Source organism: Helicobacter sp. NHP22-001 (assembly GCF_030270165.1).
Classification (GTDB): Bacteria; Campylobacterota; Campylobacteria; order Campylobacterales; family Helicobacteraceae; genus Helicobacter; species Helicobacter gastrofelis.
The window spans coordinates 1-56079 of the sequence record NZ_BSWS01000009.1 but is presented as its reverse complement, the minus strand read 5'-3'; the positions used below and the strand labels follow the sequence as shown (position 1 = coordinate 56079).

At 46.3% G+C, this 56079-nt stretch carries 61 protein-coding genes and 2 pseudogenes (1 of these 63 only partly in view); 31 read left to right on the top strand and 32 right to left on the bottom strand.

The window, feature by feature from the left end; genetic code table 11:
* Nucleotides 1-251, top strand: partial view of an L-lactate permease gene (locus QSJ47_RS06790; RefSeq protein ID WP_285602863.1) — the 3' end only. Its footprint begins 1399 nt before the window's first position; 251 of the gene's 1650 nt are visible here — the last part of the coding sequence; its start codon lies off the left edge, out of view; the stop codon is at nt 249-251.
* On the opposite strand, the gene QSJ47_RS06785 is transcribed toward QSJ47_RS06790, so the two are convergent.
* The gene (locus QSJ47_RS06785; protein WP_221271371.1) at nt 244-1296 is read right to left on the bottom strand and encodes an AI-2E family transporter; all 1053 of its coding nucleotides are present in this window, start codon (nt 1294-1296) and stop codon (nt 244-246) included. The genes QSJ47_RS06790 and QSJ47_RS06785 overlap by 8 nt on opposite strands.
* A 42-nt stretch (nt 1297-1338) precedes the next feature.
* Between QSJ47_RS06785 and dapF the strand changes: the two genes are divergently transcribed.
* Nucleotides 1339-2115 carry a diaminopimelate epimerase gene (gene dapF, locus QSJ47_RS06780; protein WP_285602861.1) on the top strand — a complete coding sequence of 259 codons (777 nt, stop codon included), beginning with the start codon at nt 1339-1341 and terminating at the stop codon, nt 2113-2115.
* A 27-nt stretch (nt 2116-2142) separates the two neighbouring features.
* Nucleotides 2143-3525, top strand: coding sequence for a glutamate--tRNA ligase (gene gltX, locus QSJ47_RS06775; RefSeq protein WP_285602860.1), 1383 nt, complete (start codon nt 2143-2145; stop codon nt 3523-3525).
* Here the strand turns inward: gltX and QSJ47_RS06770 are convergent.
* Complete coding sequence (locus QSJ47_RS06770) at nt 3522-4844, bottom strand: hypothetical protein (RefSeq protein ID WP_285602859.1); 1323 nt, start codon at nt 4842-4844, stop codon at nt 3522-3524. The two genes, gltX and QSJ47_RS06770, sit on opposite strands and share 4 nt — an antisense overlap.
* A 746-nt stretch (nt 4845-5590) precedes the next feature.
* Here QSJ47_RS06770 and QSJ47_RS08230 point away from each other — a divergent pair.
* On the top strand, nt 5591-5953 hold the full coding sequence (locus QSJ47_RS08230) for an HAD hydrolase-like protein (protein ID WP_352155404.1): 363 nt from the start codon (nt 5591-5593) through the stop codon (nt 5951-5953).
* 353 nt (nt 5954-6306) lie between these two features.
* On the opposite strand, the gene QSJ47_RS06765 is transcribed toward QSJ47_RS08230, so the two are convergent.
* Nucleotides 6307-6900 carry a phosphatase PAP2 family protein gene (locus tag QSJ47_RS06765; protein ID WP_285602858.1) on the bottom strand — a complete coding sequence of 198 codons (594 nt, stop codon included), beginning with the start codon at nt 6898-6900 and terminating at the stop codon, nt 6307-6309.
* A 31-nt stretch (nt 6901-6931) separates the two neighbouring features.
* On the opposite strand from QSJ47_RS06765, the gene QSJ47_RS06760 reads away from it, so the two are divergent.
* Genes QSJ47_RS06760 through pdxA form a run of 3 tightly spaced genes read left to right on the top strand, consistent with a single transcriptional unit; the run spans nt 6932 to nt 9589 of the window.
* Complete coding sequence (locus tag QSJ47_RS06760; protein WP_285602857.1) at nt 6932-7909, top strand: glycosyltransferase family 4 protein; 978 nt, start codon at nt 6932-6934, stop codon at nt 7907-7909.
* The gene (locus QSJ47_RS06755; protein WP_285602856.1) at nt 7900-8676 is read left to right on the top strand and encodes a pyridoxine 5'-phosphate synthase; all 777 of its coding nucleotides are present in this window, start codon (nt 7900-7902) and stop codon (nt 8674-8676) included. Before QSJ47_RS06760 ends, QSJ47_RS06755 begins: the two co-directional genes overlap by 10 nt.
* Nucleotides 8666-9589, top strand: coding sequence for a 4-hydroxythreonine-4-phosphate dehydrogenase (pdxA, locus tag QSJ47_RS06750; RefSeq protein WP_221271361.1), 924 nt, complete (start codon nt 8666-8668; stop codon nt 9587-9589). The genes QSJ47_RS06755 and pdxA overlap by 11 nt, the downstream gene beginning before the upstream one ends.
* Nucleotides 9590-9591: 2 nt before the next feature.
* Here pdxA and QSJ47_RS06745 read toward each other — a convergent pair whose 3' ends face one another.
* The 7 genes from QSJ47_RS06745 to QSJ47_RS06715 are packed head-to-tail and all read right to left on the bottom strand — an operon-like array spanning nt 9592 to nt 16873.
* On the bottom strand, nt 9592-10461 hold the full coding sequence (locus tag QSJ47_RS06745; RefSeq protein WP_053830779.1) for a formate dehydrogenase subunit gamma: 870 nt from the start codon (nt 10459-10461) through the stop codon (nt 9592-9594).
* Between the two features lie 9 nt (nt 10462-10470).
* Nucleotides 10471-11112, bottom strand: a complete 642-nt coding sequence (gene fdh3B, locus QSJ47_RS06740; RefSeq protein WP_053828273.1) for a formate dehydrogenase FDH3 subunit beta — start codon at nt 11110-11112, stop codon at nt 10471-10473.
* Between the two features lies 1 nt (nt 11113).
* Nucleotides 11114-13921, bottom strand: coding sequence for a formate dehydrogenase subunit alpha (locus tag QSJ47_RS06735; RefSeq protein WP_285602855.1), 2808 nt, complete (start codon nt 13919-13921; stop codon nt 11114-11116).
* 15 nt (nt 13922-13936) lie between these two features.
* Nucleotides 13937-14179 carry a hypothetical protein gene (locus QSJ47_RS06730; protein ID WP_285602854.1) on the bottom strand — a complete coding sequence of 81 codons (243 nt, stop codon included), beginning with the start codon at nt 14177-14179 and terminating at the stop codon, nt 13937-13939.
* 8 nt (nt 14180-14187) lie between these two features.
* Nucleotides 14188-14790: a molecular chaperone TorD family protein gene (locus tag QSJ47_RS06725; RefSeq protein ID WP_285602853.1), complete on the bottom strand. Its 603-nt coding sequence runs from the start codon at nt 14788-14790 to the stop codon at nt 14188-14190.
* A complete protein-coding gene (locus tag QSJ47_RS06720; protein WP_285602852.1) occupies nt 14780-15832 on the bottom strand; it encodes a GMP reductase in 1053 nt (350 codons plus the stop codon). Before QSJ47_RS06720 ends, QSJ47_RS06725 begins: the two co-directional genes overlap by 11 nt.
* Nucleotides 15833-15841: 9 nt before the next feature.
* Nucleotides 15842-16873, bottom strand: coding sequence for a type II asparaginase (locus QSJ47_RS06715; RefSeq protein ID WP_285602851.1), 1032 nt, complete (start codon nt 16871-16873; stop codon nt 15842-15844).
* A gap of 135 nt (nt 16874-17008) precedes the next feature.
* On the opposite strand from QSJ47_RS06715, the gene ndk reads away from it, so the two are divergent.
* Genes ndk through QSJ47_RS06690 form a run of 5 tightly spaced genes read left to right on the top strand, consistent with a single transcriptional unit; the run spans nt 17009 to nt 19969 of the window.
* On the top strand, nt 17009-17407 hold the full coding sequence (ndk, locus tag QSJ47_RS06710; protein ID WP_285602850.1) for a nucleoside-diphosphate kinase: 399 nt from the start codon (nt 17009-17011) through the stop codon (nt 17405-17407).
* An 11-nt stretch (nt 17408-17418) separates the two neighbouring features.
* Nucleotides 17419-17772: a DUF177 domain-containing protein gene (locus QSJ47_RS06705; protein ID WP_502875128.1), complete on the top strand. Its 354-nt coding sequence runs from the start codon at nt 17419-17421 to the stop codon at nt 17770-17772.
* 10 nt (nt 17773-17782) lie between these two features.
* Nucleotides 17783-17932, top strand: coding sequence for a 50S ribosomal protein L32 (gene rpmF / locus QSJ47_RS06700; protein ID WP_015106300.1), 150 nt, complete (start codon nt 17783-17785; stop codon nt 17930-17932).
* A gap of 6 nt (nt 17933-17938) precedes the next feature.
* Entirely contained in the window at nt 17939-18967 is a 1029-nt protein-coding gene (plsX, locus tag QSJ47_RS06695) for a phosphate acyltransferase PlsX (RefSeq protein ID WP_285602848.1), read from the top strand.
* A gap of 9 nt (nt 18968-18976) precedes the next feature.
* Nucleotides 18977-19969 carry a beta-ketoacyl-ACP synthase III gene (locus QSJ47_RS06690; protein WP_285602847.1) on the top strand — a complete coding sequence of 331 codons (993 nt, stop codon included), beginning with the start codon at nt 18977-18979 and terminating at the stop codon, nt 19967-19969.
* 429 nt (nt 19970-20398) lie between these two features.
* Here QSJ47_RS06690 and QSJ47_RS06685 read toward each other — a convergent pair whose 3' ends face one another.
* The 4 genes from QSJ47_RS06685 to QSJ47_RS06670 all read right to left on the bottom strand — a co-directional run bounded on the left by QSJ47_RS06685 (nt 20399) and on the right by QSJ47_RS06670 (nt 23195).
* Nucleotides 20399-21079 (bottom strand): outer membrane beta-barrel protein, encoded by a 681-nt coding sequence (locus QSJ47_RS06685; RefSeq protein WP_285602846.1) that lies wholly within the window; start codon nt 21077-21079, stop codon nt 20399-20401.
* Nucleotides 21067-21252: a hypothetical protein gene (locus QSJ47_RS06680; RefSeq protein ID WP_285602845.1), complete on the bottom strand. Its 186-nt coding sequence runs from the start codon at nt 21250-21252 to the stop codon at nt 21067-21069. Before QSJ47_RS06680 ends, QSJ47_RS06685 begins: the two co-directional genes overlap by 13 nt.
* A gap of 676 nt (nt 21253-21928) precedes the next feature.
* Nucleotides 21929-22183 (bottom strand): hypothetical protein, encoded by a 255-nt coding sequence (locus tag QSJ47_RS06675; protein ID WP_285602844.1) that lies wholly within the window; start codon nt 22181-22183, stop codon nt 21929-21931.
* Nucleotides 22184-23003: 820 nt separating this feature from the next.
* Nucleotides 23004-23195 carry a hypothetical protein gene (locus QSJ47_RS06670; protein ID WP_285602843.1) on the bottom strand — a complete coding sequence of 64 codons (192 nt, stop codon included), beginning with the start codon at nt 23193-23195 and terminating at the stop codon, nt 23004-23006.
* A gap of 567 nt (nt 23196-23762) precedes the next feature.
* Here QSJ47_RS06670 and QSJ47_RS06665 point away from each other — a divergent pair.
* Genes QSJ47_RS06665 through QSJ47_RS06630 form a run of 8 tightly spaced genes read left to right on the top strand, consistent with a single transcriptional unit; the run spans nt 23763 to nt 29937 of the window.
* Nucleotides 23763-25535, top strand: coding sequence for an HAD-IIIC family phosphatase (locus tag QSJ47_RS06665; RefSeq protein ID WP_285602842.1), 1773 nt, complete (start codon nt 23763-23765; stop codon nt 25533-25535).
* Nucleotides 25513-25761 (top strand): acyl carrier protein, encoded by a 249-nt coding sequence (locus QSJ47_RS06660; protein ID WP_285602841.1) that lies wholly within the window; start codon nt 25513-25515, stop codon nt 25759-25761. The genes QSJ47_RS06665 and QSJ47_RS06660 overlap by 23 nt, the downstream gene beginning before the upstream one ends.
* Entirely contained in the window at nt 25736-26152 is a 417-nt protein-coding gene (locus QSJ47_RS06655) for a MaoC/PaaZ C-terminal domain-containing protein (RefSeq protein WP_285602840.1), read from the top strand. The genes QSJ47_RS06660 and QSJ47_RS06655 overlap by 26 nt, the downstream gene beginning before the upstream one ends.
* A complete protein-coding gene (locus QSJ47_RS06650; RefSeq protein WP_285602838.1) occupies nt 26145-26483 on the top strand; it encodes a hotdog family protein in 339 nt (112 codons plus the stop codon). The genes QSJ47_RS06655 and QSJ47_RS06650 overlap by 8 nt, the downstream gene beginning before the upstream one ends.
* The gene (locus QSJ47_RS06645) at nt 26474-26608 is read left to right on the top strand and encodes a hypothetical protein (RefSeq protein WP_285602837.1); all 135 of its coding nucleotides are present in this window, start codon (nt 26474-26476) and stop codon (nt 26606-26608) included. Before QSJ47_RS06650 ends, QSJ47_RS06645 begins: the two co-directional genes overlap by 10 nt.
* The gene (locus QSJ47_RS06640; RefSeq protein WP_285602836.1) at nt 26605-27315 is read left to right on the top strand and encodes an SDR family NAD(P)-dependent oxidoreductase; all 711 of its coding nucleotides are present in this window, start codon (nt 26605-26607) and stop codon (nt 27313-27315) included. The genes QSJ47_RS06645 and QSJ47_RS06640 overlap by 4 nt, the downstream gene beginning before the upstream one ends.
* Nucleotides 27316-27328: 13 nt before the next feature.
* Nucleotides 27329-28783, top strand: a complete 1455-nt coding sequence (locus tag QSJ47_RS06635; RefSeq protein ID WP_285602835.1) for an MBOAT family O-acyltransferase — start codon at nt 27329-27331, stop codon at nt 28781-28783.
* Nucleotides 28784-28791: 8 nt separating this feature from the next.
* Nucleotides 28792-29937 carry a hypothetical protein gene (locus QSJ47_RS06630; protein ID WP_285602833.1) on the top strand — a complete coding sequence of 382 codons (1146 nt, stop codon included), beginning with the start codon at nt 28792-28794 and terminating at the stop codon, nt 29935-29937.
* A 575-nt stretch (nt 29938-30512) separates the two neighbouring features.
* On the opposite strand, the gene QSJ47_RS06625 is transcribed toward QSJ47_RS06630, so the two are convergent.
* From QSJ47_RS06625 to tnpA, 4 genes and pseudogenes are all read right to left on the bottom strand, one after another.
* Nucleotides 30513-32189, bottom strand: coding sequence for an outer membrane beta-barrel protein (locus QSJ47_RS06625; protein WP_285602832.1), 1677 nt, complete (start codon nt 32187-32189; stop codon nt 30513-30515).
* 829 nt (nt 32190-33018) lie between these two features.
* Nucleotides 33019-33432 carry a helix-turn-helix domain-containing protein gene (locus QSJ47_RS06620; protein WP_260321548.1) on the bottom strand — a complete coding sequence of 138 codons (414 nt, stop codon included), beginning with the start codon at nt 33430-33432 and terminating at the stop codon, nt 33019-33021.
* 354 nt (nt 33433-33786) lie between these two features.
* A complete protein-coding gene (locus QSJ47_RS06615) occupies nt 33787-33978 on the bottom strand; it encodes a hypothetical protein (RefSeq protein WP_221271327.1) in 192 nt (63 codons plus the stop codon).
* Nucleotides 33979-34034: 56 nt separating this feature from the next.
* Nucleotides 34035-34454 (bottom strand): annotated as a pseudogene (tnpA, locus tag QSJ47_RS06610) (IS200/IS605 family transposase); the annotation flags it as partial.
* 21 nt (nt 34455-34475) lie between these two features.
* On the opposite strand from tnpA, the pseudogene QSJ47_RS06605 reads away from it, so the two are divergent.
* Nucleotides 34476-34805, top strand: a pseudogene (locus QSJ47_RS06605) (helix-turn-helix domain-containing protein); the annotation flags it as partial.
* Nucleotides 34806-35147: 342 nt separating this feature from the next.
* On the opposite strand, the gene QSJ47_RS06600 reads toward QSJ47_RS06605, so the two are convergent.
* The 12 genes from QSJ47_RS06600 to QSJ47_RS06545 all read right to left on the bottom strand — a co-directional run bounded on the left by QSJ47_RS06600 (nt 35148) and on the right by QSJ47_RS06545 (nt 46345).
* Nucleotides 35148-35456, bottom strand: coding sequence for a hypothetical protein (locus QSJ47_RS06600; protein WP_285602831.1), 309 nt, complete (start codon nt 35454-35456; stop codon nt 35148-35150).
* A 208-nt stretch (nt 35457-35664) separates the two neighbouring features.
* Nucleotides 35665-36303, bottom strand: coding sequence for an ABC transporter ATP-binding protein (locus QSJ47_RS06595; protein WP_285602830.1), 639 nt, complete (start codon nt 36301-36303; stop codon nt 35665-35667).
* Entirely contained in the window at nt 36294-36911 is a 618-nt protein-coding gene (locus QSJ47_RS06590) for an ATP-binding cassette domain-containing protein (protein ID WP_285602829.1), read from the bottom strand. The genes QSJ47_RS06595 and QSJ47_RS06590 overlap by 10 nt, the downstream gene beginning before the upstream one ends.
* Complete coding sequence (locus tag QSJ47_RS06585; protein WP_285602828.1) at nt 36904-37677, bottom strand: ABC transporter permease; 774 nt, start codon at nt 37675-37677, stop codon at nt 36904-36906. Before QSJ47_RS06585 ends, QSJ47_RS06590 begins: the two co-directional genes overlap by 8 nt.
* Nucleotides 37671-38630 carry an ABC transporter permease gene (locus QSJ47_RS06580; RefSeq protein WP_285602827.1) on the bottom strand — a complete coding sequence of 320 codons (960 nt, stop codon included), beginning with the start codon at nt 38628-38630 and terminating at the stop codon, nt 37671-37673. The genes QSJ47_RS06585 and QSJ47_RS06580 overlap by 7 nt, the downstream gene beginning before the upstream one ends.
* A complete protein-coding gene (locus QSJ47_RS06575; RefSeq protein ID WP_285602826.1) occupies nt 38615-40126 on the bottom strand; it encodes an ABC transporter substrate-binding protein in 1512 nt (503 codons plus the stop codon). The genes QSJ47_RS06580 and QSJ47_RS06575 overlap by 16 nt, the downstream gene beginning before the upstream one ends.
* Nucleotides 40127-40288: 162 nt before the next feature.
* Nucleotides 40289-40462, bottom strand: coding sequence for a hypothetical protein (locus QSJ47_RS06570; RefSeq protein WP_285602825.1), 174 nt, complete (start codon nt 40460-40462; stop codon nt 40289-40291).
* 60 nt (nt 40463-40522) lie between these two features.
* Nucleotides 40523-41740, bottom strand: coding sequence for a sugar MFS transporter (locus QSJ47_RS06565; RefSeq protein ID WP_285602824.1), 1218 nt, complete (start codon nt 41738-41740; stop codon nt 40523-40525).
* Nucleotides 41740-43389, bottom strand: coding sequence for a glucose-6-phosphate isomerase (gene pgi, locus QSJ47_RS06560; protein ID WP_285602823.1), 1650 nt, complete (start codon nt 43387-43389; stop codon nt 41740-41742). Before pgi ends, QSJ47_RS06565 begins: the two co-directional genes overlap by 1 nt.
* On the bottom strand, nt 43386-44372 hold the full coding sequence (locus tag QSJ47_RS06555) for a glucokinase (RefSeq protein WP_285602822.1): 987 nt from the start codon (nt 44370-44372) through the stop codon (nt 43386-43388). The genes pgi and QSJ47_RS06555 overlap by 4 nt, the downstream gene beginning before the upstream one ends.
* Entirely contained in the window at nt 44356-45030 is a 675-nt protein-coding gene (gene pgl, locus QSJ47_RS06550; protein ID WP_285602821.1) for a 6-phosphogluconolactonase, read from the bottom strand. The genes QSJ47_RS06555 and pgl overlap by 17 nt, the downstream gene beginning before the upstream one ends.
* Nucleotides 45023-46345 (bottom strand): glucose-6-phosphate dehydrogenase, encoded by a 1323-nt coding sequence (locus tag QSJ47_RS06545; RefSeq protein WP_285602820.1) that lies wholly within the window; start codon nt 46343-46345, stop codon nt 45023-45025. Before QSJ47_RS06545 ends, pgl begins: the two co-directional genes overlap by 8 nt.
* 69 nt (nt 46346-46414) lie before the next feature.
* On the opposite strand from QSJ47_RS06545, the gene edd reads away from it, so the two are divergent.
* The 3 genes from edd to QSJ47_RS06530 are packed head-to-tail and all read left to right on the top strand — an operon-like array spanning nt 46415 to nt 49032.
* Nucleotides 46415-48208, top strand: a complete 1794-nt coding sequence (gene edd / locus QSJ47_RS06540) for a phosphogluconate dehydratase (protein ID WP_285602819.1) — start codon at nt 46415-46417, stop codon at nt 48206-48208.
* A 2-nt stretch (nt 48209-48210) separates the two neighbouring features.
* Nucleotides 48211-48840 (top strand): bifunctional 4-hydroxy-2-oxoglutarate aldolase/2-dehydro-3-deoxy-phosphogluconate aldolase, encoded by a 630-nt coding sequence (locus tag QSJ47_RS06535; protein ID WP_285602818.1) that lies wholly within the window; start codon nt 48211-48213, stop codon nt 48838-48840.
* A 57-nt stretch (nt 48841-48897) separates the two neighbouring features.
* Nucleotides 48898-49032 carry an HP0135 family lipoprotein gene (locus QSJ47_RS06530; protein WP_015107642.1) on the top strand — a complete coding sequence of 45 codons (135 nt, stop codon included), beginning with the start codon at nt 48898-48900 and terminating at the stop codon, nt 49030-49032.
* A 229-nt stretch (nt 49033-49261) separates the two neighbouring features.
* On the opposite strand, the gene QSJ47_RS06525 is transcribed toward QSJ47_RS06530, so the two are convergent.
* A complete protein-coding gene (locus QSJ47_RS06525) occupies nt 49262-49513 on the bottom strand; it encodes a LysE family transporter (protein WP_285602817.1) in 252 nt (83 codons plus the stop codon).
* Nucleotides 49514-49948: 435 nt separating this feature from the next.
* Between QSJ47_RS06525 and QSJ47_RS06520 the strand changes: the two genes are divergently transcribed.
* The 4 genes from QSJ47_RS06520 (at nt 49949) to QSJ47_RS06505 (ending at nt 53612) form a co-directional block, all read left to right on the top strand.
* Entirely contained in the window at nt 49949-50071 is a 123-nt protein-coding gene (locus tag QSJ47_RS06520) for a hypothetical protein (protein ID WP_260321546.1), read from the top strand.
* Between the two features lie 292 nt (nt 50072-50363).
* Nucleotides 50364-50540 (top strand): hypothetical protein, encoded by a 177-nt coding sequence (locus tag QSJ47_RS06515; protein WP_221271306.1) that lies wholly within the window; start codon nt 50364-50366, stop codon nt 50538-50540.
* Between the two features lie 921 nt (nt 50541-51461).
* A complete protein-coding gene (locus QSJ47_RS06510; protein WP_260321545.1) occupies nt 51462-51677 on the top strand; it encodes a hypothetical protein in 216 nt (71 codons plus the stop codon).
* 564 nt (nt 51678-52241) lie between these two features.
* Nucleotides 52242-53612, top strand: coding sequence for a hypothetical protein (locus QSJ47_RS06505; RefSeq protein ID WP_285602816.1), 1371 nt, complete (start codon nt 52242-52244; stop codon nt 53610-53612).
* Nucleotides 53613-53861: 249 nt separating this feature from the next.
* Here QSJ47_RS06505 and QSJ47_RS06500 read toward each other — a convergent pair whose 3' ends face one another.
* Entirely contained in the window at nt 53862-54347 is a 486-nt protein-coding gene (locus QSJ47_RS06500; protein WP_285602815.1) for a tetratricopeptide repeat protein, read from the bottom strand.
* A gap of 387 nt (nt 54348-54734) precedes the next feature.
* On the opposite strand from QSJ47_RS06500, the gene QSJ47_RS06495 reads away from it, so the two are divergent.
* From QSJ47_RS06495 to QSJ47_RS06485, 3 genes are read left to right on the top strand one after another with little or no spacing between them, the layout of a single operon-like run.
* Complete coding sequence (locus QSJ47_RS06495; protein ID WP_285602814.1) at nt 54735-55124, top strand: hypothetical protein; 390 nt, start codon at nt 54735-54737, stop codon at nt 55122-55124.
* Nucleotides 55124-55639 carry a hypothetical protein gene (locus tag QSJ47_RS08225; RefSeq protein WP_352155382.1) on the top strand — a complete coding sequence of 172 codons (516 nt, stop codon included), beginning with the start codon at nt 55124-55126 and terminating at the stop codon, nt 55637-55639. Before QSJ47_RS06495 ends, QSJ47_RS08225 begins: the two co-directional genes overlap by 1 nt.
* Entirely contained in the window at nt 55629-55988 is a 360-nt protein-coding gene (locus QSJ47_RS06485; RefSeq protein WP_285602813.1) for a hypothetical protein, read from the top strand. Before QSJ47_RS08225 ends, QSJ47_RS06485 begins: the two co-directional genes overlap by 11 nt.
* Nucleotides 55989-56079: the final 91 nt, after the last annotated feature.

The window sequence follows — 56079 nt, the reverse complement described above, 5'->3', positions numbered from 1 at the left end:
AACAGCTCACCGCCAATAACCTTAAAATCCCAGAAATCTTAACACTCACCGCCAACACCGTGGGGGGGACTTTAGGCAAAATGATTAGCCCACAGAGCATCGCCATCGCTTGCGCGGCGGTGGGGCTGGCGGGCAAAGAATCCGATCTGTTTAAATTCACGGTCAAATACTCGATCGCCTTTGTGATCTTGATCGGGATTGTGGTGAGCGTGATCGCCTACGCTTTCCCCCAAGTGGTGCCCACTACTTAGGCAAACTCACATGCTTTGGTTTAGAAGTGAAAACCTTTTCATATAGGCGCAAAAACACGATGAAAAAGGCGGTGATGGTGGGGCCCACGGCGATCCCCCAAAAGCCAAACTTGCTAATGCCCGCCAAGATTGAAAAGAAGATCAAAATCTCGTTGATCTTAAGCGAAATTTTCAGCACTTGGCGTTTAATGAAACCAATGAGCCATGGTTTGATCAGGCTGTCGATCGCCCCACCGATGAAGATCACCGAATAAAGGGCGATGATGATGGCTGTGCTTGTGTTGTGGCGATAAAGCTCATAAACCACCACGGGACCCCACACCAAAGCCCCCCCCACAATGGGGATTAAAGAAGACAGCCCATATAAAATCCCAAGCGAGAGCCAATCTAGCCCAAAGCCCGCCACCAACGCCCCAAAGGCCATGCCCTGCAAAACGACATTGATGATAGAGGTCAACAAGACCACGCGCAAAATCCCCGCCACTTCTCTAAAAATGCCCCGGCTTTGGATCTTCTCAAAGGGCAGAATCTCCAAAATATAATCGTAAAAGCGTTCCCCGTAAAAGAAACACAGAAACAAAAAGACCAAGACCATCGCCGTGTCGCTCGCAAATTTGAGGCTGTACTTGCCAATCCCGCTACTAAGGTGCAAGGCGTAGGACATTAAAGTATGCGCTGAAAAATTAGACAAGATTTTATGGGCGTAGGCACTTAAGACGGGGAAGTGCTCCAAATAGAGCAGGAGATCGCTTTTGGACTTGTTGAAGTAGAAGGCAAATTTTTCTAGATTTAAGTGGGTGATGAAATCCGTGCTCTTGTAAATGAGAAAATACATGGGCACCACTAAAAAGCTTAAGAGCACCACCACACACAAAAGGGAGCTGCAAATGTTGCTCATATAGTGGTCAAAAAACTCTTTGAGCCAAAAGATCGTGACACAGAGCAGCCCGGCGATGAGCAAATCCATTAAAAAATCTTCATAAAGGTAGAGCATCCAATAAAAGGACACCGCAAACAAAAACCAAAAGAAATACACAGGACGCATGCAACTCGCTTTTTTACTTTATAATACCCAAAAAGGCAAAACATGCACCTAGAGAAATATTGCGCCAGTGGGAACGATTTTTTAATCACCCACCATTTAAAACCTGCTAACCGCCAAGCCCTAGCCAAAGAGCTTTGTAACCGCCATTATGGCTTTGGGGCGGATGGCTTGGTTATCTTGCTACCCCACCCCAAACACGCCTATACATGGGAGTTTTACAACGCTGATGGGAGTTTGGCGAACATGTGCGGGAATGCGAGTCGGTGCGTGGGGCTTTACGCCTACTTGCAAGGGCTCGCCCCTAAAAAGCATTGTTTTTTAAGCAAGGCGGGGGTGATTAGCCTAGAAGTGCTGGAAATCACAGAAACGGGCGGAGTGGTGCAAAGCAATTTAGGCACGCCCAAATGGCTAGAGAGCTTAGAGATTGAGGGGCAAGAGTGGGCGTTGATTAATAGCGGCGTGCCCCACTTAGTGCATTTTGTGGATAGCTTAAACGAGATACCTCAAACCAAAACCCCCACGATGCAAACTCTACGCCAACGCTTTAATGCCAATGTCAACTACGCTTACCTAGAAAGCCTAGAAAAAATCCACCTAGCCACTTATGAGCGGGGCGTGGAGGACATCACGCTGGCTTGTGGCACGGGCATGGCAGCGGTGTTTTTTGTGGCACAACAAAAGGGAGCAAAACCTAAAGCGCAATGTATCCCCCTTAGTGGAGAGATTTTAACTTTGGGGCTAGAAAATAACGAAGTGTTGTTTAGCGGAGCGGTAAAGAGAGTGGGGGCAGTCATTGACTATTGCAATGCCCTTTGCTAGAATTTAGGTTTTTAAAAGGATTAAAAAATGGTGATTACACGCTTTGCACCCTCGCCTACGGGGCATTTACACATAGGCGGCTTGAGAACCGCCCTTTTCAATTACCTTTACGCCCGCTCTTGTGGGGGGAAGTTTTATTTACGCATTGAGGACACAGACCTTGATCGCAATGTGCAGGAAGCTACAGAGGCGATTTTAAAAGCCTTTGAGTGGGTGGGGCTAGAGGTGGATGGCGAAATTTGGTATCAGTCCCAAAGGCTAGACATTTACAAGGGCTACATACAGCAGCTACTTGATGAAGGCAAGGCGTATTATTGTTATATGTCTAAAGAGGAATTAGAAGCTTTAAGAGAAACGCAGAGGGCGCAGGGGCTCACCCCAAGATACGATCGCCGTTACCGCGACTTTAAAGGCACGCCCCCCAGTGGCATAGAGCCCGTGGTGCGTATCAAAGCCCCTTTAAGTGGGGAAGTGCACTTTAAAGATGGGGTTAAGGGGGAGGTGTGCGTGCAAGCCGAGGAGCTAGACGACTTTGTGATCGCACGCTCCAATGGTGTACCCACTTATAATTTTGTGGTTACCATTGATGACGCTTTAATGGAGATTAGCGATGTCATTAGAGGGGACGACCATTTAAGCAACACACCTAAACAAATCATTTTATACCAAGCCCTAGGCTTTAAAATCCCTAACTTCTACCATGTGCCTATGATTTTAAACGAACAAGGGCACAAACTCAGTAAAAGAGATGGGGCGATGGGGGTGATGGATTATAAGGCGTTGGGCTATCTTAGGGATGCACTTTTAAATTTCTTGGTGCGTTTGGGTTGGAGTCACAAAGACCAAGAGATTTTTAGCCTGCAAGAGATGAAGGCGTTTTTTAACCCCAAAGATTTAAACAGCGCACCCAGTTGCTTTAGCCCGCATAAGCTAGAGTGGTTAAACAGCCACTACCTTAAAGAAAGCCCCCTAGACACGCTCAAGGCCTTGTTGAAAGATTTTAGCTTGCCAAATGGCTTTCATGCCCTAAGCCCGGCGCAACAAGATATTTTGCTAGAAGCCCTAAAAAGTCGGGTGGTAACCCTCAAAGACATGGCGCACGAGGTGGCTAAAGTTTTAACCCCGCCCACACACTACGCCCTAGACAAGCTTAAAAACAAAGAGCAAGCCCTAGAGGTGTTAAATGCCCTTGTGGCTAGCCTAAAAGCGCAAGATTTTAGTAGCCCAGAAACTTTAGACAAAACCCTACACACCTTTATGCAAACTCAGGGGCTTAAAGCGGGGGCGGTGATGTTACCCCTAAGGATCGCCCTGCTTGGAGAAGCGGGGGGGATCGGGGTGAAAGAGGCTTTATTTATTCTAGGCTATCAAGCGAGCCTAGAGAGATTAAAGGTGTTTTTAACCCTTTAGATTTTGTGGCTGTGGCCACGGATGAAATCCACAAGTTGGCGGGTGTCGATCGCCACGGTCACGAATTGTTGGAAGGTGGTGTACCAATGACCGCCATGCCCATTGAGGCTATGCCCATTGCCCCCACCCATGAAGTTAAAGAAGGCATCCGCGCGCACGCTGAGGTACTTGTTTTTGTAAACATAGTAAAGCGCGATGCGCTCGAAGTTAGGCGCGTGGTACCATGGCAAGCCTGTGTAGAGCGCGCGCCCATAAGTCCCATAAAATTTCATTTGGGGCTTGTCGGAGAAGTAGTATTTGTCGTAAAAGCCAAAGCCCTTGTATTGTATGTCAAAGTCAAACTGCCCACCAAAGCTGTTATACCACTGGCTAGGTCCGCAACTATTGCCTTTGCGCACGCAGTAATGCTCTTGCTCGCTCATGGTGCCAAAGGCGACAGAGAGTTTGTCCAAGAAGGGGGCTAAGCGTTTAAGGTTGCTTTTGATGTAGCCATAGTAGTAAATGCGATCGAGCACGGTGGGGTTGGCATATTGCCCGGGCACACCGCCTAGAGGCTCGCCGCTGGCATAGGGGTAGCCCCCGGGCCATAGAGGAGTTTGTCCACGCATAGCCGGGTCAGAGTGCCCGTCAAAGGGGTAAGGATCGCCCATGCTATAAGAGCTGGTGTTGTGGAAGGCGACCACGCGCCCGCCAAAGCCCAAATACCCTTTTAAAAACGACCACTCACTCCCCCCAAAGTAGAGCATTTGGTTCATGTTGTAGTGGTTGGCGGCGTATTTCTTACCCCAAACATTGTTCCAGTTGCGCCCGCCATACCAGTCGACAATGAACTCCGCCCAGCCATTCCACCAGCGGTTAGGGTTATAGGTGGGTTTGTATTGGAACATCGCGCCTCTAACGGTGGGGTCTTTGAACCAAAAGAGTTTTTTAAAGGCGGCTAGGGGGTAGTTTGCCATGGTGTAGGTTCTGGGGATGATGCCAATGTAGGTCCTAAAATCCTTGCCCACCGCGCTGTAATACATCGTAACGCCCCAAGAGTAGGGGAAGTAACTAATGTGGGTGTGGAGGTTTTGGATAAACCACGCCCCAAACATGATAGACTGATGCTTGTCAAACTGAATCCCGATCTCGGGCATGATTCTATTTTTCATATTGACCAAGCTATTCCAATAAGGGTTATTCTTGCCCGCCAAGTTATAAGTAAAGCTCATGAACTTTAAATCATAGGCGAAAGCGACCGCACTTGCTTGTGTCGGTAAGAAAGCAACTGCAGCTGCAGCACACAGACCAAGCTTTAACGCTTTTTTTATGGTTTTCATTGTAATCCTTGTAAAAAATGAAAGACGAATGACTTTTAACATAAAGTAAATAAGATAAACCTTAAAACCCCTTTATCACATTGATAATATAAATTTAGTAACCAATAAGTCTATCTTAAAGCCCTAATTGTCCCTAATAAACTTTAAACCCACTCCTATCTAGATCATTTTATAAGACATTTTTGCATTCTTTTTGCCCATTGAAACACAAGGTATAACGGGTGATGTCCTCTGTAGATGTGATGTTAAAAGCACGCTTAACTTGGAGGCAACTTTGACGCCTTTTGGTTTTAACTAAAGGGGCTGTTATAGCAGATTTTGGAGGCTTCATTTAGGGTTTAATGTGGGTCATGGTAGAGTGGGGCATGTCTTTATTTCTTGCTAATTTTTTAGCGGATTTTAGTTGCCCTATGCTAGAACGGGCGGACAATTCGAGGAGCGGACTTTCGCTCACTTACAATTAGCATATTCTAACAATTCCTCACCAAAAAGCCCATAATAAGTCATCTAAGAATTTTTTTATCTTGCTTGGATGTATACCTATGAAGTTGTCTAGGTTTTTTGTAGTGAGTCTAATGCTACAACCAAATATAGAAATGCGAGAGATTTATGAATATGCAAGGTCCCTAGGCAAGAAAGTTTTGATTGTAAGCGACATGTATCTCCCCAAGGATTTTTTATGTTAACTTTTGCAAGAAAAGAGTTTTACAGGGTTTAATGCGCTCTATGTATCTAGTCATTCTAAAGTGAGTAAGGCAAGTGGGAATCTCTATAAGCAGGTTTTACAAGATTTACAAATCCAAGCCAGTCAAATTCTACATATAGGTGATAACGCACACTCTGATCACAATAAAGCTCAAGAGAGTGGGCTACAAATATTTTTTATCCAATATGCCGGTTTCCTTGGTGTAGGCTTGCCCAGTATATCAAGGAATATGCCCTGCAAAATTCCATTACGGATATCCTTTTTATTGCACGAGACGGGTATCTTTTCAAAACTTATATTTGATAAATGGGTTGGCAAAGTCTTCCAACTACGCAACTGGTTAGATTGTTTTAACGAACTTGATTTTTCTATACTTCAAGAAATATTTTGCACAGATCTATAAAGCTCCACAATTGCGTTCTGCAAGGGACTTTAAGAACATGTGAAAAACTGTGTACTCTAGAAAGATTTACCCATGTATTCCAACTAGTACATCTGCGCTATACAACTTGTGGACCCTGCCTTTTGTTTATAATAATTTATTCTATGGTCCTTGCTTTTATATCAAGGATCGATTCTTCAGCTATATCTTTGAGGTCAGTTATGCTAGAAACTATTGCCTAAAAATTTTGTGCTACGGGAAACTTGTGATAACATAGAGGGCTTAGATTATCCAAACTCCCCCTAGACTTCCTAGTCTCCTATCGAATTTTGCAACACACTCCACAGCTAGGGGCTTATATCCTGCTTTAATCGCTAAAATCTATAATGGAAGTGCATCCCATAGCGGGTATAGCCCTTTTCATTTACAGAAATTTCCGGATATAACTCCCAGTTACGGCGGTATTTTGAGGTGAAAAGGTAAGCAAAACCCCAGCCAATGAGCGAGCCCACCACTACTTGCAAAATGGAATGTTCGCGTGCCACCACCCGACTCGCATCGGTTAAGATCGCTAGGGCAATCACGGGCAGGGCGGGCTTCCAGCCATAGCGGTAGTAGACAAACCCCGCCGCGCTCCACGCCCCCCCGGCATGCCCGCTTGGCATCCCCCGCCAGCTATCACAACAAGGGCGTTTGGCAAAGGGCACATACGCCCCCCTTTTGTGGGCATCTGAAAAGATATTTTTAACTTCATAGATCACCCCTTGGGTGACCAAAGAGCCGATGGCTAGCTCGCCCATTCCCCGATAATCACGCATGCCAAGACTCACCACACCCACAAATATGGGCATTAGGCGCAAGACATCGCCAATGTCCTCTAAGATCACGGCGTCGCGAGAGATCTCAGCGCGCCCCAAATTGCTAAACAATAAAAACACGACAAACAAACGGGATAACTTTTTTAGCATAGGGTGCATTATAGCATTTTGTTAGGGTATAATGCCCTTTATGTTTGCTTACTTTTTACTAAGTTTTGCTTGTGCCTTGGGCGTGATCCTTTACGCCAAAAACACAGAAATTTTCACCGACAACGCCAACAAGCCACAAGGCTTTCACACCAAAAAAACCCCTAGAGCGGGGGGGCTTGGGATCTTTGCGGTGTTTGTTTTTTGTGGGGGGGGTTTGGGCGTATGGGGTTTTTTGGGGGGGGTGCTTATTTTTATCAGTGGCTTTTTAGAGGATTTAAACTTCTCTTTAAGCCCCAAGTTGCGTCTGATCTTACAGAGTCTAGGCGCGCTGCTTGTAGTGCTGCTTGCCCCCCTAGTGCTTAAAGACTTCTCCCCCCTCTTTAGCTTGCCTTGGATCATAGCCCTGCCCCTTAGCGTGTTCATGCTCGTGGGTGTGGTAAATGCCATGAACATCATTGATGGCTTTCACGGGCTAGCGGGGGGCTTTAGTTGCTTGGCACTGGGTTTTATTTATTTGGCTACCCCAAACCCCTTCATTTTGGCGTTGTTTTGGGCGGTGCTGGGTTTCTTGGTGCTCAATTTCCCTAAAGGGCGTATTTTCTTAGGCGATGGGGGGGCTTACCTTTTGGGCTTTATTTTAGGGGCAAGTCTCATGGACTTGTCGCTTAAAGGGGTGGTGAGCGCGTGGTTTGGGCTGGCTTTAATGGTTTATCCTGTAACCGAAGTGCTGTTTTCTATCACACGCCGCAAGTTGCAAAAACAAAAGGCGACCTTGCCCGATGCTTTGCACCTACACACCTTGCTGTTTAAGACCCTGCAAAAGAAGCCCCGCTTTTTAAACCCCAATGCCCTAACGGGTCTTACCATCGTTTTAGCCAACACCCCTTTTATGTGGATAAGCTACATTGCCCGCCACCACCCCTACGCCCTGCTGCTCCTCATCGCCCTATTTGTACTAGGGTATCTCAAGCTTTACTTTAAACTGAAAGAAGGACAAACATGCGTCTAGGTTTAAACATCGATCACATCGCCACGCTTAGAGAGGCTCGAAAAATCCACGAACCCGACCCCCTAGAGGCGATCTTCATCGCCAAAAATGCGGGCGTGGATTTGATCACCTTGCATTTACGAGAAGACCGCCGCCACATCCACGAGGATGATGTCATAAGCATCCTCAAGCACGCTCCGCTGCCCATCAACGCCGAGTGTGCCATCGACCCTGAAATCACCAAAATCCTATGCGCCCTAAAGCCCTTTAAAGTTACCCTAGTGCCTGAGAGGCGCGCAGAGATCACCACAGAGGGGGGACTAAACCTAAAACACCCCAAATTGCAAGACACAATTAAGGCGTATGCCGATTGCGGGATTGAAGTTGCCCTTTTTATTGATCCGAGCCTTGAAAATTTGCAAAGGGCTTTGGAATTAGGTGTGGGGGTTGTGGAGCTGCACACGGGCAAATTCAGCAACCTTTTCAACACCCTTTACACAAGCTTTAAACGCCATAAAAACCGCCTAGATTTGCCAGAGGACAACATTGCCTTAAAAAATATGCTTGAACTAAGCTTACAAGAGCTCGCCCAAAGTGCCCTAAAAGGGCAAGGAATGGGGCTAGAGGTGTGCGCCGGGCATGGCTTGAATTATGCGAGCGTGGGGCTCGTGGCAAAGTTAGAGGGTATTAGCGAACTTAACATCGGACATGCCATCATCGCGCGGGCAGTGATTATGGGGTTAGAAAAAGCCATTCAATCCATGCAAGAGGCGATTTGTGCGCCTTAAAATCGCCATCTCTATCGGGGACATCCAAGGCGTGGGGCTAGAGATCGCCCTAAAGGCACACGCACAAATTAGTCAAATTTGCCAGCCCCTTTATTGCGTCCATTTAGAACTTTTAACACAAGCCAACACCCTTTTAAACCACGCTTACACCAAAGCCCTAGAGAGCATGCAGTGTGCCGCCCCCAACGCTCTAACGCCTGCCATCAAGCCCGCCCAAATAGACAAGATAAGCGGATTTTACAGCCATGCGAGTTTTTTAAAGGCTTTGGACTTGGCAGACAATGGAGAGGTTAGCGGGGTTTGCACCTTGCCGATTCACAAGCACGCTTGGCAACTGGCCGGCATTAACACCCCCGGGCACACTGCTTTACTAAGAGAAAGATACCAACAAGAGGCGATCATGGTGCTTGGTTGCCCTAGTCTGTGGGTTGCGCTCTTTAGCGAACACATCCCTTTAAGTGTGGTGAGTGCTAGGGTGCGCCTAGAGCCTTTAAAAGAGTTTTTACACAGCTTAGCGTGGGTTTTAAATACGGATGAACAGATTGTGGTTTTGGGGATCGATCCGCATTGTGGGGACAATGGGGCGATCGGCATGCAGGATAGAGAGGTTAAAGAGGCGATTGAGCAAGTCAACACGCTTTTAAGAATGTCTAAATTCTTAGGACCTGTGCCGGCAGACAGCGCCTTTACGCCTCACTTTAGAGCCAAGCACCGCTATTTTGTGGCCCTCTACCACGATGTCGGCCTGGCCCCCCTAAAAGCCCTTTATTTTGAAGAAAGCATCAATGTATCTTTAAATTTACCCATCAAACGGGCATCGGTTGATCACGGCGTGGCGTTTGACATCGCTTACCAAAACAAAGCCAGCACCAAGAGCTATGAAAACGCCCTTAGATGGCTCTCACAGCCCTAAAATCAATACCCCTCTTTTAAATACAAGCTGTGCAGGATTTTCACCTCTTCAAGCTCCTTATCGCCATCGATCATGGACTGCAAAGAGCCTTTAATGGCAAACAAAGACATGTACAAATGCACGATGAAAAAGCCCACTAGCATGAGCCCAAAGAAGTTATGCACCAAGGCGCTTAAACGCAAGAGCGAGATTTGATAGAGTCCCAAAAAGTCGGCAATTTGGCTTAAATCATTGGTGTTGAAATAAAGAACTGCGCCACTGGCGATCATCACAAACCCGCCCAAAGTCGCCACCCAAAACCAAGTCTTTTGCCCCGCATTGAACTTATGCGCCGGCACGGGTTTATGTTCTTTGCTAAGATATCCGCCCATGATAAAGAGCCATTTAAAATCTGCGAGGCTCAAAATCATGGGTTTAAACCACATGAGTAGCATAGGGATCACGGCGATGATGAAGATCACACAGCCTATGCTGTGCGTGATCCGACAAAGGCGCACAAACGCGCCTCCCCCAAAGAACGCACCAAAGACCATGACAAGTCCCGTAGGCACAAGCAGAATAAAAGACACCCCCGCAATCCAATGGACGATCCGATTAAACAAGCTAAAAAAGGGGACTTTTTGACCGCTGTGCGCAAACTGCTTAGGTCCGATGACAAGGTAGTGTAAGAGAAAGGCTGAGGCGACCCCCACTACCATGGCTAAAAAGAGCCATAAAAAATAATGCCCTTGCCACAAGGTCCAAATCGCCCCTAACTTGCCCGTGTGGGTTTGTCCATAGGGCAAAATGCCTAAAATGCGCTCTTGATCTAGGGGTGTGGTTTGGGCGTTTAAACCCATCGCAAGCCCCACAAAAGCCACAAGTTTTTTCATAAGCCCCCCTTAAGGCGTGGCACCCTCTAGTTGGTGCGCTGCTTTGGTTTTGAAGTCTTGGGCGTTGGCGTATTTTGCCATGACCCTTTTTCTATAAATGTCAGCGATACTCAAGGCATCGCCCACCAAAAGGGCGTTAGTCGAGCAGGTCGCCGCACACATAGGCACTTGCCCGCTGGCAATACGGTTAACCCCATAAAGCTCCATTTCTTTTTTAGAGTGGGTGGGGGCGGGTCCGCCGGCACACATGGTGCACTTATCCATCACCCCACGCACGCCAAATGCCCCATCTCTGGGAAACTGGGGCGCACCAAAGGGGCAAGCGTAAAGGCAATACCCACACCCAATGCAAGTTTCTTTGTTGTGTAAAACAATGCCATCTTCTCTAATGTAGAAACAATCCACGGGGCACACCTGCGCGCAGGGTGCGTCTGTGCAGTGCTGGCAAGCAATGGAGATAGATTTTTCTTTGCCCTCCACGCCCTCATATAGCGTGATGACTTTACGCCGGTTCAAGCCCACTTCTAGCTCGTTAGAGTGCGAGCACGCCACAGAGCAAGCAAAACAGCTGATACAGCGGTTATCATCGCAATAAAATTTCATGCGATTGGCATTGGGGATTTGTTTGCTAGCTTCTAAGTTTTTTGCCATGTTAAGCCTTTTCAATGCGGCACAAGCCGGCATTAAATTCAGGGATTTGGGTTACCGGGTCAAAGCCGTAGTTGGTGATTGTGTTTGAGCTCTCGCCGATAGTGTAGGGCTTGGTGCCCTCGGGGTAGCGATGGCTTAAATCCACGCCTTGCAAAATCCCCGCAAAACTATAAGGCATACAAATGCGATCGGGGGTGACAGCGTGGCTAAAGATCGCTTTGACTTTAATTTTAGTCCCCTCGGGTGAATGCACCCACATCATTTCGCCATCTTTAATCCCGTGGTTTAAAGCCAAATCGGGGTGTATGTGGCAAAACATCTCCGGCGTGATGTGGGAGAGATATTTACTCGTGCGCTCAAGCATGCCCGCTCCGCTCAAATTCACCAAGCGCATGGAGGCGATCACAATGGGGAATTCTTTCGCCCACACTTCTTTATTTTGCTCGCTGATGTAGCGCACATCGACTCTAAAATTATTCACTTGGTCTTTAATGGCGGGGTATTTTTTCACCAAATCGGGGCGTGGGGAGTGCAAAGGCTCTCTGTGTTTGGGGATTTGATCGATGAAGTTCCACACAATGGCGCGCGCGCGGGCATTGCCATAGACACACACGCCCTTTTCATCGCATTTTTTTTGGATGAGCCCGCTAGTATCGACTTTCCAATTATCCCCCATAATAGCCTTTTCATGCTCGGTGAGCTTGATTCCTAACACCTTTTCAATGTTGGCTTTAGTGATTTCAGGATAACCGCCCTTAATGGCTGAGCCTTTAATGGTAACGCTCTTATCGGCCAACAAGCTTTGCCCATCGCGCTCTTCGCCAAAGCGCGCCCTAAAGCCCATGCCGCCCTCTTTGGTGGGTACACTTGTGTCGTATAAAATGGGCGTGCCGGGGTGCTCTGGAGTCCAGGCCGGCCAGGGCAAGCCGTAATACTGCCCTTTCATCGGTCCATAGCCCTCTTGGCTGATGTAATCAAACATGTGCCAATTTTCTTGTTGGGCTTTGAGTCGCTCGGGAGTCCAACCTCCAAGCCCGATCACTTTCACCGTGCGCGCAATCTCACGGGTGGCATCTTCGGGCCAGCTAAAGCTCTTTCTCACCTGCACCAAATCCCCGTTTTTATCAAAGTCACAGAGCAGGGCTTTGGTGTATTCCTCATAAAAGCCAAACTTCTTAGCCATTTCAAACATCAATTCGTGGTCTTGCTTGGCTTCATACAAAGGTTTAACCACCTGGGATCGCCACTGGGCAGCCCGATTCGTGGCGACCACAGTCCCCTCGCATTCAAATTGCGTGGCGATGGGTAGGACATACACGCCGTCTGGTTTGTCGGTCAAAATCGCCGCCTCGTTCAAGAAAGGTTCGGCGATCACCATTAAATCCAATTTCTCAATAGCTTGTGCCATTTTGATGTTGTGCGCCAAAGAGCTCACCCCATTGCCCTGCACCCACAAGCCTTTAATGGGTGCGCTGGAGTGGGTCTTGCTCTCTTGCAACACGCCCTCATACCAAAGCGACACGCTAAAGCCCTTTTTAAACATCCACTCAGGGCTAAAGAAGCGTTTTTGTAAATAGGCATAATCCACGCCCCAGCATTTGGCGTAATACTTCCAGCTAGCCTCACCTAAGCCATAATAACCGGGCAAATTATCCGCGACACAGCACATATCCGTGGCCCCCTGTACATTGTCATGCCCACGCACAATATTACAGCCCCCACCCTTTTTACCCATATTGCCTAAAACTAACTGCAAGATAGACAAAATGCGCGTGTTGCTACTACCCACTGTGTGCTGCGTGATTCCAAGAGACCACGCCAAAGTGGCGGGTTTAGCGTGCGCAAACACCCTTGTGGTTTGGATGAGCAGTTCTTTAGGCACGCCCGTGATGTCCTCGACCACTTCGGGTGTGTAGTGCAACGCCTCTTTTTTGATCGCATCGATCCCATAGGCTTGGTTTTTAATGACCTCTTTATCCTCCCAGCCATGCTTAAAGATCAAATGCAACATGCCATACACAAAGGCAATATCCGTGCCTGAGCGAATCCGCACATAAATGTCTGCCTTGGCCGCACTTTTTGTAAAGACCGGATCGACCACAATTAATTTGGCGTTGTTGCGATCTTTTGCTTGCAAAAAGTGCTTAAAGCCGATCGGGTTGCTCACGGCGGTGTTTAGCCCGATCATCAAAATCGCTTTAGAATGCCCGACAATGTCCCCGAAGTGGTTTGTCATCGCACCATACCCCCATGTATTCGCCACACCGGCGACTGTGGTGCTGTGTCAAATGCGGGCTATATGGTCTATATTGTTTGTCCCATAAAAGGCGGCAAACTTACGCCAGTAGTAGGCTTGTTGCGAGTTCATTTTCGCACTGCCTAGAAACATCATGCTATCGGGGCCATACTTTTCGCGCATGGCGATCATCTTCTTGCTGATCTCATCAATGGCCTGCTCGTAGCTGATGCGCTTCCATTGCCCGCCCTCTCTTTTTAAGGGGTATTTTAGGCGCATTTTGGATTTGACCAAGTCGATTTGATCCACGCCCTTACAGCAATGGCTGCCCGCACTGATGGGGTGATCTTGCGCCACATCTTGGCGGATCCACACCCCGTCTTTGACCTCAGCGATGATCCCACACCCTGCCGAGCAAATGCTGCAAATTGTTTTCACCCGTTTGACCCCCTCGTTGGGGTCAATGGTGGCTTCTTTCTTAGTGGCTTTTGTGTTGGCAAAGGCAAGACTTGCGCCTGCCCCCGCCCCGATTGCGCCCATTTTTAAGAACGAGCGCCGACTTAAATTACCCATGTTGTCTCCTTAAAACTACCATGCACTTTTATAAAAAATCTCCCAAGCGGGGGTTTTGTGGTAAAGAATTTCTTTTTTATTGCTCTTGCCCACCACCACGCCATTGCTATTAGCATCCGTGTCCGGAAAACGCCTTTCAGGCATGGTCGCTAGCAGGCTTTGGCTAGAGAGGGCCCCCACACCCAAGATCCCTAATTTCTTTAAAGCCCCACGTCTTGTTGGAGTTCCGTTTTCTGCCCGCGTCCCACTTTCGTTCATTAAACCTCCTAGACCAGATTAAAAAATAATCTTTCGTGTTGGATAAATGCGCTGAGGATTATAGCACAATTTTTGTAACACACGCTTCTTTGGTGTGTAGAAATGGCGTTGATGAAGGCATCGCCGCATAAATGGAAGAAGTCTTTAAAGAGCGTGGCGTGCAGCGCAAAGAAGTGTGGGTTAGCCAACATCTCCTTTAAAAAAGCGTTCATCATCAAGGTCAAAAATGCCAAATCGTCCTCAGCTATGGGGGCGCTCAGCGTGTGGCTTTCGATCTGCAGCTCCGATTTTTTTAAAAGCGCAATCGCCTCTAGGCGTTTCTTGCCATTGTCCTGCCCCTCTAAATAATAAGATGCACTCAAGGGCACAAACTGCTCACCGGGGGCAAACAACACGGAGTTTTGCTCGGCTTTAAACGATTCTAAACCCTGCCCCAAAAAGCTCTCAATTTCCTGCCACGCCTGCGCAGTTTGGGTGTTGAAAGGATAGTCTTTTAAATGCGCTACTAAATTCTGCAACTCTTTAAACAGCTCTTCATTGTGCACGAACACCACAAGATAGTGCCACAGGCGGTAGTAAAGTGCCCGAGCGTGGATTAAGTCAACTTCCATGTGGACTCTCTAAGTGGTCGTAAATGGGGTTAATTTGCCGGCGCACCCGAATAAAAATCGCTCTCTTGGGTAGTTCCTCTAAGTTGGTTGCCCCCACATAGGCGCAAGTGGAGCGCAGTCCGCCTAAAATCTCTTGTAAACGCGCCGCCACAGCCCCCCGAAAGGGCAAATAGACTTCTTTGCCCTCGCTGGCCCGATAAGAGCGCACCCCCCCGTGGTGTTCTTGGGCGGTGTATGAACTCATGCCATAAAATAAAGCATAGGGCTTGCCCTCTTTGTCTACAATCTTGGCCTCGGATTCGGCATGGCCGGCAAACATCCCCCCTAGCATCACAAAATCCGCCCCCCCGGCTAGGGCTTTAGCGATGTCGCCCACACAAACACAGCCCCCATCCCCACACACCAGCGCGCCTAAGGCGTGCGCCGCCTGCGCGCACTCCACAATCGCCGAAAATTGCGGCACGCCCACACCTGTCATTTTGCGGGTGGTGCACACACTGCCCGGGCCAATGCCCACCTTGACAATGTCTGCCCCCGCTTGCACGAGTGCCTCGCTCATCTCTGCCCCCACCACATTGCCCGCCATCAGTACTTTATTAGGAAACTTCTCGCGCACCTTAGCCACATGGGGCAAGAAGTGCGCGCTATAGCCATTGGCGACATCCACACAAATGTTGGTCAAAATGGGGATCGCCTCTAAAATGCGCCCAAGATTTTCTAACTCTGCCTCACTTGTGCCTATGGTGATGAACACATAGGGCAAGATGGCGGCGTTGTCCTTGGCAAACTCCACCCACTGCTCTAGGGTGTAGAATTTATGCAAGGCGGTAAACATCTTTTCCTGGGCTAGGGCTTTAGCCATGCTAAAAGTCCCCACGCCGTCCATGTTTGCCGCCACCACTCCGACCCCATTTAACACAAACCCGCTCCTGGTCTTAAAGTTGCGGGTTAAATCCACTTCTTGGCGGGAGTTGATGGGGCTGCGCCTAGGCTTGATCAACACATCCTCAAAATCCAAATATTCATGTGCATCCATGTGCATGGCAAATCCTTAATACTCCAAAAAATACCGCTGGAGGGTTTTTAAGTCATGGGTCTTTGTGAGCCCCACCATTAAAAGGATGCGGGCTTTGGCAGGGTTTAAATTGTCGCTGGTCAAAAATTTATACTTGGCATCGTTGATTTCGCCCGGCTGGGTGATCTCCCCACTGCCCACCCGACTAGAGCGCACCACCACCACGCCATTTTCTGTAGCAGTGGCCAAGGCATTTAACACAGAGGGAAAGAGATTGCCATTGCCCATGCCAGCACTGATAAGCCCCTCAGCTCCCTTAGCCAACGCCGCTTGCACAAATTCGGGGCTGTCGTTTTCATGCGCATAGAGGATGTCCACTCTAGGTAGGCTTTTGATGTTGGCGATGTTAAATGCGCTGTTAAAAGTGTGCTTTCTTAAGGGCTGCATGTAAAAGTGCACTTGCCCGTAAATCACAGAGCCGATAGGACCCGTGTTTAAAGATTTAAAGGTATCCGTGTGCGTGGTGTTGGTTTTGCTAACCTCCCTAGCAGCGTGGATCGCATCGTCCATCACCACTAAAACCCCCTTATCCTGCGCCTCTTTGTTCACCGCCACCGCCACGGCATTGTAAAGATTGAGCGGTCCGTCCGCACTAAGAGAACTGGCATTACGCATTGCCCCCACAAACACAATGGGCTTTTTGCTGTGCACCACAAGGTCTAAGAAATACGCGCTCTCTTCCATTGTGTCGGTGCCGTGTGTGATCACCACGCCCTGCACTTCGGGCTTGTCTAGCAGGGCTTGGGTGCGTCTGGCCAGTTTCAACAAAGTGACGTTGTCCATCTCTTGCGAGCCGATGTTGCTGATTTGTTCGCCCTTCAAAGTGGCGAGCTCTTGCAACTGGGGCACCGCCTTTAAAAGCACATCCACGCCCACCACCCCCGCTTTGTAAGCACTGCTTAAATGGCTGTTAGAGTTGCCCGCAATCGTCCCGCCTGTGGCAAGCACATAGATCAAAGGTTTTGCCCAACACACCCCCACAAACAACAAAGACCAAAGCAAACGCATAAAAATCCTTCAAAAACACTAAATGGCCCGACTCTAGCGTGGTTTTCTACACACTGGGTAAATGTGCCTAGATTAAGCTAAAAACACGGCTTATTTTGCTAGAATGGGCGGTTTAGACTTCAAGTAAGGACGCGCATGCAAACCCTATCTATCATCAAGCCCGATGGCGTGAAAAAACGCATCATCGGCAAAATCATCACCCGCTTTGAAGAGGCGGGGCTAGAGGTGGTGAAAATCAAACGCCTGCACCTAAGCCAAGCGCAGGCTGAAGAGTTTTACGCCATCCACCAAGATCGCCCCTTTTTCAACGATCTCATCGCTTTTATGACCAGCGGTGAGGTGGTGGTGATGGTGCTAGAAGGGCCTAACGCTGTAGAGAAAAACCGCGAGTTGATGGGCGCAACTGATCCCAAAGCCGCTAAAACGGGCACCATTCGGGCGGATTTTGCCGAAAACATTGATGCCAATGTTGTGCATGGCAGCGACAGCGAAGAAAACGCCCACAGAGAAATTGCCTTTTTCTTCAGCAAATAGTGCGCCTAGAAATGCAAAAAATCGGGCATTCTGCGAAATCCGTGGCGTGCGCCTTTGAGGGTGTGCGCTTAGACGGGCAGGTGCGCCGAGTCGCCCCGAAACTCTTTGTGCTCGAGGGGCGTTTGCACGGAGAGGTGGAAGTTGTGTGCGCTAGAAGCGCCGAAGTCTTTAACAAAACCTTGTCTCAAGATTTAAAACTCCTGCTGTGCGACGGGGTGTTTGACCCTAAACAGAGTTTGGAGGGCTGGGGCGTGGATGCCCTAGATGCCGTTGAGTGTTTCGGCGGTGTCATTGATTTAGAGGATATTTTGCGCTCGGAGGTGCAGAGTATCCAAGCCGATTATCACTATTTAGACCAAGCATAAAGGATGAAAAATGGCAGTACCTGATAGACGCGTGAGTAAAACAAGGGCGCGAAAACGCCGCACCCATTACACAGCTAAATTAGCCATGCCCGTGAAAGGCAAGGACGGTAGCTGGAAATTGCCCCATTTTGTCAATCGATTCACAGGCAATTATAAATAGGTAGCGATGAAAATCGTTGTTGATATGATGGGGGCAGACCTTGGGGTCTTACCCATTATTGAGGGCGTTTCTAAGGCGTTAGCGAGCAGGGCGTTTGAGCCCATTTTAGTGGGCGATGCCAAGAAGGCAAAGGCGTTCATTTCTAAGGATTTGGCTTCTAAAGTGGAGGTTATTGACTGCCCCGACTTTATCCGCATGGAGGAGCAGGCCACCGAGGCGCTCAAGCGCAAAGAGGCTTCGATCTTCGTGGGGATGGATATTTTAAAAAACGGGGCAGATGCCTTAGTCTCGGCCGGGCATAGCGGGGCGACAATGGGGCTTGCCACGCTCAAGCTCGGGCGCATTAAGGGCGTGAGCCGCCCCGCTTTATGCACGCTCATGCCCTCTGTGGGCAAGAGGGCGAGCTTGTGCCTAGACGTGGGTGCGAACACCGATTGCAAGGCGGAGTATCTGCTGGACTTTGCCATTTTGGGCTATGAGTACGCTAAAAGCGTGTTGGGCTACGACAACCCCACGGTGGGGATTTTAGCCAATGGTGAGGAGGACAGCAAGGGCGATAGCCTCACCAAAGAGGCGTTTAAGCTCATCCACGACTACCCCCTATTTGCCGAAAATACATCCATTTTCAAGGGCAATGTGGAGGGCAACGACATTTTCGTTAATAGCGTGGATGTCGTGGTGTGCGATGGCTTTGTGGGCAACATTGTGCTCAAAACCACCGAGGGGGTCGCCAGCGCGATCGGCAGCATTTTTAAAACCGTGATCAAAGAGCATTTCAGTGCCAAAATCGGGGCGTTTCTCTTAAAAGAAGCCTTTGGCACACTCAAGCAAAAGACCGACTACGCCGAGTATGGCGGCGCACCGCTACTGGGGGTGAATAAAGCCGTGATCATCAGCCACGGTAAGAGCAATGCGCGGGCGATTGAATGCGCCATTTATCAGGCGATTCGGGCGAAGGAAAGCGGCGTGGCACAGAAAATGGCGCAAGCCTTCAGCCATAAAAATGTGGGCACGCAAAGCCCCCCTGTCTCTTAAAGGAAATTTATGCCCTATGCGATGTTGCGCTCTGTAGCGGCTTATGTCCCCCAAAATTGTGTCCCCAACAGCGCCTTTGAGGGGCTTTTAGACACCACGGACGAGTGGATACAAAAGCGCACGGGGATCAAGACCCGCTATTTTGCGTCCCCAGAGGAAAAGAGCAGCGATTTAGGCGTGCAGGCGGCCAAGCTTGCCATTGAGCGGGCAGGCTTAAAAAAAGAGGACATTGATTTGGTTTTGGTGGGCACCTTGAGCCCGGATTATGTCGCCATGCCCTCTACCGCCTGCGGTCTTAGCGCGAAATTAGGCCTAGAGAACACGCCCAGCATGGACCTCATTGCCGCTTGTAGTGGGTTTATTTACTTGCTCGCCACCGCTAAGGCGTTTGTGGAGAGTGGGATGTATCAAAATGTGCTGATTGTGGGGGCGGAGAAGTGCAGCAGCATTTTAGACTTTAGCGACCGCTCCACTTGTGTGCTCTTTGGGGATGGGGCAGGTGCATGCGTGATCTCACCCACAAAGGACTTGAAAAAGAGCATTTTAGATGTCAAAATCGCAGCCAATGGCAACTTTGGCGACTACCTTTACACCCCAAGAAACATTAAAGCCAGTGCCTTTTGCCCCGGGTATGAGGACAGCCAAGCGTTGCACATGAAGGGCAATGAAATTTTTAAGCTTGCGATTAAAACCTTGCTTAAAGATGTGGAGGAAATCCTTCAGGCCAACACCATCACCCCCGAGCAGGTCGCTTACTTTATCCCCCACCAAGCGAATTTGCGCATCATCCAAGCGGTGCAAAACCAGCTCGCCTTCAAAGAGGAACAAGTGGTCTTGACCGTGCAAAAATACGGCAACACTTCAGCCGCGAGCATCCCTATGGCGATGAACGAAATTTACGAGCAGGGCAAGCTCAAAACGGGCGATTTAATGCTCTTGGATGCCTTTGGTGGCGGCCTCACTTGGGGCTCTGCGCTAGTGTATTTTGGAGAAAAGGCGTAGCCTTTCTCTAGCCAGCCTAGCTAGCCCTTGAAAGTGCAGACTCTTCTTGAGAGACTGCCTTTTTCTTAAGAGGTGTATTCTGCCCCATTGCGTGGTGAGCTCTAATTTCTCCATGTCTTATGGCTTTTTGTAGATACCCAAGACCTCTTGCAATGTTTTGCTTCACTCCCCTGCCACGCACATACAAGGCTGCCAGTTGATAGTATCCCCTAGCATCCCCAGCCTTTAAGGTTTAAGCATTGTGGCGGTTTCTATATAAATTTATTACTCTTACAAAAAATTAAGATTCTTATGCGCTTTTTGTGTTTTGTGTGTATAAAAAATACCCCGCTTAACCTAGCTTCATACTAATCACTTCCTCCGTTGTTTTAGGTTTTTATCTTAGGTTTTTTAGCTTTTTCTTGATGTAGCTACTCCATAACCCATATTCTAAAAACTAATAACATAATCGATAAAAGCAGCTATATCACGCCTGAAAGTCAGGGAATCATTAAGCTCGACTTTAACAATGTTGTGTTCCAAAAAGGCACCTTTACTGACATAACCAGGAGTGTTGATGGTAGGGATACGCACCCCCACTTCAAGACCTTGGTGTTTAGTAAAATTAAACCTAAACCCAAGATTCACGACAGCTTGCACAAAAGCAAATGACGAAGAGGTTTTAAATTCAGGGTAGTATTCGCTATCGGTGTGCAACAGCTGTTGGAAAAATTTATTGGTCGACACGCAACCCCCATCAAATCCACCAGGGCTATAGATAGCAGTCCCCGCACATTGCTTGCTCTCACCCATGGACCAAGAGCTCCACCCAACCATCAAACCTGCAAAGACTCCAAAAGAGCGATTATTCTTATCATAAAAGTTATAAAGTGCATCTACACCCCCAGCGTAGAAAAAATTAGAAGTGGGTTGGTCTTTTATGACAAAGTTAGAATCTGGATCTTTGCTGTGGATAGAATTAGCATTGCCTGCTTGCCCACTAAAGAACCCATAGAAACGCAATCCAAAGCGTCTTGTTTGGCCAAAGAATAGCTTAAAACCTGCTTGGATATTCCCTCCAAAAAGATTGCCCTTATAGAAGTTTGTGGATTGAACTACTAGACTAGGCACCCCTGGTATTGTGAATTGATCTGCTGCATATTGTTAAAAACCCCCGAACCATGCGAATACTCAAATCCACCCTCTATAAACACTCCACTCTTTTCTGCCTTCAAAGGGAGTAAAGAGAAAAACTCTAGGGTGCCAAATAAAAGCGCACTAGCTAGTTTTCGCTTAACAGCCATATCCACCTCCTTGCGAAGATTCGGTATGTGTCTGCCTAGTTTTACGACTCTCTAAACCTCTTTATGAACAACAGAGGAATCTAAGTCCCTCATGTTGCCGTTGCTATTTCTCAGCTAACAGATTGCCTAGGAATTATACACAAAATAATCCACATACAGCGCTATATTGCTTTTGTAAGTGGTCTCTAGGCTAGGACCACCTAATCCCCTTTGGAATAGCAATTCATGGCTAGAGGAATATGCAAGCCCACTTCAAATCCATTGTGTTTACTCACATTGGTTCTAAACTCAATCCCAATTTGAGAGGGATTGAGAGAAAAGTAGAGTGTATTTACTTTTTATAAGATTATCAAATTGATTCATTTGTGTCTTTGCCTACGATGTAGTTGTTCTTAGTTGCTCTTGCGATCCCCTACAACCGCTTTTAACTCTCAAACCACAGCTCAAACCTTTGATACTCCTAACCCCTAAACTTTCGCTCTATGACCACTCAAAAGCTCTTTAAACGCTATCTTTGTTTTATGGCTTCTCTCTATTTTGTTATCCAAAGATATAATTGTCCTAATTGACCAGTTTTTCACCCTCTCCCCAAGAGACATGGTTATACATTCATAGATACTTCAAGACCAAAAATCTAATCCTCACTTCAAAACCCTCTCTTGGGGGTTTGGTGGGCTTAAGCCGTGTTATGCTTTTGCATCTCATCCAAAGACTGCAACCCAAAACCCAATTTCTTTAAGACTCTTGCAAACTTAGGGGCATCCCCCTCAAAAGGGGGCAAGTTGATGTTTTTAGACTCAACAATGACTGCTAAAGTATCTTTAAGTTCTGCCATGTCGCCATCCTCTAAAACGGCACTAAGATGACTTAAACGCACTTGATCGGAGTCTAAGAGCTCGGCTGCATTAAAGGGTTTAAAGGTTACGGACATGGATAATCTTTTAAGATTTTTGTGCCTTGATTATATCTTTTTGCTGTGTGCTTTTGTCGCCTTAAGCGCGCCACTGTACGGTGCGCCACAGCAAGATCACCAACACATCGCCCCATTTATCCATATACAAGCGGTAACTTGCACCCGTGTGGATACGCATTTCAAAGATTTAACCCGTAATGTATTTATGATCACCAAAGTGTCCGCTCTTTTTTAAGCTCTGTATGCGGCGTGTAAGTACACCTTTTCCGTTTAAATCTTTGAGGTTTTTAGCCACTTTTTAAATTCGCTCGATGTTTGTATTTTCATACCCTATTTTAACGCAAAAACACCTACTACGGGGTGCTAAGGGGGTATAAAAGTAAATTCAAATATTTAAGCGACTGAATGGATAAACTAAAAGAGTTTAATGCACCTGAACTTGCAACAAATACTCTAAGTTTCCAGTCTGTCATCTCTTGCGCAAAGGAGGTTATCAAATTGTGGATTTACAAGCACAACAGACACAACAAACCAACCAAGCACCACAACCCACAGAAGTCAAGGTAGAGATGTAAAAAGGCAAGAATGGTTTCAAAACTTTTCTAGGCAGAGACATCTATATGGGCAATAATGGTGCGCCTGCTGTTCCCAAGATTCAAGACATCTATTTTACTGAGGATGGAAAGATTAGGGTAGATATTCAAGACATAGATAAGATCTACAAGATTCTAACTCTTTCATCTTGGATAATGCCAAGCACTTTAAAAGTTGGTTTAAGAAGCATATGGAGCGAGCCAAGGGTGTAGAAACACCTCGCAACACGCTAACCAAAGCACCACTAGCGATAAAAAGACGCTACATAGACTGCACAAAACAATGCAAGAGTGAATAAATTTTCACCACCCAAATAACCAAATATACCTAAACCTTCCTTTACAGAAAACCCTACAATCGCTTTGTGATCTAAAACATATACATTTATGTACACTGTCTCAAAAATCTTAGAATATTTTAAATTTAAATAATACATTTAGCCCCCGTGGCGTTTGAGTGGCAAATTCTCCAAGTGAATTATCCAAGTGAACTTGTGAGCGTCCTATCATAGACAGGTGGCTAAATTTCTTACCACCTACCACTACTATATGGTAGGACACAGCGCAAGTTTATTGAGCATGTTTGTGTCATTAATTTTACATTTAAAAATTGAGAAAACATGTCCTCAATGATACACTTTAGAGTTTTTATGATGAAGAGGTGATGATGTATTGATAGGTTGTTCATATGGAGAGTAAAATGGTTGCAGGATAGTATAGTGATTTAATGCAGAATAAAAGCATTGGTTAGTTTGTTTTACAAGGAACAAATACACAAAAAAGCCCATTCTATGTATGAGTCTTTTGTATATATTTATTTTTTATGCTACTCGCACTCCCTTATAATCCATACACAACTCCATGTCGCTGTTGATTTTGGTAATTGTCTGTGCACACAACTAAAGCAACACTCGTAGCTGTTACGAACTGGTTTGACACAGAAGCTTAAATTTTCTGCTATAATCGCACTTTATCTTTGACCTGTTTTTGCCTAGGGCTATGTTATGCAAGATGTTTCTTATTTTTTACGCCATAAAAAACGCCTCAAAAGAGAGTTATTAACTGGGGGGGGGGGGGGGGGAACTCCTAAGAAAATAGCCCTCCTGGGGGGCTCAAGCACCGCTGAACTTAAAGACCTTTTAGAGGTCTGCCTTTTAAAGGCGGGGATTGTGCCTAGCTTTTATGAGAGCGATTACAACCGCTACTACGAGGAAAGTGCGTTTGAAAACCCCGCTTTAAGGGACTTTGCTCCCGATCTCATCTACCTACACACTTCCAGCCTCAACATTGAGCGTTTTCCTGAGCTCAACGCCTCAGCAGAAGAGATCGCCAAACTTGTCCAACAAGAAATGGGCAAATTAGAGATCATGCTCATCTCTTTAAAAACCCGCTATTCTTGCGCGGTCATTGTCAATAATTTTGACTTGCCCCAGCACCGTTCATTGGGTAATTTAGATGCCTTGAGTGGTAAAACCCACTTCATCAACACCTTAAATACTGCCCTTGTAGCTCTTGTCAAAGAACACCCCTCTGTGTATATACAAGATTTGCTGTATCTGTCCGCTCAAGCGGGGCTGTCTAAGTGGTTTGATTCTAACTTATACTACCGCGCCAAATACGCCATGAGTTATGAAGGCCTGGCTTGTGTGGCTTTTAATCTCTCTAAAATTCTTTGCGCCCTCTTTGGGCTTTCTAAAAAAGTTTTGATCCTAGACATGGACAACACCTTATACGGCGGGGTGATCGCCGATGATGGCTTGGCCGGCTTGGTGATTGGGAGTGAGAGCGCTCTAGCAGAGAGTTACACCACTTTTCAGCGCTACATTTTAGAACTCAAAGAGCGGGGGGTGTTGCTCGCCATTTGTTCTAAGAACACGCATGAAAACGCGCTTTTAGCTTTATCCCATGAAAACATGCTTTTAAAGCCTGCGGATTTTGCGTGCATTAAGGCCAATTTTGAGCCCAAAGATCGCAACATTGTAGAGATCGCTAAAGAATTGAATTTGGGCTTGGATAGTTTCGTCTTTGTGGATGACAACCCGGCAGAGCGGGCTTTAGTTTCTGCACAATTACCTAGCGTGGCTGTGCCAGATATAGGGCAACCCGAGGAATACATTACGAGGCTAGATAAAGCGGGGTATTTTGAGCCCATTTCTTTAAGCCAAGAGGATTTAGCCCGCGCTGCCCAATACCAAGCTAATGCCCAGCGCCAAAGTGCACAGCAACAATTTGGATCTTATGCCGAGTTTTTACAAAGCTTAGAAATGCGCGCCCTGATCGCCCCCTTCCACCCCAATGCCTTTGAACGCTTAACCCAACTCATCAACAAGACCAACCAATTTAACTGCACCACAAAGAGATGTACCCTAGCGCAAGTGCAAGAGTGGGCGCAAAGTCCGGCTTATATCACGCTTTATGGACAGCTTGTGGATAAATTCGGGGACAATGGCATCGTGGCGATCAGCGTGGGGCGCATTGAGGGGGAGATTTGCCATTTAGAAATTTGGCTGATGAGTTGTCGGGTTCTTAAGCGCGATCTAGAATTTGCCATGCTCAATGCCTTAGTCAAAAAGGCTGGAAAGCTAGGCGTGCAAACCCTCAAGGGTTACTACCACCCCACGCCTAAAAATGCGATGGTCGCCCAGCTTTATGCCAGCTTTGGTTTCGCTTTAGAGAGCCAAAGCGAGGGCGGGAGCGTTTTTAGTTTGGATTTAGAGAAACACACAGACAAACCCCACTATATAAAGGTAAATGATGGAAACAACACAGATTTTTAGCCAATTACAAGAGGTTTTTAGAGATATTTTTGACGATTCGAGTTTAGTCATCAATGAGAGCACCAACGCTAACGACATTGAGGATTGGGATAGCCTAAATCATATTAGTTTGATCAGTGCCATTGAGAAACATTTTAAAATCAAGTTCCACTTAAGCGAATTGCAAGGGCTTAAAAATGTGGGCGAAATGGTTGCCTTGATTGAACGCAAACTTGAGCATGCTTAAAACCTACTGCTTTGCCGACCTCTTTGAGGGCTTGGAAGAAAGTTTTAACCTCACCTTAAACCCACAAAACCTGCAAGAGTTTAGCGCACTGAGTGGCGATCACAATCCCCTACACACAGACCCTACTTATGCCAAAGAAAAAGGCTTTAAAGATTGCGTGGTGCATGGGATGTTACACAGCGCATATTACTCGGCTTTGGTGGGGATGCATTTGCCCGGTAAATACGCCCTCTTTCAGGGGATCAAAGTGGCGTTTAAAAACCCTCTTTACGCCCCTGCAGATTTGCGCGTTTGGGGCAAGATCACCCATTGCAATGCAAGCTTTAAAACGATCGAGATCAGCGCAGGCATTGATGCCCTCATCGGGGGGGGGGGGGGGAGCTATGTGTGAGCCGCGCCAAATTACAGGTGGGGCTGTTGGTCTAAAGCATGCGTATAAGTTTCAAGAATTGCGTGTGGGCATGTGTGGCGGGTTTAGCGTTGTGGTGACTGCAGAAATGTTGGAAAAATTCAGGGTCCTAAGCGGCGATGATAGCCATTTGCACGCCAACACGGATTACATGCTTTCAAAGGGTTTTAAGGGGGTGCTCTTGCACGGGGCGGCACTGGGCATGTTTTATTCTAGGCTAGTGGGTAAGCACTTGCCCGGGGAATATGCCATGTCTTTAAGTTATGACCTACGCTTTAAAAACCCGTGTATGTGGGGGATTGCTTGCAGGTGAGCGGGCGCATTGTGCATTTGAATGAGGCTTTCCAAGTGGCAAGTTTAAAAGCGCGCATTGAGAATATCAATGATGAACCCTTTTTAGTGAGCACTGCAGACATTTTAGCCAAGGTCTTAGAATGAAAGATACCTATTTAATCTTAGGGGCTTCCTCGGATTTGGGGCTAGCCCTTTTGGAGGCATTGCCAAGAGAAGCCATTATTTTAGCCCACAGCCACAAAAGCCCCCTGCCCAACAAGCCTAATTTACACCCCCTCAAGGCGGATTTAAGCTCTTTGCAAGAAGTGCAAGCCTTGATTGAAAACATTAAGGCTAACCACCCCACGCCTAATAAGATCGTGCATCTAGCCCACCCCAAGTATGCCTACACCCGTCTTAAAGACATCTCCCCCCAAGCCTTGCAACACGACTTTAGCGCCAGTGTGCAAAGCTTCTTTTTGATGTTGCAGGCCTTTTTACCCCCCCTTGCGCGCCAAAAACAGGGGGGTAAGGTGGTGGCAATGCTCTCAAGTTTTGTGTGCAACATCCCCCCCAAACACACCAGCGTTTATACCACGATGAAATATGCCTTGTTAGGGCTCATGCGTTCTATGGCAAGCGATTACAAGGAGCACAATATCCAAATCAACTGCCTTTCTCCCTCCATGATCGAAACCAAGTTTTTAGAAAGCATCGACCCTAAAATCGTGCAGGTGGCAGCTGAAAACCACCCTCTAAAGCGCAACGCCACTCCCAAGGACATTGTGCCCATGTTGCTCTTTTTGCTCTCTAGTGGGAGCGATTACATGACAGGGCTAAACATCCCCATCACGGGCGGGTTGGGATTTTAACAGAAAGGTTTTTATGCTTTTTAATTCTGTAGAGTTTATTTTTATGTTTTTGCCTTTGAGCTTTTTAGGCTATTTTGTTTTAAGCCGTTGGAGTGCTTTGGGGGCGAAGGCGTTTTTAGTGGGGGCGAGCTTGTTTTTTTACGCCTATTGGAATGTCAAATACCTCCCCCTCATTTTAATTTCCATTATTTTTAACTACGCCATTGTGCAAGCGATGTGGGTGCGCCCTAAGCAGGCTAAAGCGTGGCTTGTTTGTGGGATCATCGCCAATGTGGCTTTGCTGGGCTATTTCAAATACGCCGACTTCTTTCTTAGCAACTTCAACGCGCTCTTTAGCACCTCTGTAAATCTCTTGCATTTAGCGTTGCCTTTAGCCATTAGCTTTTTCACCTTGCAACAACTCACCTTTTTGCTCGACAGTTATGCCAAAATCGAAACAGAGAAAAAACCCCAAGCTGGCTTTTCTAATTTCTTAGACTATACCTTGTTCGTAACCTTCTTCCCTCAGCTCATCGCGGGTCCCATCGTCCACCACCAAGAGATGATGCCCCAATTTGCTAAAGATGGCAATAAGCGCATCTCTTTAGACAACATTGCTAGCGGGATTTTTATCTTTGCCATCGGGCTTTTTAAAAAGGTGGTGATCGCTGACAGCTTGGCGAAAATCGCCACAATGGGTTTTGACACCTCTAAGGTGCTCTCTGCTTTAGAGGGGTGGATGACTTCTTTAGCCTACACTTTCCAACTCTACTTTGACTTTAGCGGGTATACAGACATGGCAATCGGGGCAGCTTTACTCTTTAATATCCGCCTGCCTCAAAACTTCAATAGCCCTTATAAAGCCACGAGCATGGTAGAATATTGGCAACGCTGGCACATGACCTTAAGCCGTTTCATTTTTGATTATTTATATGTGTCTGTGGCGCGCATGTTTTCTCAAATCACTTTCCACACCTCAATGCTAGCTATTTTCATCGCTTTTTTGATCGCCGGGCTTTGGCATGGGGCGAGCTGGATGTTTGTTTTCTTTGGATTTTTGCATGGGCTAGGCGTGGTGGTCAATCACTACTGGTCTAAGAAAGTGCGCAAAAAATACAAGCTTAAACCCCTCCCCGTGTGGTTAGGGTGGTTTATCACTTTTAACTATGTGAACATTACAGAAGTGTTTTTTAGAGCAAAAGACTGGGGGGACGCGCTTAAAGTGCTTAAGGCGATGTTTTGCATGAGTGGATTTAAAAATTATTTCTTTAGCGGAGAGCTAGATCACACTAGCAAGCTTTTTATTGGAACTGCAGCTGTTTTAGCTCTTGTGATCACCTTTTGTTTTAAAAATAGTTGCCAAGTTTTAGAAAGTTTTAAGCCCTCTTTATGGCGTTTAGGCTGGACCTATGCCACAATTTCTTTTATTGGGTATTATGTGCTGGTTTATGTCAACCGCGTGTCTGAATTCATTTACTTTAACTTTTAGGATAAATCGTGTCGGCTAAAACATATCTTTGGGCAGTGTTTGGGTTTATGTTGCTTGGTTTTGGGTCTGTTATGCTCTTTAACTATATTATGGATCCTTTTCAGCAATTTAGGAAAGCGACCATGTATGGAGTGGATTTCACAGGAGGCGATGAGCGCATGCTCATTGCAGGTATGGCTAGGACTTATGATTATGACAGCATCTTAACTGGATCGAGCACAGAAGAGAAGTTTAGTATAGATTTGCTTTCTTCAATTTTGCATCTAAAGAAACCACTTAAATTTGTCATGGCAGGAGAGACAAGTTATGATCTTTACCGCGCTTTGCGCCTGGCCTTTGCCGTACACAAGAACATTAAAACGGTTGTCTATGCGATTAATCCTCTAGCTTTAATGCCTAATTACAACCAAGCTGATCTTGAGATGGTAGGTAACATTTCCTTTTCTTTCCCTGATTATCTCTACAGAACCGACAATCGATCTACCCAACTCCTTACTTATCTTTTTAGTTCCAGAGTCTCAGAAAAATCCCTTTTTTATTGGCATTCCATAAGGGATCACAAGGATCGTCGTGGTCCTTGTAGCCACTACAATACGATGTTTGCTCCTTATTGCAAACCTGGAAAAGCTGATCTGAAGAATGTGATCTCTGATTACCTTAACTTTTCTAAACCTTCTTCATGGACACAACAAATTCTATTCTCCAGGCAAGTTGTGCTTCAAGAAACCCAAAAACATCTAGAAAGCCTTATTAAAAGCCACCCTAAAACCCATTTTATTTTTTACTATGTGCCCCATAGTGTCTTGTATTACTATGTCTACAAGGCTAAGAATACACCCTTTAAAGATTCCTTAGAAGAGATGTTCTTACAAACCCCCCAAGCTGTTAGTTTGCGGCTTTTGAATTACCCTAATGTCGAACTCCATGATTTAAGGACAATGCCTATGGTAAGTAATCTCAATGCCTATAACGATCCTACACATTTTGATTTTGGTTATAGCGATGTTGTCCTAGAGGCCATAGCTAGTAAAAAATACCAACTCAACCCCTCTAATGTGTCAACTTATACGGATGCTCTCAGAAAGCTTATTTTGGATTATCACATTCCTAAGGCACTTTCTAATCAGCTTTTAGAGAGAAAGAAATCGTTTTGAGTTTATTGTGTGGTGGAATTTATAAAAAATATACTTATTATGCTTGCTAGCTTCATTCACCTAATCTTTTTTCCACTCTTGGCTTCTTGGGTTTGGCTTATTGCACGGACAACGCTATCCATGTCGTATAAGATTGTGCTAGCTTGATTGGGATCTATCCTATTTATTTTAGTAATGAAGTCTAAAGTTTATTTCTCCAATTCTGGCTCTAACACTATTGGTGCCATAAATTGCTCTCATTTAATTTCAAGAGCTCTAGGGGTAAGTGTGTTATACAAGCAAAAAACAAACTCTGTGGATTTGAGTAAACTCGAACGGGGCAAACGAGCCATAGACTGCACGGAGCACCCAAAGTTATGCAACAAGCTATTAAAATTGTCATTTACTTTTTCTAAATTGTCAAAGGACTAATGGGTGTCTTTGCGTTAAAATACACGCATGGAAATACAGAATACAAACATTTTTGAAAAATGGCTAAAAACCTCGTGTTTGCCATAAAACCCAAAAAATCATATCGCCACAATCTTGTTTTTAGCCATTTCAACCTAAGATTTTTAAAAGCTGTTTTGGCATGTTCAAAAGTAATGGATGTAGTTAGCAAAGCATGAAGGATCTTTATAGCTGTTTGTGATCATCACATCATCTGTAAGGTGTAGGATGCGATCAAAGACAGGGACACGAACACCGATTTGAAATCCATCGCTATTAAAACGAAATTCTATCCCACCCACAGCATTGAGGTTAAAGTCGTGGGCAAAGAGTTGCCCTTGTATGTAATTATTCTCCATTCCAGCAGCTCCAGCAAATACCCCAAAACCAAAGAGATGACCGGGTGTGGTGTTGCTAATGAAATTGAGGGTAACATTTGCCCCTAAACCTACGGAAGCTCTAGAAAATAGTTCTTGCTGTGGCACGCTGTTTCTTACATTGTAAGCGTTGCTGACCATTCCATAAACACGAAAGCCTAGAATATTGTTTTGGGTGTGAACGGCATAGCCTACAACCAAATCAAAGCCTAAGTTTGTGGCGTGCCTTAATTCTCGCTCCTGAGAAGTTAGCATGGTGTGGATAGTTGTGTCTTTGGGCAGAGCAATGAGAGATTTTTCAAGAGCGGAGCGGTCTTTGTTATAGGCAGCTTGCAGCTGGGCTTGGGTTTGACTAGTGGCGTTTTTTATCTGTGCTTGGGCTTGCTGGGTGTCCCTGATGAGTTGATGGATACTAGAGGCATTGGGGAGGGTGGAGGGGTTAGGAGAAAATGTGGGGGGACTGATTTTGGGTGAAGGTATATTAGGCTGCGGGAAAGTGCCAGTCGTCACTACATTTGGCTCTAGCGTGCCATTGTAGCTTACCTTGATAGGAACAATAGTGCCATTGTTGCGAGAAACTTGCACCAATGCCGAGATTGTGCCATAGGGTGTTTTGGTTTGGAGGTGAAAATCAATAATCCCATTGCTAGAGACACTGTCTGTTTTATTTGTTTCAAAATCAGGCAACAAACACTTTATAAGAGTAGAAATTTCATTTTGTGGGAAGAAAAAGTGCAAAGCCATTTCTAGTTCCTGCTTTACCAAGGGTATAGGGTAACCACCAACAACCTTAGAGTAGTAGACATTGCCTAAAAAGGATCCTAAATCATCTAGTTCCTTTTGTCTATATTCCTTATCGTAGTTTTCCCATTGTGCCTTAGCATTGTTCCAATAACGCGTGATTTGGTCATTGTAGTTTTTTGCCACATCATTGTAGTTTTTGAGTTGTTGCTTGTAATTCTTAAGGATCTGTTGGGCTTTTTGGAGTTCTTGAGCTAGAGGGCTATCAGTATTGGCCCCGCTCTCTTTTTGTTGAGATAAGAGTTGGTTGATGGTGTTTTGGAAGTTTGATAATAGTTGTTGGTCGTTCTCTTGGTAGTTGGCAGGGATTGCAATTGCAGTGATGATGTTGGGGTTTATTTTACCTATAATTGGATTATCAGGTTTACTCTTACTATCAATTCTTAGTGGCTGACCAACGTTGGCTAAGTCCTGCAAGAGTTGTCTCTCTTGTGTGATTTGTTCTTTTAGCTGAGAGAGCATTTGCTGTTCTTGTGTAAGTGCATTGGCTCGAGCTTGTTGATAGTCGCCCTCGAGTTGCTGGATAATGGCTAGCTGTTGCTTATCATAGGCGGTAACCGCTTTAAGATTGGGACTAACGATAGTTTGGGCTGTGGGGGTTTGCTTTTGCGTGGTTACTGAACTAGATTGCGCACCTAAGACCAAGCCGCCTCCAAAAAACCACTCACCAGCTTGGGCTGTCGCAACAAAGGCACTAACTGAGAACAAAGCGAGCAAGAATCTAGGATGATATTTGTGTCGCTTATCTTGTCTTTGCATCTCAACCCTATCCATTGGGACAAACCACACCCTAAACTCTAATGGTTAGGTAGACTAATACCCGAAAATCTCCCCTGGATTGTGGCACAAACATGGTAAATAAAAAGTAAAATATTGCCCTAGTCATAGTTATCACGCACACTAAAAGTAGATACAATAGGGCACGAGAGCTAAGCTTGTTAGAGCACTACCTTGACTTTCAAAGTTAGAGAATCCATAGCAGAAGCTAAAAGTTAGTTCTTTGAGATAGCAAAATAACTTACTGGCCATTCAAAACATTTGATCACAAACCTTCTCTTCTACTCAACAAGCGTTAGTGCTTATTTTGGAAATTATGCTCTTACCCCCAAACCGCTTTTAACTCCCAAACATAGTTCCTCCTGACCCCTAACTTTTCGCTCTATGACCCTTTAAAAACGCTTTAAACACCATGTGTGGTTGATCACCTCTCTTTGCTTACTCTCCAAAGACAAATTGTTCTATTTAATCAGTTTCTTTACTCTCCCAAAAGGCTAATCATCCCATGGTAATAGATACTCTCAACTAAACATCAAATTCTCACTACATGGAGCTCTTTCTTGGGGATTTGAGGGCTTTTTGGTATTACACCCACTCAACACCCCGCGCAATCTTTCGTTATTATAGGGTTTAAGTTTTATAGGGTTTGAGCGGTTTGGCATTTTGGCATCTCTAAAGACTGCAAACCCAATTTCTTTTAAACTCTTGCAAACTTAGGGGTATCCCCCTCAAAAGGGGGCAAGTCGATGCCCTTAGACTTAGCAATGACTGCTAAAGCATCTTTGAGTTCTGCCATGTCGCCATCCTCTAAAACGGCACCAAGATACGCCAAACGCCGTCCTTCTGTGTTTGAAGTTTTGTATTTGTCTTTTAAAGTATTGAGAGCTCGGAAGTTGTCTGCCTTGATAAATTCGTTATTCAGCACCGATTCTAAATCACCAAAGGAGTTTAAAAGTTTGTATTTAGTTTCTAAACTAAAGTGTTGTGTATCAAAGGGCAAAAATCGATACTTTTGCTCGGTTAAAAGGGTATCCAAACTGAAACTTTGATCGATGAGCTGTAGATCTTGCCACTCTTGAATTTGTGCGTTGATGCCCTTGTCTTGTAGCAAGGATTCTAAAATACGGGTGTTCTTGATGCAGTCTTAAGGTAAAGACATATGCGTATTCTTGGCAAATTTTGGCTCGAGTCAAAGAGCTTTAAGCTCATTTTCAAACCCCCATTAGATCAATCATGCCAAATGCAATGTTTTTGATTTTTTGCAAACACTTTGATGGTACATATGTCCCATTCTTGCAAATCATTGCCTTTATAGAGATTAGCAAGCATATTATAAATCAAAAGGCTTTTAAAAGCTCTTCGCTAAACTCATTGGAAGCTTGTTTCAAAACATTTTTGAGATCACCAAATAGGTCTTTGCCCTTACTTACTTTGACATTGATCTTTGGTGTGGTTCTTGTCGTGTCTATAAAATCAAGTTTAAAAAACACATTAGTTTTTGCATTTTCTCTACTTGGCAGCACATCAAAAAAGGCGCTCCTGTTTCATTTAAGATAGCTGTCAAAAATGTAAAGAGCTTGTTGTAAATATCTTTTTCTTCCCACTCAGCATCTTTTGTGGATTCGATTTGTTTGTGCAGATAATTTTTAATTGACAAGTTAACATCTTTTAGCAGAAATCCCACTCGTCTTTAGCGGGTAGGATGAATGCCACTCATCCTTGATTTTCTATAATATCTTTTGATGGTTTCTTTTTAATGGTTTCTGGGTTAGCCTCTCCTATGGAACAGGCAAAAAATCCATCTGTCCAAAACTTTTGTTCTTTCCAAAAATGCTTGCGCAAGAACGGGATAAATCTTGGTTCTCTCCAAACCCTATAAGTGGTAATCTGCTTGATGCGCAAGATGATGGAACTGATAGACACTCTAGGGGTATGTCTCAGTCATCAGGTGTAGATAATCTTTATCTGCTTCCATTGCTATGATGGCAAAATCTGAACTTTCCTCTATCTCATCAAACACAGACTTTATAAAAATAGCCACATCGCCTACGAGTAACTTTTTTCTGTATCTACGTCAGCTAAAATCAAATGGGCTTTTAGATTGTGTTTGCTCCTGTTGGTGGATAAATAGCCTTATAATTAAGGTGTAGCCGATTGCTTCGAACAATGAAGTTTAGAATTTATCCTACCACTGCACAAAAAACCTTGATACACAAGTACTTTGGCTGTGCTAGGGTGGTCTATAACTACTTTTTAGAATACCGCCAAAAGCAATACGCACAAGTCACTAGAGAAAATTACTTTAGCATGCAAAAGGTGCTCATCACCCTTAAAAAGCAAGAGCCTTACGCCTATCTAGGCGAATGCAACTCTCAAAGCTTGCAAATGGTATTAAGACAACTGACAACAGCCTTTGATCGATTTTTCTCTAAGTTGGCCAAAAACCACAAACTAGCTAAGAGTATTGTCAATGCAAGTTGGTCTAGGCTCATTAGTCTGCTAACCTATAAGGCTAATTGGAAAGGCAAAACTTTGCTAAAGATAGACCAATACTTCCGTTCAAATCCTTGATTTTGACAAATCCATCTCTAATCTTAGACCCACGCCCTGTTGAGGGTTCAGGTTTCTCTGTGTCCGTTGTCTTTGGATGATCTAGGATAGGTGTAGCTTGGGACTCTATGCCTTGTTGCTGTAAAACTTCTAATGTGTTTTGTGTGGATTTTAATTCTCTCTTTGTGCCCTCAAGATCTACCTTTGTGGTCTTTAAATCTTTCTATGTGGTCTGTAGTGTGGCTTTTATGGTTTGCAACTCTGTTTTGGCTGTATTTAAGTCGCTTTTAAGACTTTGATTTTCGATGCCTTGTTGTTTAAAAGCTTCATTATTAGCCTTATTATCAGCCTTGCCCTTTCTACCTCTTGTTGATTGGTTTCTTGCTCTTGTTTCAGTTTAGCGACTTCATCTTGCAAACGCTCTTTATTTTTTTCTAAGTTTTCTATCTGTCTTTTAGCCTGATTGAGTTCTTCCCCATACTCTGCACTGCTCTTAAACTCTGTGGCAAGATTGGTAATCTCATTCTTAATACTTTCTACAGCCCCTAAGATAATGGTGCAAGCTTGATTGCTGATAGATTGCACTGCTTGGCTGTGCTTATTAAGGATATTCTCTAAATCTTTTTTTATGGCTTGCTCTCTTCTATTGAGCTCTCTGTAATAGGTTCTGCCCCCACACACAAAACAAGCGGGGATACGATGTAAAAAGACCTTTTCAAAAGATAAGAATTATTTTAAAAGTTAGAATAAACGCTGAGCTGACTCAAAAATACACGATTTTTAGCTTTAATGGCTAAAGCAAATGTCCCCCTTTAAGTTGCATCACTCTTTCACAATATTCCTTAGCTAAAGCTTGGTCGTGGGTGATGAAAAGAATCGTGGTTTGCTTCTCTTGTTGGTAGGTGCGTGCCACTTGCATGACTTCATGTTTGAGTTTTTTATCTAGCGCACTTGTGGTTTCATCTAATAATAAAATCTCAGGGCAAACCAGCATCGCCCGCGCAATGCCAAGTCTTTGTCTCTCCCCTCCGCTAAGCTCCCTTGGATAACGCCCTAAAAGCTTGGGGCTGAGTTTCGCAAACTCCAAAGCCTCGTTTAACAAGGCGTGGGTTTGAAAACGCCGACACACGCTGCCTAATAAATCCCGCACCTTTTTAGCGGGGTTTAGGGCATTTAATTGGTCTTGAAAAACATATTGCAACGCCTGCCTAAAGGGTTTTTGCTCCATTTGTAAAATGTCTTGCTGCTCGTATAAGACCTGCCCACCGCTAAAAGGCTCTAGGCGGGCAATGCACTTAGCCAGCGTGCTTTTACCACATCCACTAGGCCCCATCAACGCCACCAATTCCCCCCTCTTTAAGCCAAAGCTCACCCTCTCTAGCACCTTTTGCGTCCCATAGGACTTAGACAACTCCAGCACCTCTAAGAGCATAAATACCCCCCCATTTCTCCAAAATACATCCCCCGCCCGCCATCAAGCACCAGCACCTCATCGCAGAGCTTCAGTGCCACTTCCTCATCATGTGTGATGACGACCCTTTGCACGGGCAGACTCAAAAGCAAATCCACCACGCCTTGCGTGTTTTCTCTATCTAAAGAGCTCGTAACCTCATCTAAAAATAAAATCTCTTTCTTTAGGGCTAAATTCAGCGCGATTTGCACCCGACTTGCCATCCCACGGCTAAGCTCATAGGGGTAAGAGCTCCACGCCTTTAAGGGGACATTTAAACTTGTCAACAAATCCTTGGCTTGGTTTGCGCGTTCTTTTAACACCATGGCAAAGGTGTCCTTGATTTTAAGGTAGGGGTAAAAGCAGGCAATGCAGTCTTGAAACACATAGCCCGCCTGTGCGCTTAAAGTGAGTGCGCCATAATGCATCTTAAAAGTAGGCGGCAACAACCCACAAAACGCCTTAGCCAGCGTGCTCTTCCCGCTCCCGCTCACGCCCAAAATGGCTAAATGCCTTGTGGTGCTAAAGCTGATATTTTGTAAAACCGCCCCACTAGGGCTAAGCACGCCCAAATCCTGCACGCTAAGCACGCGAGCGCTCCCCTGCCCACGCCAAAGCAAAGACCACCACAAACACCGCCACCCCGGGTATGAGCACCAGCCACCACACCCCCGTAAAAATCGCCTGCGTTGCCTCGTTTAGCATGTTGCCAAGGCTTGCCTCGCCCACTTTAAGCCCTAGCCCAAAGAAGCTAAGCAGGGCTTCAGCGCTGATGGCATGCGCGCAAGTGTTGGCCAAGAGCACAAACACGCTGTTTTTAGCTAGAGGCAAGATCTCATAAAAGGCGATTTCTAAATTGCTCGCCCCAAGTGCGCGCTCATTGGCGACAAACTCCCTTGTGGCAATTTCTCTAAAGCGATCGGCGAACACCTTTGCCATTTGTGGCCATAAAAACAGCGATAGTAGCCCGCCTAGTCCCAAAAGCCCCAACCCCCGTTGGCTAAACGCACTAAAAAGCAAAATCAACAATAAATTGGGCAGGGCTAAAAAGCCATCTAAAAAGCCTAGCAAGCTAGAGCGTCCCCACTTGGGCGCAAACAACACCCCAAAGGCAAAAGCTAAACTTATGGCAAGTGCTAACAGCCCACTCACAAGCCCCACAAAGACCGAGTTTCTTAAGCCCACCAAGAGCCTTGAAAACTCATCCCTGCCTAAAAAATCTGTGCCTAGCCAATGCATGGCACTTGGGGGCAGTTTGAGGGCCTCTAAATGCACTTCATTAGGTGCAAAGGGGGCAAAAAGGGGCAGGCAAAAGATCAAGAAAAAGCCCCCCAACACCAGCGCAAACTTCACCATTTGGGATTAAGCCACCTAGCTAAAAGCTCTACAACCACATTCAGCCCCACCACAAAAAAGGCGCTGAGCATAATGATACTCAAGGCTAGGGGGTAGTCTTTATGCAGCAGGGCGTTGATAGTGCTTTGGCCGATCCCGCCGATAGAAAACACGCTCTCCACGACATAAGTCCCCCCCACAATCGCCCCCGCATTAGAGGCAAAATACCCCACAATGGGTAGAAAGCAAAAACGCAACACCAAGTAAAAGCGTTTAAGAGCACTCACACCCCACGCTTGATAGCTCAACACAAAGGGCTCTTGCAAGGTGTCTAGTACCACGGAGCGCACAAGGCGGGTGTAAATGGCTAAATGCGACAAGGTTAGTACACACACGGGCAAGAGCATGTGGCGGGCTAAATCGCTAAAGTTTGGCGTTGCGCCAATCTCGCCCACCCCTGAACTAGGCAGCCAGCCTAGTAGCACGCTAAAAAGCATGATCGCCACCAGTCCCAGCCAAAAACTCGGCACACTAAAAAAGCCCAGAGTGGTGTAAATGATGGTCTTATCCAGCCACGAGTCCTTAAAATACGCCCCTATTGTGCCTAGTACCAACGCAAAAATAAAGCTAAGAGCAAAGCTTGTTAAACCCAGCACCAGTGTATAAGGCAAGCCTTCTTTTAAAATATCTATGACGCGCTCCCCACTTGCTAAACTCACCCCCAAATCCCCCCTTAAAATGCGCCCCAGCCACTCCAAATAGCGCACCAAAAGCGGGCGATCTAAGCCCAAATTCTCTAGCAAACGGGCTTTAAGAAGGGGGTTTGCACTCTGCACGCTGTCCCCATAAATGCCTGAAAGCACGCTCCCACTTGATAAATCCAAAGCCACAAAGACCACAAAGCTAAAGACCAGCAAGAGCAAGAGTGCCCCCAAAATCTTTTTAAGCGCAAAAGGCACTAATCTTTGCTCCACTCAGCGACATCATAAGTAAAACGCGCCCCGTGGTGGCCTAGAATCGTAGGCTTGATGCCGTGGATATTGGAGCGGTAGGCTAGGGGGTAGCGCAGATACACCAAGAAAGCAAAGGGCGGGTTGTTGTGTAGTTCTTGTATGAATTTGGCGTACCATAATTTACGCATATCCTTATTTTTAGCGGTGCGGGCTTTTTGAAGGGCACTATCCACCGTCTTGTCGCTGTAGTGGTTGTAATTCCACTCCATATTTGAGCCAAAAATGCGGTAGGTTTGTAGATCCGGATCTAAGGGCGAACCCCAGCCGATGATAAAACTATCCACCTTGCTGATCTCAAACGCCCCATGGTTTTTAGCGATCGCGCTCGCTTTGATCCCCACTTGCGCCAGCTCGCTTTGTAAAATATTAGCCAGCGTAACCCTTAGCGGATCGGTGTTGAAGGCGTAAATGTCAAAGGCTAAAGGCTTGCCGTTTTTGTAAAAAACCTTGTCTTTGAGCACCCAGCCGTCTTTTTCTAAAACTTCTTTCGCCTTGGCGGGGTCGTAGGGGTAGCCTTGTGCGTGCGGATCGTTCGCCCAGCTTGCTTGTATGGGGTTGTTGGCGACAAAGCCATAGCCGTGTAGGATTTTTTGGGCGATGAGAGGGCGGTCAATGGCGTAGTTGATCGCCTCTCTCACGGCTAGGGATTTTAAAAGGGGGTTGTTGAAGTTAAACATCAATGCCCGATAGTCTGCGCTCTTGCAGTCTAAAATCTTAATGTGCAGGTCGCGCTCTAGGCTCTTGCTTAAATTGGGCTCAACTAGGGCGACATCGATCGCCCCGCTTTTGATCTCATAGGTGCGGACATTGAAATCGGGGACAATCTTTAACACCGCCTTTTTAGACTTGGGCGCGCCTCTATAAAATTTGTCATTCGCCACAAAGCTGATATACGCCCCCCTTTGCCAGCGCACGAATTTAAAGGGCCCCGTGCCGATGGGGTGTTGGTTGAAGCGATCCGTGTTCAAATCCTTACCCACTAATAGATGCTTAGGCAAAATGCCCACACTCAGCACATCTAAGATGGGGGGGAAGGGGGCTTTTAGGGTGATTTTTAAGGTGTAGGGATCTAGCACCTGCACGCTTTTAATCTCGCTAAAGTTCGCACGAGCGGGGGCGTTGAGCTTGGGGTTTTGCGCCTGCTCTAGGGTGAATTTCACATCCTCAGCACTAAAGGGCTTGCCATCGTGCCATAAAACCCCTTTTCTTAAATGAAACACCCAGCTTAAGCCATCGGGGCTCACCTCCCAACTTGTGGCTAGGTCGGGCTGTATTTGCATGTCAGGGCTAAAACGGGTCAGCCCGCTAAAGACAAAATCTAGCGCGCTGTCGTGGTCCTCGTCAAAAAGGGGATTGATGCGGGCGGTTTCGTTCTCCACGCCGATAACTAAAGTGTCCTTAGGTGTAGCGGCAAAAAGGGGGAGTGCTAACAAACAAGCAAGGAGAAATCTTAACATAGTATTCCTTTAGTGCTATGTTTGTATTATTAGTATGATTTTCTTAAAAAATGGTTAATAGGAAGTGTTTTTTGTTATCAAAGCGTGCGCCAAGCACGCAACCTTTTAAGCCGGCTGTGCCGGTGCTGCACCCCTAAAGTTTAGAACACTTCTTTTTTAGGGCTACGCTGTGTGTTGGGGGGGGGGGGGGGGGGGAGTTTGCGCCTTTTGGGCGTATTGTGCCCTAAGGGCGTTTAGGTGTGCCTTAGTGGCCTCGCATTCGGTTTGCAAGTGACCCAACTGCTTTTGCAAAGCGTCTAGTAGCAAGACAAGTTCAGCACTTCGCTGTGCGTCCATTTTCAATCCTTTCTTGGAAAAATCCATGCCTCAGACTAACACTTTTATTTAAATATTTACTTAATGTGTGCGTTCTCTCACGGAGTAGAAATAAACTGCAAAGATCAAGATATAGACATAGCACGCCATAGGCACCATGTAAGAGATCAAAATCCCCAGGTTATGTATGTCGGCGATGTAGCCTTGAATGAGCGGCACAACCGCTCCGCCCACAATCGCCATACAAATGATCCCAGAGGCTTGGCTGGTGAATCTGCCAAGCCCCTTTGTGGCTAGAGAGAAGATTGTAGGGAACATGATCGAGTTAAACAACCCAATGGCGAGCAAAAGGTAAATGCTTATAGGGCTATGCAAGGCTAGAGCAATGGCGAGCAAGAGGATATTCACGCTGGCGTTGAAAGCTAGGCATGTATTGGGGGCAATTTTTTGTATGACTAAGCTGCCGATGAAGCGGCCCACCATCGCCCCACCCCAATAGTAGATGAGGTTGTGCGAGGCAAGCTTTTCAGGGATATGGGCGATTTCCTCCATTGTGAGGACCAAAAACGAGCTAATAGACACTTCCCCACCCACATAAAAGAAAATTGCCCCCGCCCCAAAGACAAAATGGCGGTATTCTAAGGCACTTTTCTTGCCATCGTGGTTATGTTCGCTGATTTTCTCGGCTCTCGCGCGCACATCGGGCAGTTTCAACAAATACACCACAATGGCTAAAACAATGAGCACGCCGGCGATCATTAAATAGGGGATTTGCACCGACTGCGCCTCTTTAACCCTGTCAATGACCTTCTTAGTGTTGGAAGCAATCAAGTATGCCCCAAAGAGCGGGCCTAAAGTGGCACCTAGTGAGTTAAAAGCTTGCACGAAAGTTAAGGCACTCGCCTCTTTACCCGGGGCTAAAAGTGTAACAAAAGGATTGCCCGCTGCTTGGAGCAACACGATCCCGCTTGCCAAAATAAAGAGCGCACCTAAAAAAATGGGGTAAGACGCCGTGGAGGCGGCGGGGTAAAAGAGGATACAGCCCACGGCACTAAGCAAAAAGCCCCCCACCACGCCGGCGGGATAGCCAATTTTCTCTAGTAACTTGCCAAAAAGCCCGCCCGTGATGAAGTAAGCCCCAAAGAAACAAAATTGCACTAAAACAGCTTCTGTGTGGCTGAGCTCAAAAATCTTCTTTAGATGTGGGATCAGCACATCGTTTAAAACAGCGATAAAACCCATCGCAAAAAACAAAGCGGCGAGAGCTGCGAGCGCAAAAGTGTTGCTCTTGGTTTGCATTAAACTCCTTCATTAAATGCGGTGTAGACCTCTACCAAGTGCTTGGTAGAAGAGTCTAGGGGCTTTGTGGGCGTGGCACCCCTTAAGCGTGCCAAAACACCCACCGCCAACTCTTTGCCCAGCTCCACCCCCCATTGGTCAAAACTATTGATGTTCCAAATCACTCCTTGTACAAAGATTTTATGCTCATAAAGCGCGATGAGCGCGCCTACACTCTTGGGGCAAATGGTGTCTAGCAAGATCACATTACTGGGTCGGTTGCCTGAAAACACCCGGTGGTGCGCGAGACTCTTGGCTTTTTCTGCGCTTTTGCCCATGTCTATGAGCTCTTGGTAGGCTTGGTTATAGTCCTTGCCCTCCATGAAGGCTTGGGCTTGGGCGAACATGTTGCTCACTAAGATGTCGTGATGTTCGGGTAAATGCCCCTCCTTGCTTAAGGACACAATGAAGTCGATTGGGCTGATGTGTGTGCCCTGATGTAAGAGCTGGAAGAAGGCATGTTGGGCGTTGATGCCTAAATCCCCCCAAATGATGGGCCCCGTGTCATAATCCACAGCCTGCCCCTCTAAAGTGGTGCTCTTGCCATTGCTTTCCATGTCTAATTGCTGGATAAAACGGGGGAAGTAGCGTAGGTATTGGTCATAGGGGGCGATGAGGTGGCTGCCCGCATCAAAGAGATTGATATACCAAATGCCAAGCAAGGCTAAAATCACGGGCATGTTGCGCTCAAAAGGGGCGTTTTTAAAGTGCTCATCCATTTCATACGCCCCGCACAATAAATCTTTAAAATTTTCTTTGCCTAAATAAATCATGATCGAGAGCCCAATTGCCGACCACAAGCTATAACGCCCCCCCACCCAGTTCCAAAAGCTAAACATATTTTCGGTGTCGATCCCAAAGGCTTGCACAGCCTCTTTATTCGTGGAGACCGCCACAAAGTGTTTAGCGATGTGGGCTTCATTGAGCGCGTGGGCGAGAAACCATTGGCGGGCGCTTAAAGCGTTTGTGAGGGTTTCTTGCGTGGAGAAAGTTTTAGAAGCCACGATAAAGAGCGTGGTTTCGGGGTGGATTTTATCCAACACGCCTTGTATCTGTGTCCCATCCACATTCGACACGAAGTATGTATTTAAACGTGGGCTGGCAAAATGGCGCAGTGCCTTACACACCATCAGCGCCCCCAAGTCCGACCCACCGATCCCGATATTCACCACATCGGTGATGACTTGATTCGTGTAGCCCAACCACTCCCCGCAGCGCACCATGTCGCTAAATTTTTCCATGCGCTCTAAGGCTTGGCGCACTTGGGGCAAAACATCCACACCATCGACCTTAATGGGCTCTTGACCTTGGTAGCGCAAGGCGGTGTGCAAGGCGGCGCGCTCTTCGGTGCTGTTGATCTTCTTCCCGCTAAACATGGCGTTTATTTTTTCAGCCAGCCCACACTCTGTAGCCAAATCCCTTAAGAGCTTTAAAGTCGTGTCGTCTATGCGGTTTTTGGAGTAGTCTAGGCTAATGGGGCCATTTTTTAAAAAGTAGCGTGTGGCGCGCTTGGGATCGGCTTGAAACATGTCTTTCATGTGCTGCCCCTTTAAGATTTTAAAATGTTCTTGCAGGGCTTGAAAGGCACTCAGTTGTGTCAAGGTTTTCATGCGCTCTCTTTGCGTAAGTGGTTTTCTAGGGCGATGCCCACCCCATAGATGCCCGGATATTTTGCCAACACCACATACACGGGGATGGTGGCTAAATACGAATCAAAGCGCCCCTTGTCTTCAAAGCGCACGCGAAAAGGGGAGGTTTTGAAGTAGTCGATGAAGCGCGGGATGATCCCCCCACACAAATACACCCCACTGCGCGCGCCAAGCACCAGCGCCATGTTAGAAGCCACCGTGCCTAAAATAGTGCAAAAAATATCCAAGGTCAGGCGGCACAGCGCCGACTTGCCGCTTAAAGCCTGCTCCCCGATGAGTTCAGGTGTCATTTGCGAGGCCTTGATCCCCTCTCTGCTGGCTAAAGCCTCATGGATGAGCACCAGCCCCGCCCCGCTTAAAAAGCGCTCGGCGGACACATGCCCGTATTTTTTTTTAGCGTATTTCCACAGCATGATCTCGGTGTCGTCAAAGGGCGCAAAGCTCACATGCCCACCCTCACCCGCCAACGCCACATACGAGCCGTCATGGCAGGGGATGAGCGCGCTCACGCCTAGCCCCGTGCCAGGCCCTATCACTAATTTAGGTGCGTCAATGGCGCACATTGTCCCCCCCACCTGCACCAATTCCTCATCTTGCAGTTGGGAGATGCCATAGGCTTGGGCGGTGAAGTCGTTGATGGCTAAAAGCGTGGTGAGCTTAAGTGCTTGGCGGGTGGTTTCCACAGAAAAGGCCCAATGGTGGTTGGTCATCTGTATCCAATCGCCCACTACGGGATTTGCCAGCGCAAAGGCGGCATGCGCCACGCTGGGATCACCTATGTCCTTTAAATAGCGCTTTGTAGCATCCACGATCGTGTTAAAATCGTGGCAAGCCAAGACCTCCACGGATTCTAATTGCCCGGGGGCGACCTCCAGCCCAAAGCGGGCGTTTGTCCCCCCGATGTCGGCTAAAAGGCGCGGGTAATCACTAGGCGCAGTAGACATGGCAAACCACCTTTTGAGAATGCAAAATGTAAGAAATGGGCAAGCTTGGCTCTAGGGCAAAGCACGCCCTTTCAAATACCGCCCTTTTTTGATCCCCGCTGATGAGTAAATACAGCATTTGGCAACTCTCTAGCGCATTTAAGGACATGCTAAGGCGCTTAAAGGGTGCGCTGGTAGGGGTTGTGGCGACAATGGGCTCTGGGCTCTTTAAGGCGTTTTCATACTCGGGCGCACAGGCAAAGAGCGAAGCCGTGTGCCCATCCTCTCCCATGCCAAGCACGGCTAAATCCGGCTGGGTGTAGCTCGCCCTCGCGTGTTTTAAGAGCTCCTCAGTGCCTACGCTCGCATCCAAAACTAGGGGCGCAAAGGGGGCGGCTTGGGCTTTGTTTTGTAAAAAATGCGTGTGGAGCAGTAGGGCGTTGTTCTCGGGGTCGGTTAGGGGCAACACCCGCTCATCCACCAGACTAATGCGGCACTTACCCCACTCTAGGGGCATTTGGCTCAGCTCTTGCAAAAACAAAATGGGCGACTTGCCCCCTGAAAAGGCAAGCCCTGCGTGCGCCTTCACGCTTAAAATCCGTCTTATCTGCGCGGCGATCTCAATGGCCAGAGCTTGCGCGCTCTCTTTGGGGCTGTTGAATGAATCAATTTTAAACATGGACAAACCACTCCCGGTTGTCTTGTTTTAAGAGATCAAAGGCGGCCTTGGGCCCGAAGCTACCAGCCGCATAGGGCAGTAGGGGGGTTAAATTTTCTTGCCAGCTCTGTAAAATGGGATCGACAAAGCGCCAAGCCGCCTCTAGCTCGTCTTGGTGGTTAAAGGGGGATTGGTTGCCCGCCACCACCTCTAAAATCAGCCGCTCGTAAGCGTCCATCCCAGAGTCTAGAGTGCTTTTTAACGCCCCCATGCCTTGCAACTGCAACTCTAAAGAACATTGCGGTTGGATCGTATAAACCAGCGCCTGCGGGGGACCCTTAAACACAAAGACCACCTGCACCAAAGACGCACCCATGCGCTTTCCCGTGCGCAAATAAAAAGGCACGCCCTGCCAGTTTTGGTGCTCTAACTCTAATTTGAGAGCCACAAAGGTTTCGGTTTGGCTGTGGGGGTTTACCTGCTCTTCCTCTGTATACCCCTTAAACCCCCCACCTGCCGTGTATTGCCCCCGCACGACTTGGCTTTTTAGAGATTCTTGGTTTAAGGGTTTTAGACTTCTTAGCATTTCTAATTTGGCTTGGCGGGTGTGCTCTGTGGGAGTGTTGGCAGGAATGGTGCTTAAAGCGAGCATGGCGAGCATGTGGTTTTGCAGCATATCACGCAGCGCACCCATCGGGTCGTAAAAGCCCCCACGGCTCTCCACCCCTAAAGTCTCTAGCACGCTAATTTGCACATGGTCTAAGTAGTGTGCGCTAAGCAGACCGGCTAAGAAGGGGTTGTTGTGGCGCAAGTAAAAGAGATTTTGCACGCTTTGTTTACCCAAATAGTGGTCGATGCGGTAAATCTGCTCTTCTTTAAAATGTTTGCCAATTTGGGCGCAAATGTCCTTGCAAGATTGTAAGTTAGTGCCTAAAGGCTTTTCTAGCACGATTTTGATATTAGGGGCGTTTAAACCCACAGCGGCTAATTTTTGGCAAGCTTTGGCAAAAAACGCAGGGGCGATGGAAAAGTAAATGATGGTGTTTGGGTGGGTGGATTTGAGTGCCTTAAAGTCCTCTGGCTTGTTAAAGTCTAGGGGGGTGTAGCTGATATTAGCGGCAAAATCTGCCCACGCTTTGGGGTCTAGGTCTTTGATGTATTCTTTAGCCTTGGTGCTCAGTTTGTCTAAAAACTCCGGTGTACTTAAGGGGCTTCTGGCGCAAGCGGTGATGTTGGGTTTTAAGCCCGACAAGCTCGCTCTGTAGAGGGCGGGGAAGATCTTGCGCAAGGCCAAATCGCCCGTGGCCCCTAGTAAAATAAAGCGACACTCTTGCATGTCTGTCCTTTAGAGATTTTGAAAATTGTAGTATAATTGCGCCCATGAAAGGACTACACGGAGGTACACATGGCTAAAAAAGCCCTAGAGGACATTACCAAAGGTATCATTGAACGCTCTCAAGGCAGTAGAGAAGCCTACTTAGAGCGCACCGCCAAAGCGCAGCGCAAAATCCAACGCCAAGATTTAAGTTGTGCGAATCTCGCCCACACCTACGCCGGCCTGCCCGAACACATCAAGGCCAAAATCAAAAACAACGACAGACCCAACTTTGCGATCATCTCCGCCTACAACGACATGCTCTCCGCACATAAACCTCTCAAAGATTACCCTGATTGGATCAAAGAAACTTTATTGCAACACGGGGCGTTTGCCCAGTTTGCCGGTGGGGTGCCCGCGATGTGCGATGGGATCACCCAAGGCTATGCGGGCATGGAGCTTAGTTTGTTCTCCCGCGATGTGATCGCCATGAGCACGGCGATCGCGCTCTCGCACAATGTCTTTGACGGGGCATTTTACCTAGGCGTGTGCGATAAAATCGTGCCCGGGCTTTTAATCGGGGCGCTTAGTTTCGGGCATTTGCCCGCGATTTTTATCCCCGCCGGGCCTATGACAAGTGGGCTAGCCAACGCCCAAAAATCCAAGGTGCGCGAACTCTTTGCGCAGGGCAAGGTGTCTAGGCAAGAGCTTTTAGAGAGCGAAATGCAGTCTTACCACGCAGAGGGCACTTGTACTTTTTATGGCACCGCCAACTCCAACCAAATGATGGTGGAGCTGATGGGCTTGCACCTACCAAACTCCGCCTTTATCAACCCCAACACCCCCCTAAGAAAAGCCCTCGTGCACAAGGCCGCCGCCTTAATGGCAACCAAGACACCTAAACCCATTGGGGAAATGATCAGTGAAAAAAACATTGTCAACGCAATGGTGGGGCTTATGGCGACCGGGGGCTCTACCAACCACACCATCCACCTAGTCGCCATCGCCAAGGCCGCCGGGATCATCATCAACTGGGACGACTTTGCCGCCATTTCTAAAATCACCCCCCTGCTTGCCAAGATTTACCCCAATGGGCAGGCCGATGTGAACCAATTTGAGGCGGCGGGGGGGTTGGCCTTCGTGGTGCGCGAACTTTTAAACGCCGGCTTGTTGCACGCAGATTGCGACACGATCATAGGGCAGGGCTTAGAGGCTTACAGCCAAAACCCCTATTTGGAGGGGGATCAAGTGGTCTACAAAGAGGGCGCAAAAGAGAGCCAAAACACCGACATTTTAAGGGGTGTGCAAGAGCCCTTTTCGCTAAATGGAGGGCTGGAGATCCTTAAGGGCAATGTGGGACGGGCGGTGATTAAAGTGTCTGCCGTTGATGCCAAGCACCACACCATCAAAGCTCCCGCCATCGTCTTTGAATCCCAACAAGACTTGATCGAGCGTTTCAACCGCCAAGAACTGCAAAGGGACTTCATCGCCATTTTGCCCTATCAGGGGCCACGCGCCAATGGTATGCCCGAATTGCACAAACTCACCCCCATTTTAGGCTCTTTGCAAAATCAGGGCTTTCAGGTCGCCTTGGTGACAGACGGACGCATGAGCGGGGCATCGGGCAAAGTGCCCGCGGCTATACAAGTGAGCCCAGAGGCTCTTTTAGGCGGAGGGATTGCCAAAATTAAAGACGGGGACATGCTGCTTTTAGACGCAAGAGAGGGCGTGTTGCAAGTGTTAATAGAAGATCAAGAGTGGGAGGCGCGTCTACCCTCTGTGCCCTTCATGCGCGATCCCTTTGGAAGCGGGCGCGAACTCTTTGCCGGGCTACGCCTGTTGACTGGGAGCACGGAAACGGGTGCGGTGAGCTTTGGAGAGTAGTCGTGCAGGCTTTTGACATCTTAAACGCCGGGCGCATCATCCCCGTGATGGTCATTGAAGAGGCCAAAGATGCCGTGCCTTTAGCTGGGGCTTTGGTGCAGGGCGGACTTAAGGTGCTCGAGATCACTTTGCGCACCAAAGAAGCCCTAGAGGCGATTAACAACATTGCCCAAGAAGTGCCCGAGGCGATTGTGGGGGCGGGCACGGTGTTAAACCCCACGGACTTGAAGCGCGCAGAGCAAGCGGGAGCCAAGTTTGCCATAAGCCCCGGGCTCACCTTAGCCCTAGCCAACGCCTCTAAAGAGAGTCCAATCCCACTTGTCCCTGGGGTGGCCAGCGGCAGCGAGGTGATGTTGGCTTTAGAGCATGGCTTGAAACATTTAAAGTTTTTCCCCGCACAAGTGGCTGGAGGGGTGGCGATGTTAAAATCCTTTGCGGGCCCCTTTTTAGAGGCATTTTTCTGTCCCACGGGGGGGATTTCTTTAGAGAACATGGGCGATTACCTCAAGTTGCCTAATGTGCTCTGTGTGGGGGGTTCGTGGCTCGCCCCTAAAGAGTTGGTGCAGGCCAAAGAGTGGGCGAAAATCACGCAAATTGCGCAAAAAAGCGTGGCGGCGGCTAGGGGTATTTAGGGCTCTTTAACTTTTTGGGTTTATAATGAGCGTTTAAATTCTTTGAAAGGATTGCGGATGCGCGCATTGCTTTTGGTGGGGATTTTAGCTTTCTTATACACTGCTTGCAGCGAAACCAAACAACAAATCTTAGAGGATGAAAAAGATTACACCCCCTCAGAAAAAACCATTTGGCAACCCGAACAAAAATAACCCCCTAGAGCCATGCCTTCTTTAAAGCCATGCTTTAATGTGGTGGGCTAAGATGTAAATGACAAAGACGCCGAAGAACAAGGTACAGAGGTGATCGGCGGTCTTGTAGTGCTTGGCATAGAAAATGCTGCAAAAGTAGAGCATGGCTTTAGGGTTTAGGACATTGGTGAGAAACCCGCTTAAAAAGGTCTACCTGGTGCTCGCGGACTTGAACTTGATGGGCGAGGCTTTAGGCACAAAAAGCCAAGTAGAGCAGATAACACGCCCCCGAGAGGACTAAAAGCGTTTGCAGCAGTGGGAAAGCGGCAAACAAACCTTTTAAGCCGAATAAAGATAGCACAATCCACACAAAATTGTCCGGCACCACGCCCAAGACCGCCTTAAAAGCGTGTGCGGAGCGGGTTTTTAGGGCGTAGGAACTGATAAGCAAAAAGTCCGGACCCGGGGTGAGCAGTGCTAAAAGGTGGACACCTAAAACCAACCACGAACCCACATAGACCTTTATTTTTTACTAAATCATAGCATTTTGTGCACTTGTAAAACCTTTATGCTTTAGCAATGCATTTAAATGTTTTCTCAATACAGGGCATAGGTAGAACATTGTAAGCTGACTAAAAGTTCTAAATAAGTTTCTAACTCTCAAAAAGCATATTCAGCAATTTTTGGTTGATAAAGAGTCTGTGTTTTTCTAGGGACTTAACAAAGGTTTCAAGTTATGCAGATGAGACAAAGCTCCCCAAGAATCCCACAAGCCTAGACAAGCACGCCAAACTTTACAATCTACACCTCAACCTGCTCCCCAACAACAACCATCGCAACAATACCCAACAACCCCAAAACCCAAACCCAAATCAGTAAAAAGCAACTCACACACACCCCTACTTATTTTTTCAACTCTAAAACATAGGAGGCATTTATGCGGGACATATCAGGTATCACAATCCTACCAAGAGAAAACCCCGTCCAAGAACACCACAACAACAGCTCCATTGCCCCATTTATCTTTTATCTAAATAACACCGCATGGGTAGAGGCGTAGAGATTGATAAAAATGCCAAGAGGCGGTAGCTTTACGAGAACAATGGACGAGCGAGACAATTGAGAATCACGACAAACACACGGGACAAAAGTTTCAATCAAAAAGTTTTCTCAAAAGCGCAGTCATTAATCTCAAACCCACGCACACTATGTAAGACTTAGAACGGGTAACCAAACACCTTGAGACAGATACGGGTTACGGTACTATCAAATCAATCCATAGAGATGAGGGGTTTGTTGATGAAAATGGAATTGCCCGTATCAATCACTACGCCCACTTAAAGCTTTTTACCTTGTATAAAACAACTGACAGAAACAACGGGCGCAAAATCAATTACGGTAAATTCATCATTATGCAAACCGAAATAGCCAACATCTCGCAAATGCAATGGGGCAGACCTACCAAAGAAACCGGACCCAAACACATCACCCATAAACAGTACCGGGCCATCGCCAAAGAGACTAGATAAAAAGTGATGACGGACGCATAAGAACAGCAGCACAACATCTTAAAGACCTAAACCAAACCCACGCCCAAGAGGTGCAGAACTTAAAAAAGATAACAAACAAAAATTACAGAACGAGCGTGAGCGAACAGAGAAAGCAACCGAAACTATCGGCAATTTTGAGAGGCATAGATACGAACTTATAGATATGGATATGAGCTTATTAAAGAGTAGGGGGATAAATTTGCGGCACAAGATGAGGAAATGCAACAATTTCATAGCATTGTCAAAAGTGGTGTTTATGAAAGTGATATTGTGGGATTGAGTAATCAAGACCAATATGAACACCACTAAGTAAGTTGGCATCTTATCCTCTTGTTTAAATATATTAATACTTTGATAGTAAAACTATCAAAACACAATCCTTTTAATAAAACTTATTAACCCATATCAAACGGGCAATGAAATATTAATTATTATGTTTAATACAATATTTATTGTTTAAAAACACAGCTTGATAAACGGGCTTTCATCTTACATGTAAAAATTCCTACCTCCGTTTTCTCTTGTTGGGGTGTTTTTATGAGAAAAAAGTAACTATATTGTGTTTGTTAGAGGTAATAACGGCAAAAATGGAGCTTGATTTTTTATGAATTAATCTGCTTAAAAGCTAGGGATGATGAAATAAAACACATTAATAAAATCTTACTAGACCAAAGAAAGCCTTTAAGCCTAGCACTATAAAAAGTAAGAACCTACTCGAACGCTGCAAACTAGTCAGTCTCAAAAAATACAGTCAGATTCAAAGACAATAAAAGACAAGAAGTAGAAAGCCTAAGCAAGGCACAAAAGATACACTGTAGCAAAACAAATGGCAAACCAATCCCAAGAGGCTAAGGATGTAGACAAAGATGAAACAGAATGAAAGATAGGAGGAGACACGCGATGGATGAAGTATTCGACAAGCGGAACACGCAAAAGAAAAAACTTGATAAAAACCCACCGCACAAGGTGGTGGCTGGTAATATCTACTGGCTATGCATCGGGCAAAATATCGGACATGAGGTCTATGGCAAGTCTGCAAACTTCACACGCCCCGTGTTGGTCATTAAACTTTTATCTAACAAGCTATTTCTAGGCGTGCCTCTTATACACTTTTAAAGACAACAACACAGAGCAGGTTGCTCTATTGCACCAAATTAGAGTCTTTGACACAAAACGCAGACGGACTAAAGTCGCCCAAGTGAGCGGTGCAACACTAAAGAATATCAAGGATGAGATTAAAAGTGCAGTCATTGATTGATATTCTCTGCAACTAGGACAGGGCAACTTGCTGACGGTAGCAAGCTCTGGTCTCTAGCAAAAACTAGAGATATGGATCGTTCTATCACATATAGGCATTAAAAGTCCACAATCTACTGCAATGGAATTTTTATGCCGTGTATGTAATTTATCAAGATGCTAGAGATGAGATAGGTAGAGACCATTATAAAGTGGTGTCTTGCATTAAATAATTCGAGCAATCGAGCAATAAATACAACTTTAAATAATATTTAATATATTTAATGGTTTTTTAAATATTCATTATATGTGTTTTACATGTTATTTTGGAAGACGATTTGGAGGAGATTAACGAGAATTTGCTAGAATCCGGGGGTTATCGCAGTAAATCCCTCTAGAAAACTTCAAAAAGCTAGTGGGTTATACTTTTTGTAAAGGGTTGTTGTGGAGAAAATTATGTGGCATCAAGAGCAAAAACAAACATTTCAAGGGCTGCTGCAAGAATTTGTAACTTTGATAGATGAGGCAGTGGAGGAATGGGAGACAAAAGGAAAAACTCCAGCTCCAACAGCTCCAAAGGGTGCATGCAGCGCACTTCAAAGAAGAATAAATACTTTTTTAGAAAGATGGGGCTATGTATGTGTCATAAGCCCGGGATTTGGAAACCTAGCTAATGAGCCTGCAATTGCCTTTTTTAGACAAAATATCTTAGGAAAGAGTTTTGTTAACTCTGAAAAAGCGACTCCCCGAAAGGGTTTTTATATCTGGTTCACATACTTCCGCAAAGAACAACCCAAAATATTCGACCTCTATATAGGTCGATCTACAGAAACCTTAGAAGAATGTAGGAAGTGCGCTGCCTTTCTAAAATTGTTTGACAGCGAAGGTTACTTGCTTTATGGCTATGTAAACCGCAATTTAAACACCCTTACAAAAGAAATCGCAGATTACTTTTTGAATTTAGTGGCTGTATTCAACACGATTCCACAAGATGATTTTAGGGTTACAAGTCGTCCTAAAATTGCCCTAGAAGAGATGACAAATGAAGAAGTGCTACCACTAGCACCACCGGTTGAAAATATGCATGTGGCAAAAGAACATACACACGCAAAACAACAAGCATCTTCTACGCTAAAAATTTATGGAAGATATGAAAATTACAAAGAAAGCGATCTACACTCTCTCTTAACTTGTTTTGCATTTCACAAAATGGGCCTATATACCAAGACTATTTATGATAGGAGGAGTCTAAAAGGTCTAAAGGGCGAAAATGAAGGGCTACACCCGGATATGGTTGGCGTATTTCTTGACAGAAACATGATTGGTGTATCTTTTGAGCGCAAAAGTTTTAACGTAAATTCTGAAGCCTTAGAGGATGTTTTAAAAAGCCTTGATAAGCTACCCATCAGGATAGTCTCTTTTGAACTCAAAAAAGAAATCAAACTTAGTAATTGCGATGAGTACTATAAGCAAGCCATTGGTAACAGCTCTTGGGCACATGAGGGCTATTTAGTAACTGGAAAATTGGATTTAAACGATGCAGATTTAATGGATTTACTTGAACTCCAAAATTCCAACCATGAAAACGGGATTGGGGTTATATTACTTAACATGCAAGACATTAATAGCAGTAAAATACTTATTACCCCCAAAATTAAGGGAAAGATAAATCAAGGTATATGTACAAAATTACACGATACAAATCCAGATTTTAAAGATTTTCTTGAAGCGGTCAATACCTTAAAACAAAATCCAGATTCTCTTAATTGGAGTGTTTTTGATCCAATACCAATAATAGAAAAAAACAAGAATTAAAGAGCTACACTTTGCTCGAGTTTTTAGGACTTTGAAAGGGCAAGTCAGGATGGGCGTTTTAGCCTCAAAACTGCCCGATGGCTACTTTAACCTATACCTCAAGGCCCTAGCTTGTGGCTCTGAACCCCTATTACACTTACGCAAAAAATCAGTCAAGAGCTGCTAGGGGGCGGTGTGAGTTTGTAAATAGCCCAAAGGGGAAGAGCAAACTACTCAAATGGCTACAAGTAAAGAGCCCAAAGGGGCTATTTACTCCCACTCTCCACAAGCCTTTTTAAGATATTCAAATGCCTTGAAGGGGTCGGGCGTTACACCCAAGCCCTTGTCATAGATTTTGCTTAACCTACGCAAAGCCTCATCGTAACAAGGCTCTTCGCAATCCGCCCCGTTGGCGACTAATGTGTAATACTCTAGAGCTTTGGTGTAGTCTTGCTTAACCACCTCACCGCCATCAAAATACAACTCGGCTAAATTAAAGTAGGCGTAGTAATTCTTATCATCATCTACCTCTATTGCCTTTTGGAAGTATTCTAGGGCTTTTCTCTCATCTTTAACGCACCCACTGCCCGTAACATACCTTTCTGCCACATAGCCATAAAGGCGCGTGTTGCCTAGCTCTATGGCTTTTAAACACCACTCTAAAATTTGGGTCTTGTCATGCGCCCAGCCCATAGACACTAGGCGATCATAAGCCTCTGCCCCAAAGACTTCTTCAGCAAGAGCAAGTGATGGCAAACAAGCTTTTTATCGCGCTGCTGGTGTGTTGTGTCGCCTTGGTCTTTGTGGCTGGGTATATGGTTTTTAATGCCTTTGAGGGAGTGGAGTGATTAATGTTGTTTTTATCTAGGAGCAGATATAATAGCCCCCGTGGTGAAGCCCGCCTTAACGGCGAGCCCCCCTTTCGGGTTAGTGTAATGGAGTGGCTAAAACCATTAACACCACAAAGGCTACGAATAGTTTCATACCGGTTCTCCTTTCTAAGGAGAAACCCGCTTCTTTCCCTGCCCCTGAAACAAAGTTACACACTTTGCCATACGCCAAATAGCCAAAAAGAAAACCGGCACAATATCCGCTCAAAACCATTATACAAGAGTGCCCTAAAACCTGCCTTTAGGGTCTCTTGTGTTTAGCATCGACACCAAGAGTATTGGCATTGCCCTAGCTTTAGCGGTGCTCTTAGGCGCGCTTGGCACTTGTGGCTGGCATTTAAAAAAGCTCTTGGTGGAGCGTGAAACCTGCAAAGCCTCCATTGAGGCACAAAACAAAGCCATTTTAGAGCAAAACCTCGCCACAGAAACCTACATTGAGAACTTGGAAAAGAGCAAGGAAGCCATTGCGCAAAAATACAAGCTTGCAAGCCAACACGCCAAAGCTTTGCAGCACACACACCACGCCTTTACACCACACCCCACACACCCCACAGCCCCTACACAAGCGCATGCGTGCGCTCCAGAAAAGCAGGAATTAGAGCAAATCCAAAGAGATTTAAATGTGTTTAGGGGAGGGCGTTAATGTTTTTTTTAGACTTTGCAGGATACAATAGCCATGTGGCGGGGATAGCCCCCGTAGGGACTACCCCCCTTTTGCGTCAGTTAAGCGGTGTGACCAGCACCGCCCAAACCACAATAGCTATCAATAACTGCATGGGCTCTCTCCTTCCCGGAGTGTGTGCCCACACACCCCCTACACCCGCCGCAAAAACACGGCTATCCGTTCAGCGTTTTACGCTTCCCCAAAGCGTGGTCAAAAAAGAGAGAACACATGGTATCCACCCCAAGTATAACATAAAAGCCTCCATCGCCCTTTTAGGGCTCTTGTTTTGTGGCTGTATGCGCGTCTACAAACCCGTGTATATCCCCGTCAAATGCAACATCCCCAAATTAGAGCGTCCCCCGCTTTCTAGCTCCTCTTTGAGTGCCAATGTCCAAGCCTTGATGATCTACACCGAGCTCTTAGAGCAGGATTTAAATTTTTGCCGCAATGGGGCAGTGCCCCAAACCCAAACAAAGGAGTCTTATGGCAAATAGCAAATACGGCATCAATATAGAATTTAAAAATTTAGCCCCACAGCCCGTTAAAATCAACAATTCTAAGCCCATTGCTCTTATTGGAGATGATACAGAGCTTAGAGGCGTGCATGTGGCAAACAATTTAGAGGAGGCGTTGAGTCTTGTCAAAGAGGGCAGCATTTTAGAGGCCCTAAAGGACATTGAGGCTACGGGGCTTGAGAGCCAATTTATCCTAAGCGCGTTTGAAAAGCCCCACGAGCACAGCGAGGAACACCCCGCCCTAGAGGCGATTAATGTGCTTAAAAAGGTCGAACAAGAACATAAAATCCGCCCTAAATTCTTTCTTGCCGTTCTTACAAACCTATAAAACCGCATAAAATCCTATAAAATCCTATCAATAGAAAAAAATTTTAAAGATTGCGGTTTTTGTTGTATTCCTGTTTCTACCATGCTGGTTA

What these genes read in the sequence shown, in the direction of transcription:
- QSJ47_RS06705 (WP_502875128.1), top strand. Translation starts at nt 17,419, where the DNA reads ATGCAAAAAATCGGGCATTCTGCGAAATCCGTGGCGTGCGCCTTTGAG.
- QSJ47_RS06640 (WP_285602836.1), top strand. Translation starts at nt 26,605, where the DNA reads ATGAAAGATACCTATTTAATCTTAGGGGCTTCCTCGGATTTGGGGCTA.
- QSJ47_RS06665 (WP_285602842.1), top strand. Translation starts at nt 23,763, where the DNA reads ATGCAAGATGTTTCTTATTTTTTACGCCATAAAAAACGCCTCAAAAGA.
- rpmF (WP_015106300.1), top strand. Translation starts at nt 17,783, where the DNA reads ATGGCAGTACCTGATAGACGCGTGAGTAAAACAAGGGCGCGAAAACGC.
- edd (WP_285602819.1), top strand. Translation starts at nt 46,415, where the DNA reads ATGGCTAAAAAAGCCCTAGAGGACATTACCAAAGGTATCATTGAACGC.
- QSJ47_RS06575 (WP_285602826.1), bottom strand. Translation starts at nt 40,126, where the DNA reads ATGTTAAGATTTCTCCTTGCTTGTTTGTTAGCACTCCCCCTTTTTGCC.
- QSJ47_RS06565 (WP_285602824.1), bottom strand. Translation starts at nt 41,740, where the DNA reads ATGCAAACCAAGAGCAACACTTTTGCGCTCGCAGCTCTCGCCGCTTTG.
- QSJ47_RS06530 (WP_015107642.1), top strand. Translation starts at nt 48,898, where the DNA reads ATGCGCGCATTGCTTTTGGTGGGGATTTTAGCTTTCTTATACACTGCT.
- dapF (WP_285602861.1), top strand. Translation starts at nt 1,339, where the DNA reads ATGCACCTAGAGAAATATTGCGCCAGTGGGAACGATTTTTTAATCACC.
- QSJ47_RS06755 (WP_285602856.1), top strand. Translation starts at nt 7,900, where the DNA reads ATGCGTCTAGGTTTAAACATCGATCACATCGCCACGCTTAGAGAGGCT.
- pgl (WP_285602821.1), bottom strand. Translation starts at nt 45,030, where the DNA reads ATGTTTAAAATTGATTCATTCAACAGCCCCAAAGAGAGCGCGCAAGCT.
- QSJ47_RS06725 (WP_285602853.1), bottom strand. Translation starts at nt 14,790, where the DNA reads ATGGAAGTTGACTTAATCCACGCTCGGGCACTTTACTACCGCCTGTGG.
- QSJ47_RS06690 (WP_285602847.1), top strand. Translation starts at nt 18,977, where the DNA reads ATGCCCTATGCGATGTTGCGCTCTGTAGCGGCTTATGTCCCCCAAAAT.
- QSJ47_RS06720 (WP_285602852.1), bottom strand. Translation starts at nt 15,832, where the DNA reads ATGCACATGGATGCACATGAATATTTGGATTTTGAGGATGTGTTGATC.
- plsX (WP_285602848.1), top strand. Translation starts at nt 17,939, where the DNA reads ATGAAAATCGTTGTTGATATGATGGGGGCAGACCTTGGGGTCTTACCC.
- QSJ47_RS06670 (WP_285602843.1), bottom strand. Translation starts at nt 23,195, where the DNA reads ATGTATTATTTAAATTTAAAATATTCTAAGATTTTTGAGACAGTGTAC.
- QSJ47_RS06570 (WP_285602825.1), bottom strand. Translation starts at nt 40,462, where the DNA reads ATGGACGCACAGCGAAGTGCTGAACTTGTCTTGCTACTAGACGCTTTG.
- QSJ47_RS06650 (WP_285602838.1), top strand. Translation starts at nt 26,145, where the DNA reads ATGTGTGAGCCGCGCCAAATTACAGGTGGGGCTGTTGGTCTAAAGCAT.
- QSJ47_RS06545 (WP_285602820.1), bottom strand. Translation starts at nt 46,345, where the DNA reads ATGCAAGAGTGTCGCTTTATTTTACTAGGGGCCACGGGCGATTTGGCC.
- fdh3B (WP_053828273.1), bottom strand. Translation starts at nt 11,112, where the DNA reads ATGGCAAAAAACTTAGAAGCTAGCAAACAAATCCCCAATGCCAATCGC.
- QSJ47_RS06680 (WP_285602845.1), bottom strand. Translation starts at nt 21,252, where the DNA reads ATGGCTGTTAAGCGAAAACTAGCTAGTGCGCTTTTATTTGGCACCCTA.
- QSJ47_RS06520 (WP_260321546.1), top strand. Translation starts at nt 49,949, where the DNA reads ATGCGGGACATATCAGGTATCACAATCCTACCAAGAGAAAACCCCGTC.
- QSJ47_RS06485 (WP_285602813.1), top strand. Translation starts at nt 55,629, where the DNA reads ATGGCAAATAGCAAATACGGCATCAATATAGAATTTAAAAATTTAGCC.
- QSJ47_RS06765 (WP_285602858.1), bottom strand. Translation starts at nt 6,900, where the DNA reads ATGCTAAAAAAGTTATCCCGTTTGTTTGTCGTGTTTTTATTGTTTAGC.
- QSJ47_RS06585 (WP_285602828.1), bottom strand. Translation starts at nt 37,677, where the DNA reads ATGGTGAAGTTTGCGCTGGTGTTGGGGGGCTTTTTCTTGATCTTTTGC.
- QSJ47_RS08225 (WP_352155382.1), top strand. Translation starts at nt 55,124, where the DNA reads ATGTTTTTTTTAGACTTTGCAGGATACAATAGCCATGTGGCGGGGATA.
- ndk (WP_285602850.1), top strand. Translation starts at nt 17,009, where the DNA reads ATGCAAACCCTATCTATCATCAAGCCCGATGGCGTGAAAAAACGCATC.
- QSJ47_RS06555 (WP_285602822.1), bottom strand. Translation starts at nt 44,372, where the DNA reads ATGTCTACTGCGCCTAGTGATTACCCGCGCCTTTTAGCCGACATCGGG.
- QSJ47_RS06510 (WP_260321545.1), top strand. Translation starts at nt 51,462, where the DNA reads ATGGATGAAGTATTCGACAAGCGGAACACGCAAAAGAAAAAACTTGAT.
- QSJ47_RS06730 (WP_285602854.1), bottom strand. Translation starts at nt 14,179, where the DNA reads ATGAACGAAAGTGGGACGCGGGCAGAAAACGGAACTCCAACAAGACGT.
- QSJ47_RS06675 (WP_285602844.1), bottom strand. Translation starts at nt 22,183, where the DNA reads ATGTCCGTAACCTTTAAACCCTTTAATGCAGCCGAGCTCTTAGACTCC.
- QSJ47_RS06745 (WP_053830779.1), bottom strand. Translation starts at nt 10,461, where the DNA reads ATGAAAAAACTTGTGGCTTTTGTGGGGCTTGCGATGGGTTTAAACGCC.
- QSJ47_RS06635 (WP_285602835.1), top strand. Translation starts at nt 27,329, where the DNA reads ATGCTTTTTAATTCTGTAGAGTTTATTTTTATGTTTTTGCCTTTGAGC.
- QSJ47_RS06715 (WP_285602851.1), bottom strand. Translation starts at nt 16,873, where the DNA reads ATGCGTTTGCTTTGGTCTTTGTTGTTTGTGGGGGTGTGTTGGGCAAAA.
- QSJ47_RS06760 (WP_285602857.1), top strand. Translation starts at nt 6,932, where the DNA reads ATGCCCTTTATGTTTGCTTACTTTTTACTAAGTTTTGCTTGTGCCTTG.
- QSJ47_RS06660 (WP_285602841.1), top strand. Translation starts at nt 25,513, where the DNA reads ATGGAAACAACACAGATTTTTAGCCAATTACAAGAGGTTTTTAGAGAT.
- QSJ47_RS06785 (WP_221271371.1), bottom strand. Translation starts at nt 1,296, where the DNA reads ATGCGTCCTGTGTATTTCTTTTGGTTTTTGTTTGCGGTGTCCTTTTAT.
- QSJ47_RS06770 (WP_285602859.1), bottom strand. Translation starts at nt 4,844, where the DNA reads ATGAAAACCATAAAAAAAGCGTTAAAGCTTGGTCTGTGTGCTGCAGCT.
- gltX (WP_285602860.1), top strand. Translation starts at nt 2,143, where the DNA reads ATGGTGATTACACGCTTTGCACCCTCGCCTACGGGGCATTTACACATA.
- pgi (WP_285602823.1), bottom strand. Translation starts at nt 43,389, where the DNA reads ATGAAAACCTTGACACAACTGAGTGCCTTTCAAGCCCTGCAAGAACAT.
- QSJ47_RS06595 (WP_285602830.1), bottom strand. Translation starts at nt 36,303, where the DNA reads ATGCTCTTAGAGGTGCTGGAGTTGTCTAAGTCCTATGGGACGCAAAAG.